At 73.3% G+C, this 57,671-nt stretch carries 49 protein-coding genes and 1 riboswitch (2 of these 50 only partly in view); of the genes, 32 read left to right on the top strand and 17 right to left on the bottom strand.

The annotated features are described in order from the left end of the window. Together FHS22_RS17265 and FHS22_RS17260 are read left to right on the top strand one after the other, a co-directional pair. Positions 1-925 carry the 3' portion of an ABC transporter ATP-binding protein gene (locus FHS22_RS17265; RefSeq protein WP_260408004.1) on the top strand. It extends 923 nt beyond the left edge of the window, so 925 of the gene's 1,848 nt are visible here — the last part of the coding sequence; the start codon falls outside the window, past its left edge; it ends in the stop codon at positions 923-925. Further along, complete coding sequence (locus FHS22_RS17260) at positions 922-2,637, top strand: ABC transporter ATP-binding protein (RefSeq protein WP_184942855.1); 1,716 nt, start codon at positions 922-924, stop codon at positions 2,635-2,637. The genes FHS22_RS17265 and FHS22_RS17260 overlap by 4 nt, the downstream gene beginning before the upstream one ends. Before the next feature lie 105 nt (positions 2,638-2,742). On the opposite strand, the gene FHS22_RS17255 is transcribed toward FHS22_RS17260, so the two are convergent. Beyond that, positions 2,743-3,888, bottom strand: a complete 1,146-nt coding sequence (locus FHS22_RS17255; RefSeq protein WP_184942852.1) for an epoxide hydrolase family protein — start codon at positions 3,886-3,888, stop codon at positions 2,743-2,745. A gap of 63 nt (positions 3,889-3,951) precedes the next feature. Here FHS22_RS17255 and FHS22_RS17250 point away from each other — a divergent pair, with 63 nt between their 5' ends. Next, on the top strand, positions 3,952-4,923 hold the full coding sequence (locus FHS22_RS17250) for a helix-turn-helix transcriptional regulator (RefSeq protein ID WP_184942851.1): 972 nt from the start codon (positions 3,952-3,954) through the stop codon (positions 4,921-4,923). Between the two features lie 315 nt (positions 4,924-5,238). On the opposite strand, the gene FHS22_RS17245 is transcribed toward FHS22_RS17250, so the two are convergent. The 5 genes from FHS22_RS17245 to FHS22_RS17225 form a co-directional block, all read right to left on the bottom strand. Then, positions 5,239-6,024: an AAC(3) family N-acetyltransferase gene (locus tag FHS22_RS17245; RefSeq protein WP_184942849.1), complete on the bottom strand. Its 786-nt coding sequence runs from the start codon at positions 6,022-6,024 to the stop codon at positions 5,239-5,241. Positions 6,025-6,099: 75 nt separating this feature from the next. Next, positions 6,100-7,926: an alpha-amylase family glycosyl hydrolase gene (locus FHS22_RS17240; RefSeq protein WP_184942847.1), complete on the bottom strand. Its 1,827-nt coding sequence runs from the start codon at positions 7,924-7,926 to the stop codon at positions 6,100-6,102. Positions 7,927-7,928: 2 nt separating this feature from the next. After that, a complete protein-coding gene (locus FHS22_RS17235; protein ID WP_184942845.1) occupies positions 7,929-8,798 on the bottom strand; it encodes a sugar ABC transporter permease in 870 nt (289 codons plus the stop codon). Beyond that, entirely contained in the window at positions 8,795-10,336 is a 1,542-nt protein-coding gene (locus FHS22_RS17230; protein WP_377296320.1) for an ABC transporter permease subunit, read from the bottom strand. The genes FHS22_RS17235 and FHS22_RS17230 overlap by 4 nt, the downstream gene beginning before the upstream one ends. Positions 10,337-10,509: 173 nt before the next feature. After that, positions 10,510-11,778: a sugar ABC transporter substrate-binding protein gene (locus FHS22_RS17225; RefSeq protein WP_184942843.1), complete on the bottom strand. Its 1,269-nt coding sequence runs from the start codon at positions 11,776-11,778 to the stop codon at positions 10,510-10,512. A gap of 160 nt (positions 11,779-11,938) precedes the next feature. Between FHS22_RS17225 and FHS22_RS17220 the strand changes: the two genes are divergently transcribed. The 3 genes from FHS22_RS17220 to FHS22_RS17210 all read left to right on the top strand — a co-directional run bounded on the left by FHS22_RS17220 (position 11,939) and on the right by FHS22_RS17210 (position 15,637). Continuing rightward, complete coding sequence (locus tag FHS22_RS17220) at positions 11,939-13,030, top strand: LacI family DNA-binding transcriptional regulator (protein WP_184942841.1); 1,092 nt, start codon at positions 11,939-11,941, stop codon at positions 13,028-13,030. Positions 13,031-13,101: 71 nt separating this feature from the next. Further along, complete coding sequence (locus FHS22_RS17215) at positions 13,102-13,287, top strand: CsbD family protein (protein ID WP_184942839.1); 186 nt, start codon at positions 13,102-13,104, stop codon at positions 13,285-13,287. 286 nt (positions 13,288-13,573) lie between these two features. Further along, entirely contained in the window at positions 13,574-15,637 is a 2,064-nt protein-coding gene (locus FHS22_RS17210; RefSeq protein WP_184942837.1) for an N-acetylneuraminate synthase family protein, read from the top strand. A 131-nt stretch (positions 15,638-15,768) separates the two neighbouring features. On the opposite strand, the gene FHS22_RS17205 is transcribed toward FHS22_RS17210, so the two are convergent. Continuing rightward, the gene (locus FHS22_RS17205; protein ID WP_184942836.1) at positions 15,769-17,307 is read right to left on the bottom strand and encodes an RtcB family protein; all 1,539 of its coding nucleotides are present in this window, start codon (positions 17,305-17,307) and stop codon (positions 15,769-15,771) included. 338 nt (positions 17,308-17,645) lie between these two features. Here FHS22_RS17205 and FHS22_RS17200 point away from each other — a divergent pair, with 338 nt between their 5' ends. Both FHS22_RS17200 and FHS22_RS17195 read left to right on the top strand, forming a co-directional pair. Next, entirely contained in the window at positions 17,646-18,575 is a 930-nt protein-coding gene (locus tag FHS22_RS17200) for a glycosyltransferase family 2 protein (protein WP_184942834.1), read from the top strand. Positions 18,576-18,678: 103 nt separating this feature from the next. Next, a complete protein-coding gene (locus FHS22_RS17195; RefSeq protein ID WP_184942833.1) occupies positions 18,679-20,061 on the top strand; it encodes a polysialyltransferase family glycosyltransferase in 1,383 nt (460 codons plus the stop codon). A gap of 62 nt (positions 20,062-20,123) precedes the next feature. Here the strand turns inward: FHS22_RS17195 and FHS22_RS17190 are convergent, their stop codons facing one another. Next, positions 20,124-21,680 (bottom strand): alpha/beta hydrolase, encoded by a 1,557-nt coding sequence (locus FHS22_RS17190; RefSeq protein WP_184942831.1) that lies wholly within the window; start codon positions 21,678-21,680, stop codon positions 20,124-20,126. A 517-nt stretch (positions 21,681-22,197) separates the two neighbouring features. Between FHS22_RS17190 and FHS22_RS17185 the strand changes: the two genes are divergently transcribed. After that, entirely contained in the window at positions 22,198-23,406 is a 1,209-nt protein-coding gene (locus FHS22_RS17185; protein WP_338047786.1) for a sensor histidine kinase, read from the top strand. Further along, positions 23,403-24,065 (top strand): response regulator, encoded by a 663-nt coding sequence (locus FHS22_RS17180; RefSeq protein WP_184942829.1) that lies wholly within the window; start codon positions 23,403-23,405, stop codon positions 24,063-24,065. Before FHS22_RS17185 ends, FHS22_RS17180 begins: the two co-directional genes overlap by 4 nt. A gap of 73 nt (positions 24,066-24,138) precedes the next feature. Here the strand turns inward: FHS22_RS17180 and FHS22_RS17175 are convergent, their stop codons facing one another. Then, on the bottom strand, positions 24,139-25,443 hold the full coding sequence (locus tag FHS22_RS17175) for a DUF6716 putative glycosyltransferase (protein WP_260408002.1): 1,305 nt from the start codon (positions 25,441-25,443) through the stop codon (positions 24,139-24,141). Positions 25,444-25,454: 11 nt separating this feature from the next. Then, positions 25,455-26,402 carry a hypothetical protein gene (locus tag FHS22_RS17170; protein ID WP_260408022.1) on the bottom strand — a complete coding sequence of 316 codons (948 nt, stop codon included), beginning with the start codon at positions 26,400-26,402 and terminating at the stop codon, positions 25,455-25,457. 212 nt (positions 26,403-26,614) lie between these two features. Here FHS22_RS17170 and FHS22_RS17165 point away from each other — a divergent pair, with 212 nt between their 5' ends. The 9 genes from FHS22_RS17165 (at position 26,615) to FHS22_RS17125 (ending at position 36,624) form a co-directional block, all read left to right on the top strand. Next, positions 26,615-27,442 (top strand): aldo/keto reductase, encoded by an 828-nt coding sequence (locus FHS22_RS17165; protein ID WP_184942824.1) that lies wholly within the window; start codon positions 26,615-26,617, stop codon positions 27,440-27,442. Between the two features lie 118 nt (positions 27,443-27,560). After that, positions 27,561-27,697: riboswitch (cyclic di-AMP (ydaO/yuaA leader) on the top strand. Between the two features lie 17 nt (positions 27,698-27,714). Further along, complete coding sequence (locus FHS22_RS17160) at positions 27,715-28,440, top strand: CHAP domain-containing protein (RefSeq protein WP_184942822.1); 726 nt, start codon at positions 27,715-27,717, stop codon at positions 28,438-28,440. 403 nt (positions 28,441-28,843) lie between these two features. Next, positions 28,844-30,187 carry an ABC transporter substrate-binding protein gene (locus FHS22_RS17155; RefSeq protein WP_184942821.1) on the top strand — a complete coding sequence of 448 codons (1,344 nt, stop codon included), beginning with the start codon at positions 28,844-28,846 and terminating at the stop codon, positions 30,185-30,187. A gap of 82 nt (positions 30,188-30,269) precedes the next feature. Next, the gene (locus FHS22_RS17150; RefSeq protein ID WP_184942819.1) at positions 30,270-31,250 is read left to right on the top strand and encodes a carbohydrate ABC transporter permease; all 981 of its coding nucleotides are present in this window, start codon (positions 30,270-30,272) and stop codon (positions 31,248-31,250) included. Next, positions 31,247-32,128, top strand: coding sequence for a carbohydrate ABC transporter permease (locus tag FHS22_RS17145; protein ID WP_184942817.1), 882 nt, complete (start codon positions 31,247-31,249; stop codon positions 32,126-32,128). The genes FHS22_RS17150 and FHS22_RS17145 overlap by 4 nt, the downstream gene beginning before the upstream one ends. Beyond that, a complete protein-coding gene (locus FHS22_RS17140; protein ID WP_184942815.1) occupies positions 32,125-33,549 on the top strand; it encodes a GH1 family beta-glucosidase in 1,425 nt (474 codons plus the stop codon). The genes FHS22_RS17145 and FHS22_RS17140 overlap by 4 nt, the downstream gene beginning before the upstream one ends. Before the next feature lie 30 nt (positions 33,550-33,579). Further along, positions 33,580-34,587 (top strand): LacI family DNA-binding transcriptional regulator, encoded by a 1,008-nt coding sequence (locus FHS22_RS17135; RefSeq protein WP_184942813.1) that lies wholly within the window; start codon positions 33,580-33,582, stop codon positions 34,585-34,587. An 88-nt stretch (positions 34,588-34,675) separates the two neighbouring features. Then, the gene (locus FHS22_RS17130) at positions 34,676-35,572 is read left to right on the top strand and encodes an aldose 1-epimerase family protein (protein ID WP_184942812.1); all 897 of its coding nucleotides are present in this window, start codon (positions 34,676-34,678) and stop codon (positions 35,570-35,572) included. A gap of 62 nt (positions 35,573-35,634) precedes the next feature. Then, entirely contained in the window at positions 35,635-36,624 is a 990-nt protein-coding gene (locus FHS22_RS17125) for a phosphotransferase family protein (protein ID WP_184942810.1), read from the top strand. Positions 36,625-36,709: 85 nt separating this feature from the next. On the opposite strand, the gene FHS22_RS17120 is transcribed toward FHS22_RS17125, so the two are convergent. Continuing rightward, a complete protein-coding gene (locus FHS22_RS17120; protein WP_184942808.1) occupies positions 36,710-37,006 on the bottom strand; it encodes a hypothetical protein in 297 nt (98 codons plus the stop codon). A gap of 98 nt (positions 37,007-37,104) precedes the next feature. After that, complete coding sequence (locus FHS22_RS17115) at positions 37,105-37,611, bottom strand: GNAT family N-acetyltransferase (protein ID WP_184942807.1); 507 nt, start codon at positions 37,609-37,611, stop codon at positions 37,105-37,107. 111 nt (positions 37,612-37,722) lie between these two features. Here FHS22_RS17115 and FHS22_RS17110 point away from each other — a divergent pair, with 111 nt between their 5' ends. Further along, positions 37,723-38,925 carry an FAD-dependent oxidoreductase gene (locus tag FHS22_RS17110; protein WP_184942805.1) on the top strand — a complete coding sequence of 401 codons (1,203 nt, stop codon included), beginning with the start codon at positions 37,723-37,725 and terminating at the stop codon, positions 38,923-38,925. 105 nt (positions 38,926-39,030) lie between these two features. After that, a complete protein-coding gene (locus tag FHS22_RS17105) occupies positions 39,031-40,362 on the top strand; it encodes a class II 3-deoxy-7-phosphoheptulonate synthase (RefSeq protein WP_184942804.1) in 1,332 nt (443 codons plus the stop codon). Between the two features lie 165 nt (positions 40,363-40,527). On the opposite strand, the gene trxA is transcribed toward FHS22_RS17105, so the two are convergent. Then, positions 40,528-40,896 carry a thioredoxin gene (gene trxA, locus FHS22_RS17100; RefSeq protein WP_184942803.1) on the bottom strand — a complete coding sequence of 123 codons (369 nt, stop codon included), beginning with the start codon at positions 40,894-40,896 and terminating at the stop codon, positions 40,528-40,530. Positions 40,897-41,065: 169 nt separating this feature from the next. Between trxA and FHS22_RS17095 the strand changes: the two genes are divergently transcribed. Next, positions 41,066-41,737, top strand: a complete 672-nt coding sequence (locus tag FHS22_RS17095; RefSeq protein WP_184942802.1) for a class I SAM-dependent methyltransferase — start codon at positions 41,066-41,068, stop codon at positions 41,735-41,737. 105 nt (positions 41,738-41,842) lie between these two features. On the opposite strand, the gene FHS22_RS17090 is transcribed toward FHS22_RS17095, so the two are convergent. Next, the gene (locus FHS22_RS17090; RefSeq protein ID WP_184942801.1) at positions 41,843-44,194 is read right to left on the bottom strand and encodes an ExeM/NucH family extracellular endonuclease; all 2,352 of its coding nucleotides are present in this window, start codon (positions 44,192-44,194) and stop codon (positions 41,843-41,845) included. Positions 44,195-44,346: 152 nt separating this feature from the next. Here FHS22_RS17090 and FHS22_RS17085 point away from each other — a divergent pair, with 152 nt between their 5' ends. Next, the gene (locus FHS22_RS17085) at positions 44,347-45,768 is read left to right on the top strand and encodes a pentapeptide repeat-containing protein (RefSeq protein WP_184942800.1); all 1,422 of its coding nucleotides are present in this window, start codon (positions 44,347-44,349) and stop codon (positions 45,766-45,768) included. Between the two features lie 136 nt (positions 45,769-45,904). Beyond that, positions 45,905-46,588, top strand: coding sequence for a permease prefix domain 1-containing protein (locus tag FHS22_RS17080; RefSeq protein ID WP_184942799.1), 684 nt, complete (start codon positions 45,905-45,907; stop codon positions 46,586-46,588). A 91-nt stretch (positions 46,589-46,679) separates the two neighbouring features. Here FHS22_RS17080 and FHS22_RS17075 read toward each other — a convergent pair whose 3' ends face one another. After that, complete coding sequence (locus tag FHS22_RS17075) at positions 46,680-47,009, bottom strand: helix-turn-helix transcriptional regulator (protein ID WP_184942798.1); 330 nt, start codon at positions 47,007-47,009, stop codon at positions 46,680-46,682. A gap of 95 nt (positions 47,010-47,104) precedes the next feature. On the opposite strand from FHS22_RS17075, the gene FHS22_RS17070 reads away from it, so the two are divergent. From FHS22_RS17070 to FHS22_RS17035, 8 genes are all read left to right on the top strand, one after another. Continuing rightward, positions 47,105-48,286 (top strand): cytochrome ubiquinol oxidase subunit I, encoded by a 1,182-nt coding sequence (locus FHS22_RS17070; protein ID WP_184942797.1) that lies wholly within the window; start codon positions 47,105-47,107, stop codon positions 48,284-48,286. Positions 48,287-48,295: 9 nt separating this feature from the next. After that, positions 48,296-49,054, top strand: a complete 759-nt coding sequence (locus tag FHS22_RS17065; RefSeq protein WP_184942795.1) for a cytochrome d ubiquinol oxidase subunit II — start codon at positions 48,296-48,298, stop codon at positions 49,052-49,054. A 38-nt stretch (positions 49,055-49,092) separates the two neighbouring features. After that, complete coding sequence (cydD, locus tag FHS22_RS17060; RefSeq protein ID WP_184942793.1) at positions 49,093-50,925, top strand: thiol reductant ABC exporter subunit CydD; 1,833 nt, start codon at positions 49,093-49,095, stop codon at positions 50,923-50,925. After that, positions 50,922-52,616, top strand: coding sequence for a thiol reductant ABC exporter subunit CydC (gene cydC / locus FHS22_RS17055; protein ID WP_184942791.1), 1,695 nt, complete (start codon positions 50,922-50,924; stop codon positions 52,614-52,616). Before cydD ends, cydC begins: the two co-directional genes overlap by 4 nt. A 239-nt stretch (positions 52,617-52,855) precedes the next feature. After that, positions 52,856-53,482, top strand: coding sequence for a transporter (locus FHS22_RS17050; RefSeq protein ID WP_184942789.1), 627 nt, complete (start codon positions 52,856-52,858; stop codon positions 53,480-53,482). After that, entirely contained in the window at positions 53,479-53,799 is a 321-nt protein-coding gene (locus FHS22_RS17045) for a transcriptional regulator (RefSeq protein ID WP_184942787.1), read from the top strand. The genes FHS22_RS17050 and FHS22_RS17045 overlap by 4 nt, the downstream gene beginning before the upstream one ends. A 24-nt stretch (positions 53,800-53,823) precedes the next feature. Then, positions 53,824-54,816: an ABC transporter ATP-binding protein gene (locus FHS22_RS17040; RefSeq protein ID WP_184942785.1), complete on the top strand. Its 993-nt coding sequence runs from the start codon at positions 53,824-53,826 to the stop codon at positions 54,814-54,816. Between the two features lie 68 nt (positions 54,817-54,884). Further along, positions 54,885-55,622: an ABC transporter permease gene (locus FHS22_RS17035; RefSeq protein WP_184942783.1), complete on the top strand. Its 738-nt coding sequence runs from the start codon at positions 54,885-54,887 to the stop codon at positions 55,620-55,622. A 162-nt stretch (positions 55,623-55,784) separates the two neighbouring features. Here FHS22_RS17035 and FHS22_RS17030 read toward each other — a convergent pair whose 3' ends face one another. Further along, positions 55,785-57,254 (bottom strand): S1C family serine protease, encoded by a 1,470-nt coding sequence (locus tag FHS22_RS17030; RefSeq protein ID WP_260408001.1) that lies wholly within the window; start codon positions 57,252-57,254, stop codon positions 55,785-55,787. Between the two features lie 189 nt (positions 57,255-57,443). After that, on the bottom strand, positions 57,444-57,671 hold the final stretch of the coding sequence (locus FHS22_RS17025) for an acyl-CoA synthetase (protein WP_184942781.1). 1,308 nt of this gene lie beyond the right edge of the window; only the last 228 of its 1,536 coding nucleotides appear in the window; its start codon lies off the right edge, out of view — the gene reads right to left on this strand; it ends in the stop codon at positions 57,444-57,446.

Raw genomic sequence — 57,671 nt, 5'->3', positions numbered from 1 at the left:
CAGGGACGTGCTCGGGGTGCCGCCGCTGCCGGAGCCCGCGCACCCGGTCGTGCCGCGGGGTCACCGGGTGGAACTGCGCGGCGTCCGTTTCGGCTACGAGCGGGTGGGGCGAGAGGAGTGCGAGCCCGCTCGCACTCCCGGGCCGATCGAGCTTGTCGACGAACGCCGCAGGCGCGAGGAGCACGAAGACGACCACGAGGTACTGCGGGGGATCGACCTGGTCCTCGAACCGGGGACGGTCACCGCGATCGTCGGGCCGTCGGGGAGCGGGAAGTCCACGCTGGCGCAGTTGCTGCCGCGGTTCTTCGACCCGACCCGCGGCTCGGTCGTGCTGGGCGGTGCCGACCTGCGCGAGATCGGCAGCCGGGAGCTCTACCGGACGGTCTCCTTCGTCTTCCAGGACGTCCGCCTGCTGCGCGCGTCGGTCGCGGACAACATCGCGCTGGCGGTGCCGCAGGCCGGCCGCGACGACGTGGTGCGCGCCGCCCGGCTGGCGAACATCCATGATCGGATTCTCGAGCTGCCGCGCGGATACGAGACGGTGATCGGTGAAGAGACCGGACTGTCCGGCGGCGAGGCGCAGCGGATCTCGCTCGCACGCGCGCTGCTGGCCGACGCACCCGTCCTGGTGCTCGACGAGGCGACCTCCTTCGCCGACCCGCAGACCGAGCAGGCGGTGCGCCGGGCCCTGACGACGCTGGGAGGCGATCGCACGGTCCTGGTCATCGCCCATCGTCCGGAGACCGTCGCCGACGCCGACGCCGTCGTGGTGCTGAAGGACGGCGCGATCGCCGAGTACGGCAGGCCCGCCGAACTGCTGGCACGGAACGGAGCGTTCGCCGCGTTCTGGCGGTCCCACCGGCCGGCGGCCGCCGACGAGACCGGAACCCCTGGCGGCGTACGACGAGAAGAGGAGTCCCGATGATCCGGATGCTGCTGCGCGTGCTCGGACACGAGTACGCCCGGCCGGTGCGCCGCACCGTGGCCCTGATGACGATGACCGCAGTGGCCGAGGGCCTGTCCTGCGCGCTGCTGGTGCCGGTGCTGCGGGCGCTGTTCGGGAGCACGCCCGCCGACGCCTGGCCCTGGCTGGTCGCGTTCGGCGCCGCGGTCGCCGTCTACGCGGTGCTGCGCTATCGCAGCGATCTGTCCGGTTTCCTCGTCGGGACCACGCTGCTGCGCGGCATGTACCACCGGCTCGGCGACCATCTGGCCCGGCTGCCCGTCGGCTGGTACGACGCACGCCGCGTCGGGGAGGTCTCGGTCCTGGCCGGGCAGGGCGTCCTGCAGGCGATGAGCGTGATCGCGCACCTGCTGGCGCCGTTCGTCTCCGCCTGCGTGACCCCCCTGACGATCGTCGCCGTGATGATCGCCTTCAACTGGCAGCTGGGCCTGGCCGCGCTGGCCGCCGCCCCGGTCGTGGCGGCGATCCAGATCTGGGCGGGACGCTCGACGGCCGCCGCCGACGCGGAGCGCCACGACCGCGACAGGGAAGCCGCCGGGCGGGTCGTCGAATACCTCCAGGCCCAGCCGATGCTGCGCGTCGGCGGCCGGACCGCCGAACGCTTCCGGCTGCTGGACGACTCGCTGCGCGGCCTCCAGCGCGCGTACCGCCGTACGCTGCTGTCGGCACTGCCCGGTGTGGTGGGCCTGACGCTCACGGTGCAGGCGGTGTTCACCGTGCTACTGGTCCTGGGCGCCCACCTCGCGCTCGGCGGGAGCGCCGGCGCGGCGGAGGTCCTGTCGATCCTGGTGCTGGCCGCCCGCTGCGCCGATCCGCTGCTGGTGCTCTCGGACATCGCGGGCAAGATCCGCGGCGCCCGTTCCGAGCTGGCCGGACTCGACGCGGTGCTGCGCACCGAGCCGCTACCGGAAGCCCCCGAACCGGTCCGGCCTGTGGGCCGTGGCCTGGAGTTCGAGTCCGTCGTCTTCCGGCACGGCCGCCGCACCGTGATCGACGGCCTGTCGTTGTCGGTGCCGGAGGGAGAGCGGCTCGCCGTCGTCGGGCCGTCGGGGGCGGGCAAGAGCACCCTGCTGCAGTTGATCGCGCGGTTCTACGACGTGGACGCGGGCGTGGTGCGCGTGGGAGGTGCGGACGTGCGTGCCATCGGCACCGAGGTGCTGATGGAGCAGATCGCCATCGTCTTCCAGGAGGTCTATCTCTTCGACGGCACGATCGAGGAGAACGTGCGTCTCGGCCGTCCCGACGCCGGTGAGGCCGAGGTGCGGGCGGCGGCGGCCGCGGCGCGGCTGGACGAGGTGATCGAGCGGCTGCCCGGCGGGTGGGCGGCGAATGTCGGCGAGGGCGGCGCCCTGCTGTCGGGCGGTGAGCGCCAGCGGGTCTCGATCGCGCGGGCGCTGCTGAAGAACGCGCCCATCGTGCTGCTGGACGAGGTGACCTCCGCCCTGGACCCGGTGAACGAGGCGGCCGTCCACGAGGGCATCGAGCGCCTGATGGCGGGCCGGACGGTGGTGATGGTCGCGCATCGCATGCGCACCGTCCGGCGCGCCGATCGCATCGTCTTCCTGGACGGCGGCCGGATCGTGGAGGAGGGCGGCCACGACGAGCTGCTGCGCCGCGGCGGCCGCTACGCCGATTTCTGGAACGTCTCCATGGCACCGGCGGCGAGCGAATGAGCCGGCATGTCGTCTGATCCTCTGCCGCGGGACCGTCCCGCCTCCTCGGCGGACGCCGGCGCGGCCCGCTCCGCCCCTCCGGGCGCCGCCAGGCGGTGCCTCCGGTCAGCGGACCTTGCGGAAGAACGCCCGGACGTCGTCGACCAGCAGGTCGGGGGCCTCCATGGCGGCGAAGTGACCGCCCCGGTCGAACTCCGACCAGTGGATCACATTGTGCTCGCGTTCGGCGACACGCCGGACTCCGCCGTCGCCGGGGAAGACCGCGACTCCGTGCGGGACCTCCGAGCGCTCGACCGGCATCCCCCACTGCGCCGAGCTCTCCTTGTAGAGCCGGGCGGACGAGGCGGCGGTGCGGGTCAGCCAGTAGATCGTCACGTCGGTGAGCATCTGGTCGCGATCGACCGCGTCTTCGGGCAGGTCGTGCGCGGGGTCGGTCCACTCCTTGAACTTCTCCGCGATCCAGGCCAGCTGGGCGGCGGGAGAGTCGTGCAGGCCGAAGGCGACGGTCTGCGGCCGGGTGGCCTGGATGACCGCGTAGCCGGATCGGTCGTCGTCGGCGTAGAGCCGCATGCGGGCCTGCTCGGTCTCGGTGAGGCCCTCCGTCTCGGCCGGGTCGAAGGACGGGAAGCCGAGCGCGCCGTTGACGTGCACGCCGATCACCCGGTCGGGGGCGACGCGGCCGAGCTCTGGGGAGACGACCGAGCCGGTGTCGCCGCCCTGGGCGCCGTAACGCTCGTAGCCGAGGCGGCTCATCAGCTCGGCCCACGCGCGGGCGACCCGGTGCAGGTCCCAGCCGGTCTCGCGGGTGGGCCCGGAGAAAGCGAAGCCGGGGATGGACGGGGCGACGACATGGAAGGCGTCGGCGGGATCGCCGCCGTGGGCGCGGGGGTCGGTGAGCGGGCCGACGACCTTCATGAACTCGGCGACCGAGCCGGGCCAGCCGTGGGTGAGGACCAGCGGCAGCGCGTCCGGCTCGGGGGACCGCACGTGCAGGAAGTGGATGTTCTGGCCGTCGATCTCGGTGGTGAACTGCGGGTACTCGTTGAGCGCCGCCTCGTGCTTGCGCCAGTCGTATCCGCTGCGCCAGTACTCGGCCAGTTCCCGGACGTACGAGACCGGGATGCCGTACGACCAGCCGACGCCGGGCAGCTCGTCGGGCCAGAGGGTGCGGGCCAGCCGGTCGTGCAGGTCGTCGAGGGCGGCCTGCGGGATGTCGATGCGGAACGGGCTGATCTCCGTGGTGAACGTCATGCAGAACACGCTAGGGATGGGCTAGGACAGGGACGGTCCTAGGGATAGGGCAATCTGGAGAGCATGCTGGAGACCTCGGCCCGTCTGCTCAGACTGCTCTCACTGCTGCAGACCCACCGTGACTGGTCGGGGGCGGAGCTGGCGGAGCGGCTCGGCGTGACCGCGCGGACCGTCCGCCGCGACGTCGGGCGGCTGCGCGAGCTCGGCTACCCCGTGCACGCCACCGCGGGCGCGCCCGGCTACCGGCTCGGCGCGGGCACGGACCTGCCTCCGCTCCTGCTGGACGACGACGAGGCGGTGGCGGTCGCGGTGGGGCTGCGGACGGCGGCCGGGGGCTCGGTGTCGGGGATCGAGGAGACCTCCGTGCGGGCGCTGGCCAAGCTGGAGCGGGTGCTGCCGTCCCGGCTCCGGCATCGCGTGCACGCGCTGCAGTCGATGACCGTGCCGATGGGGCGGGCGGGTTCGGCGGTGGACCCGGCGTCCCTGACCGCGATCGCCACCGCCTGCCGCGACCGTGAGACCCTGCGGTTCGACTACCGGGCGCACGACGGGCAGGAGAGCGTCCGCGCCGCCGAGCCGTACCGGCTCGTCCACTCGGGGCGGCACTGGTACCTGCTGGGCTGGGACACCGGCCGGGCCGGCTGGCGCACCTACCGGGTCGACCGCCTGGACCTGCGGACGCCGAACGGGCCGCGGTTCGTCCCCCGCGACCCGCCCGACTCCGACCTGGTGGCCTACATGTCCCGGTCGATCTCCGGCGCGCCCTACCGGTACCGGGGCCGCTTCACGATGCACGCCCCGGCCGAGGTCGTCGCCGAGCACATGCCGCCCACGGCGGGGACGATCGAGCCGATCGACGAGCGGTCCTGCACGCTGTCCACCGGCGCGAACGACCTCGACGAGCTCGCCGTCTGGGTCGCGCTGACGGGCATCGCCTTCGAAGTGCACGAGCCGCCCGAGCTCGTCGACCGCATCCGCGCCCTCGCCACCCGTCTCGCCACCGCCGCACCCGCCCGGCCCGAGTCCCGGTCATGAGTGGTATCGGCGACCGCGTCTGTCGACGAACAGGGACTCGACGAGATCAGCCAGCGGCATGTCCGATGTCCGGCGACGAACAACCCGGTGAAGGATCGGCCGCTCATCCGACCAGGTCCAGGGGGAGCCGCCCTGCGCCGCGCCGTCGCGGCTCCTCACCTGCATCATCCCCGACCTTGGCTCGTTCGATGGCATCGGTGATCGTATCGGAGTTCCGCCGATGCCGGGCGGACTCGGCGATTCACATGTTCACCGGTCGCCCCGTCCCCTTCACCGGTCACCTGAGCGCAGCAGTCGGTCAGAGGTGTTCCGGCGCTACCGGACCGTGCGGTGGGCGCGGAACCAGGGAGCGGCGAAGCCGACGAGGTCGCGCTGGCTCATCAGCAGGGCGGTCGCGGCGCCGATCGCGCCCTGCCGTACTCCGCCGGTCCCGGCGAACGCCGCGCCCGCCGCGGCGAAGTCGGCGTCGTCGACGGCGGGCTCGGTGAAGCGGACCCAGCGGCGCTCCCCGCCGATGAGCAGGGGCGCGCCGTTGGGGACCCGCTCCCGGGGCAGGCCGGTGCGGGCCTCCGCCAGGTGGAGCGAGGTGTTCTTCTCGTGCCCGACGCCGAGCAGCAGCACCCGGCCGTCGAGGTCGTGGACCGCCGACAGGGGCGAGCCCTCGCCCACCGGGTCGTCGAGATCGTGCCGGGCCGTGACGGCCGCGGCGTGCCGTCCCCACGCGGCGAACGAGCGGTGCGGGTGGCCGCTGCGCCGGGCGCCGGGCATGGTGCGCAGCGCCTCGGCGACCGCGCCCATCGAGCGGGACGGCGTCCAGGCCGGGTCGTAGGGGGGCGTGGCCGAGCGGATCGTCTCCCACCACGCCTCGGGCACGGCCGGATCGGCGAGGTAGGCCGGGTCGCACAGCTGCCACGACTGGGCGGGCACGACCAGGGTCCCGCCCTCCCCCACGGCCTCGCGCAGGGCGAGCACGACGGCCCCGGCGCCGCCGGCGACGTGGCCGAGCCGGGAGAGCGAGCAGTGCACGAGCAGGACGTCGCCCTCCGCCACGCCGAGCGAGCGCAGCCCGGTCACCAGGTCGCCGATCGTCGACAGGCCCATGATCCCCTCCCGGTCGCGCCGGTCTTCAACGGGTCCGTGCCCTCCCGGGCTCCGGGCGGCGGTGCGTCCACGGCCCTACCCCAGACGCCAGACATGGAAGGCGGGGCCGTCGGCGGGCAGGGTGAGGACGCCTTCGGCGTCCGGGGCCAGGTCGGCTTCGCCGTACAGGGCGGTGGCGGCGGAGCCGAGCGGGAGCCGTACGGGCGGGTGGGCGGCGCGGGCGGCGAGGACGAGGAGGCGCTCGCCCGCGCGCTCGCGCAGGTAGGCCACGGCGTCGTCGGAGACGTGCAGCCAGCGCAGGCCGCCCCCGGTCAGGGCGGGCTCCCCGCGGCGCAGGGCGATCAGGTCGCGGTAGGCGCCGAGCGTGCGGGTGTCCCACGCCTGCGGGTGCTCCCACGGCATCGTACGGCGGGCGTCCTCGCCCCAGGAGCCCTCCAGGCCCAGCTCGTCGCCGGCGAACACCATGGGCGTGCCGGGCAGCGTGAACATCAGCCCGGCGGCGACCTCGACCAGGGCGGGGTCGCCGCAGACGGTGCGGATCCTGGCGGTGTCGTGGGAGCCGAGGATGGACCAGGAGTGCGTCAGCGCGCGCCACGACATGTGGCCGGAGAAGGCCCGCATGGTCGCCACCGCGTCGCCGCCGCCGATCCTGGGCACCTCGGCCGGGACGCCGAGGAACGGCAGCCGGACCTCGGGGCCGCGCAGCCAGCTCCACACCGGCCGGGTGAACCCGGCGTAGTTCATGGTGCCCTGCCAGCCGTCGGCGTCGAGGTCGCCGGTGGCGTCGTGGGCGTGCTCGGCGACCAGCAGCCCGTCCGGCCTCTCCGCGGCGACCGCCCGGCGGATCCTGCGGGCCACCTCGCGGGTCAGGTCGGAGCCGCGCAGGCGGCCCGTCATGTTGGCCACGTCGATGCGCCAGCCGTCCAGGCCGAAGCGGAGCCAGTGCCGGACCACCTCCTCCATGGCGGCGGCCAGCCGCTCGCTGGACCAGTCGAGCTTGGGCAGGGACGGCACGCCCATCCACGCCTCGTAGCCGAGGTCGCCGTCGGTGAAGAAGAACATCTCCCGCTCGGGGGCGTCCTTGTCCTTCAGCGCGGCCCGGAACCAGGGGTGGATGTCGCCGCAGTGGTTGGTGGTGAGGTCGCCCAGGACGCGCATGCCGCGCCGGTGGGCGTCGTCGATCAGCGCGCGGTAGGCGGCGTCGCCGCCGAGCAGGGGGTCGGCCTCGGCGAAGGAGCTCGCGTTGTAGCGGTGGTTGGAGGCGGCGGGGAAGACAGGCGTGAGGTAGAGGGTGTCGGCCCCGAGGCCGGCGACGTGTCCGAGCCGGGAGCGGATTCCGTCCAGGTCGCCGCCGAACAGCTGCCGGGGGGTGGACGGGCCGGTGCCGGCGACCGGGTCGTCCCAGTCGCACGGGATCGCCCACTCCGGCGTCTCCCGGCGGGCGCCGGAGGAGGCGAACCGGTCGGGGAAGATCTGGTAGACCGTGCTCGCGGCGGCCCAGGCGGGCGGAGCGGCGTGGGTGACCAGCCTGAAGTCGGTCGCGTCGGGCACGTCATGGGCGACCAGGCCGCTCGCGGTGAGCCAGCGGTAGCCGGGCGGGTTCCCGGCGCCTCCCGCGGAGCCGGAGCCGGAACCGGAACCGGAACCGGTGAGCAGGAAGCGGTAGCGGGTGACGGGGTTGCGGGCCACCACGTCGGCCCGCCACCAGAGCTCGTGCTCGGTCTCCCGGTCGACCACCGCCTCGGTGAAGTGCGGCTCGCCGTCGGGCGTGGTGCGGACGTACACGCCCGAGCGGTGCTCGCGCGGGGTGCGGACGAACACCGTCACCGTCTCGCCCGGTTCGGGGGCGAGGGTGCTGACGTGGTCGGCCGAGCCGTCGTGGTGGAATCCCCGATCGATCATGATCAACCTTTCACTGCGCCCGCGGTGAGCCCGTGGACGATGTATCTCTGCAGGAACTGGAAGACGGCGACGGTCGGAACCGCGGTGAGCAGGGTGCCCACGGCGAACATGCCGAAGTTGGCGTTGCGCTGGTCGGCCAGGAGGCTGAACAGGCCGACCGCGAGGGTGCGGGAGTCGTCGCCGGTGAGGAAGACGCTGGCGACGAGGAACTCGTTGATCGTCGCGATGAAGACGAGCAGTGCGCTGATCGCCAGGACGGGCGCGGACAGCGGCAGGACCACCCGGCGGAACGCCTGGCCGGGGGTGCAGCCGTCGATGAGCATGGCGTCGTCGAGCTCCTTGGGGATGGTGTCGAAGAAGCCCTTGATCAGCCAGGTGTTCACGCCGACCTGTCCGCCGACGTAGAGCAGGGTGACGCCCCAGACGCTGTTGAGGCCGAAGGCCGGCCAGTTGTCGCTGATCACGCTGAAGATGACGTACAGCGGGACGATCGCCAGGAACTGCGGGAACGCCTGGATGACCAGGAGCGCCACCAGCCCGATCCGGCGTCCGGCGAAGCGGAAGCGGCTGAAGGCGTAGGCGGAGACCGCCGAGACCGCCACCGACGCGGCGGCGGTGAGCCCGGCGATCAGGACGGAGTTGGCGTACCACGTCAGGAAGGGCGTGGTCGTCAGCAGGTCGGCGGCGTTGCCCAGGTCGGCGCCGCCGGGCAGCAGGGTCGCCGAGCTGAGGGTGCCGAGCGGGTTGAGCGCGGCGGAGACCACGAACAGGATGGGGAAGAGGGCGAAGGCGGTGACGGCGACCGCCGCCGCGTGCCGCAGGACGAGCCCGCCCGCGCGCCCGCCCCCGGCGGCTCCGGGACGACGGTTCAACGGTCCACCTCCTGGAAGACCCGGGTGCGCCGGAAGCTGACGATGGAGATGACGGCGACGATCAGGTAGACGTAGACGGACATCGCCGAGGCCAGGCCGTACTGGGCGCCCTGCTGCCCGAAGGCCAGCCGGAAGGTGTAGGTGATGAGCAGGTCCGTGGCGCCCACGGTGGGATTGTCCGCCGGAAACGGACCGCCCGCGGTGACCAGGAAGACGCCGTTGAAGTTGTTGAAGTTGAAGGCGAACGAGGAGACCATCAGCGGGGACAGGGCCAGCATCAGCAGCGGGAGCGTGACCTTCCGGAAGCGCTGCCAGGCGGTCGCCCCGTCCACCTGGGCCGCCTCCAGATACTCCGCCGGGATCGTCTGGAGCGCCCCGGTGGCGATCAGGAACATGTAGGGGAAGCCCAGCCAGAGCTGGACCAGCAGGACCGACAGGCGGGCGGTGAACGGCTCGCCGAGCCAGTCGACGTCCAGCCCGAAAACCCTGTTGACCAGGCCGAAGTCGGTGTTGAACATGTCCCGCCAGACCAGCAGCATCGCGAAGGCGGGCATCGCGTACGGCAGCACGATCAGTGTCCGGTAGGCCCGTACGGCGCGCATCCGGGGATGGTGCAGCGCCAGCGCGACCGCGATCCCGAGGGCGGCGGTGAGCGCCACCACCGCGGTGGCGTAGACCAGGTTCCAGCCGAAGACGCCGAGGAAGTGGGCGTTGATCCGCGGGTCGGTGAGGGCGGCGGCGAGGTTGGCCAGGCCGACGTCGACCTTCCAGCCCTGGGGCAGCGCGGTGCCGTCGGCGGCCACGAACCGGCCCTGCTCCTCGTCGGCCCGCCAGGCCTTCTCCGGGCCGGAGCCGGAGCCGGAGCCGGTGACGCAGTCGCATCCCGCGTCGTAGGTCAGCTCCGCCCTGCCCTGGTAGGCGCGCGACAGGCCCTGGCTGCGGATGGCGCCGCCCTCGACCGGCACGGCCAGCTCGGTGATCTCCGCGCTGCGTGCGGACGCCTGGGCGGAGGTGAGCACCGTGTACCCGTCGGCGGCGGTGATCCGCCCGCCGGGACCGAGCGTGGCGCCCTCCAGCGGGCGCAGGCCCTCGGCGGTGCCCGCGTAGGCGCGTCCTCCGGCGGCCAGCAGGAAGGCCAGCCCTCCGTCGCGCTCGGCCACGGTGAGCCGGTACTCCGCCGAACCGGGCTCCCGCCGGACCGAGGAGGTCTCGATCGCGGTGATCGCCTCCTGCTTGCTGCCGAGGTGGCCGTCGCCGATGTTGGTCAGCGCCAGCGACATCGTGTGGACCACGGGGAAGACCTGGAAGGCCAGGACCAGGAGCGTGGTGGGGAGCAGGTACTTGGCGGGCATCCGCCGCGGGGTGAGGTAGACGTAGAGGCCGGCGGCGGTGACGGCCGCGACGATCGCCGTCCCGGTCCAGTTCCCCGCCGACGCGAGCGGGGCGACGGCCCAGAGCGCGACGGCGACGATCAGTCCCAGCGCGAGGAACCGCGCCGCGACCGCGCCCGCGCCCCCCGGCCAGCCTCCGGGCGGCACGGCCAGCGCCCGGGGCCGGTCCGGTACGGCCCGCGGCCGGCGGTCCCGCGCGGGCGGCCCGCCCGGGGAGCCTTCGGGGCTGGTGCGCGGGGCGGTCCCCTCCTGCCGCGGCGCGCCGGTGTCCCCCCGCCGGGGAAGGCCGCGGCCCTCCCCGGTCCGGGTCTGCCGGGTGCTCACTGCTCGAGCTGCTCGGCGATGGCCTTGGCGGCGGCGTCGACCGCGGCGGGCACCGGCTCGCCCTTCACCGCGGCGTGGATGAGGGTGTTGAACGGCACCCAGATGGCGACCATCTGCGGGATCGCGGGCAGCGGCGTGCCGTTCTCGGCGGCGGCCTGGAACTTGGCGACGTCGGGGTCCTTGGCGGCGGCGTACTCCAGCGCCTTCTTCAGCGCGGGCATGCGGGGCTCGGCGTCGAACAGCGCCTGCGCGACCTCGGCCGAGGCCAGGCTGCCGGTGACGAACTCCTGGGCGAGCGCCTTGTTCCTGCCCTTGCTCGCCACGAAGAAGGACTGCACGCCCACGAACGGCCGGGCGGGGCCGGCGTCCTTGAAGCCGGGCACCGGCGTGACGTCGTACTTCACGCCCGCCTTGCGGACGTCGGCCAGCCGCCAGGGCCCGGCGACCATGAACGCGGTCTTGCCCTCGTTGAAGGCCGCCGCGGCGTTGTCGGAGGTGAAGGAGCGCTTGAGCGCCCCCTCGCCCTTCTCGCCGAGCGCGGCGATGCGCTCGAACGCGGCGACCGACTCCTTGGTGCCGACGCCCAGGTCGGCCGGGTCGGGGTCGCCCTGCGGGGTGGTGCCGAACAGGTGCGCCCCGCCGGAGGTGTAGAGCGGGTAGAGGTGGTAGGTGTCGCCGGACTGGCCGTTCTGCTGGCTGACCGGGTAGCCGACGATCTCCTCGACCTTCCCGGCCTTCTTGAGCTTCTTGCCGGTGTCGACCAGTTCGTCGAAGGTGGCGGGCGCGTCCGGGGCCAGCTCGGTGTTGCGGAACAGGGCGAGGTTCTCCACCGCGTACGGCACGCCGTACACCTGGCCGTCGTAGGTGACGGCCCTGCGGGCCACGTCCGCGTAGCCCGCGAGTTGCTCCTCGGTCATCGGGACGGGGTCGATGAGCCCGTTCTGGACGAGGTTGCCGATCCAGTCGTGGGCGCCGACGAGCACGTCGGGGCCCTCGCCTGCCTGGGAGGCGGTGGTGAAGGTCTGCTGCTGGTTCTGGGCCACGACGACGATCTCGGCCTTGATCCCGTTCTCCTCGGCGAACGCCTCGGCGAAGGGCTTGAGGGTGTCCGAGCGCTTCTGGTCGGCCCAGATGAGCAGGGTGGTGCCGTCCGCGGCGGCCGGGGCCGCGGAGGCCTGCGGCGAGGCCGGGCCTCCCCCGCCGCAGGCGGTGAGGACGAGGCAGAGGGCGAGGGTCCCGGTGAGGGCGGGGGTGGGTCTGCGCACGGTCGGACTCCAGGTGGGAGGGTGTTTTCAGGGGGGCGCACCGCGATGTGCGCCGAAGTTAACAGGGGGTTCACCCGCCCTGGAATGCCTTGCAGGAAATTGCTGCAAAATTTCAGGATCTCTTGCGCCGTTCCAGCGGGCTGATCCACAATCGGCCCCCATGGCGGCACGACTCGACGAGATCGCCCGGCAGGCCGGGCTCAGCAAGGCGACGGTCTCCCGGGTGCTCAACGAGCGCCCGGGGGTGAGCCCGAGGGCCAGGAGCGCCGTGCTCACCGCGATGGGCGTGCTCGGCTACGAGCCGCCCAGCGGGCTGAGGCCGCGCAGCTCCGGACTGGTCGGGCTGATCACCGCCGAGCTGCAGAACCCGGTCTTCCCCTTCTTCGCCCAGGTGATCGAGACGGCCCTGGCCCGGCACGGCTACACGGCCGTGCTGTGCACGCAGACCCCGGAGGGCGCGGGCGAGGACGAGTACGTCGGGATGCTGCTGGACCGCGCCGTCTCCGGGATCGTGTTCGTCTCCGGCCTGCACGCCGACACCACGATCGACGTCTCCCGCTACGAGGACCTGCGCCGGCAGCGGCTGCCCATCGTGTTCGTCAACGGCGACGTGCCGGGCCTCGGCGTCACCTGCGTCTCCTGCGACGACGTCGCGGCGGGCCGTACGGCGGCGCTGCACCTGATCGGGCTGGGCCACCGGCGCATCGGGTTCGTCGGCGGCCCGCTGCGCTACTCGACCTCCCGGCGCCGCCTGGCCGGGTTCCGCGGCGCGCTGCGGGAGCTGGGCTGCGGGGACGGGGAGGAACTGGTGGAGCTGGCCCCCTTCGACGTCGAGGGCGGGCAGATGGCCGCGTCCCTGCTGGTGGAGCGGGGCGCGACCGGGCTGGTGTGCGGGAGCGACCTGATGGCGCTGGGCGCGGTGCGCGCGGTGCGGCGGTACGGCCTGCGGGTGCCGGAGGACGTCTCGGTCGTGGGGGCCGACGACTCGCCGCTGATGCCGTTCACCGACCCGCCGCTCTCCACGGTCCGCCAGCCGGTCCAGGCCATGGGCGTGGCGGCCGTCCGCGCGCTGCTCGACGAGATCAAGGGCCGCCCGGCCAAGGCCGCCGAGTACCTCTTCGAGCCCGAGCTCGTGGTGCGCGGCTCGACCCGGGCCCTGTGGGCCTCTTCCGGCGGGGAGGGGGCGGCGGGCCCCGCGGGTGACCCCAACCGCATGCCAGGGAGAAGTGTTGTGTCCTCTAAAGATACCTAGATCGCGATTATCGACCTAATTTCCGGTTATGACACTGCTCGACAACCTGTCATTCCAACGGGGAAGGAACCATGACGAACTTCGATCAGATCCGGGGCAAGGCCAAGGAAGCCACCGGCAAGGTGACCGGCAACGAGGAAATGACCGGCCGCGGCCAGGCCGACCAGGCCAAGGGCAAGGCCAAGCAGGCCGCGAAGAAGGTCAAGGACCGGGCCAGGGAGTCGGGCGAGAACGCGCGGGACACCTTCACCCCGTAGCCGGAGCGCTCCGGATCGCCGGCGCCGCGGACGGATCACCCGTCCGCGGCGTCTCGCGTGCCGGCCCCCGCATGCCGGCCCGCATTCCTGCCCGCATGCCGACTCCCGCATCAGGCTCCCGCATCAGGCTCCCCGCGGGCCCTCCCGTCCGGGCCCGCCGGCCTTCCGGAAAGTTAAGCCGGGCGACTCTGGGCGTTCAGCTCAGGCACCCCTTACCGGTCACCCCCGTGGCTAGCGTGCTTAACACCCCAGCTCAGGGGTGCTGCCGTAGGTAAGAGGAGTCACCTTGCGAGTCCTGGCCGTCATCCCCGCCCGTGGAGGCTCGGCGGGCGTCCCGCTGAAGAACCTGGCCCCCGTGGGCGGAACTCCCCTCGTCGCCCGCGCGGTGAAGGCCTGCCTCCGCGCCGAGCTGATCGACGAGGTCGTGGTCAGCACCGACCACCCGGAGATCGCCGAGACCGCCCGCACCGCCGGGGCCGCCGTCATCGACCGGCCCGGAGAGCTGAGCGGCGCGACGGCCTCCAGCGAGTCGGCCGTGCTGCACGTGCTCGACCACCTGTCCGACGCCCCCGACGTGGTCCTGCTCGTCCAGTGCACCAGCGCCTTCATCGACCCGGCCGACCTGGACGCGGCGATCGTGAAGGTCCTCGACGGCGGCGCCGACGTGGTCTTCTCCGGGATGGAGACGCACGAGTTCCTGTGGGACGCCGCGGGTACGGGCGTCAACCACGACCCGTCCTTCCGGCCTCGCCGCCAGGACCGGGAGCCGCACTACCGCGAGACCGGCGCGTTCTACGCGATGCGCGCGGAGGGCCTGCGCGAGCACGGCCACCGCTTCTTCGGCGCGGTCGCCGTGCAGCCGGTGCCGTCGCGGCACGCCGTCGAGGTGGACACCCCGGAGGACCTGGAGATCGTCCGGGCGCTGGCGCCGTTCGTCGACCTGCCCGAGCCGATCGACGTGGACGCGGTGATCACCGACTTCGACGGGGTGCACACCGACGACCGCGCCTACGTCGACCAGGACGGCCGCGAGATGGTCGCGGTCAGCCGGTCCGACGGCATGGGCGTCTCGCTGCTGCGCCGGTCCGGCGTCAAGATCATGATCATGTCCACCGAGCACAACCCGGTGGTCGCGGCCCGCGCCCGCAAGCTCGGCGTCCCGGTCCTGCAGGGCCTGACCGACAAGCGGACGGTGCTGCGCGACTGGCTGGCCATCGAGAACCTCGACCCGGCGCGGGTCGCCTACGTCGGCAACGACGTCAACGACCTCGGCCCGATGAACGACGTCGGCTGGCCGGTCGCCGTCCCCGACGCCCACCCCAGGGTCCGCGCCGCCGCCCGGGTCGTGCTCTCCCGGCCGGGAGGGGCGGGAGCCGTACGGGAGCTGTGCGACCGCGTCCTGGCGGCCCGGCCGGAGCAGCCCGCCGCGATCCCGGAGACCCCCGCGCCCCGCGCCGAGCTGCGGCTCGCCCCGGTCGCCCCTCCCGTCCGGATCGGCGACGCGCTGGTCGGCGCGGGTGAGCCGGTCTACGTGATCGCCGAGATCGGCATCAACCACAACGGCGACCTGGACATCGCGCGACGGCTGATCGACGTGGCCGCCGAGGCCGGCTGCCAGGCGGTCAAGTTCCAGAAGCGCACGCCGGAGATCTGCGTCCCGCTGGAGCAGCGCGACCAGATCCGGCAGACGCCGTGGGGCGAGATGACCTACATGGAGTACAAGATCCGCACCGAGTTCGGCGTGGACGAGTACACCCAGATCGCCAAGTACGCCGCCGAGCGCGGGATGCACTGGTTCGCCTCCCCGTGGGACGTGCCGTCGGTGGAGTTCCTGGAGGCCATGGACGTCGTCACGCACAAGGTCGCCTCGGCGAGCGTGACCGACCTGGAGCTGCTGCGCGCGCTCGCCGCGACCGGCAAGCCGATCATCCTGTCCACCGGCATGTCCACCCTGGAGGAGATCGACCGGGCGGTGGAGATCCTCGGCACCTCCAAGCTGGTGCTGATGCACGCCACCTCCACCTACCCGCTCCCTCCGGAGGAGGCCAACCTCCGGGCGATCGTCACCCTCCAGGAGCGGTACGGCGTGCCGGTCGGCTACTCCGGCCACGAGCGCGGCCTGCAGATCTCCCTGGCCGCCGTCACGCTCGGCGCGGTGACCGTGGAGCGGCACATCACCCTGGACCGCACCATGTGGGGCTCCGACCACGCCGCCTCGCTGGAGCCGTCGGGGCTGGAGCACCTGGTCCGCGACATCCGCATCATCGAGACCGCGCTCGGCGACGGCGTCAAGCGGGTCTTCCCCGGCGAGGAGGCCCCCAAGTCCCGCCTGCGCCGCGTCACGGTCTGACCCCCGGGGAGGCCGGTGGGGGCGGTCCTCGCCCCCACCGGTCCGGCTTCCCGGGCAGGGGTTTCCCGGCAAGGGTTTCCCGGCCGGGCCGGGAGCGGTCCCGGTCCTGCCCGGCTCCGCTCCCGGCCCGTTCAGCCTTTGACCGTCAGCAGCGGGCGCAGTTCGGCGACGGGCTCGGCGACCCCCGCCCGGCGGAGGCTGGAGACCACGGGGCCGATGTCCTTGTAGACCCACGGCGCCTCCTGCTTGAGGTCGCGGCGCCAGGCGGCCATCACGTCGGACCTGCGGGCGACGGCCGGATCCCGGTGGTCGAGCGGGGTGACCACCCGGAACTCCCGCAGGAAGGCGTCCAGCTCCGCGTCGCTCGCGCGGGCCGCCGCGCCCCGCCGTACCCGGCGCCCGGCGCCGTGGCAGGCGCTGGCCAGCGTACGGGGATCGCCGCAGCCGCGCAGCACGTAGCTGGCCGCCCCCATCGAGCCGGGGACGATGACGGGCTCGCCCCACATCTCGTACGGCCCGCCGGCGACCTCGGCGTACCCGCCCGCGGGCGTCGCGCCCTTGCGGTGGACCACCTGCCCGTCCGGCTCCCGCCAGAGCAGGTTGTGCGGGGCGTCGTAGACGAGGTCGGCGGCGAACTCCCCGCACTCGGCCGCGAGGGCCGCGCGGAGCATCAGGGCGAGGAAGAACCGGTTGCCCACCGCGAAGTTCGCCGCGCCGCCGAGCGCGTCGAGATAGCGGCGGCACGCCGGCTCGGACCGCTCGTCCAGCGCCAGGGGGACGATGCCGTTGCCGGGCAGGGGGACGCCGCGTGGCCACGCGGCCCTGGCCTGGTCCCTGCCGGTCGCGCCCGCCTGGTGTCCCAGCGCCAGGGAGCCGCTGTGCACCATCAGCACCACCCGGCCCGGGGTGAGCCCCCAGGCGTAGGCGGCCCGCCGGTCGTGCACCGCGGAGACGTACTGCAGTTCGGCGAAGTGGTTCCCGCCTCCGACGCTGCCGATGATGCTGTCGTAGCTGGTGCCGCCCGCGCTGTCGATCCAGTCCCGGAAGGCTCCGGCCGTCGTGACCGGGTGGCGCGGGCCGTGGATCCGCCCGGGCCGGCCGTCGCCGGGCCGCGCCTGCGACCACACGCCCTCCGCGGACGCCTGCGGGACGCCGGTGTCCAGCAGCCCCGGCAGCCCGTCGCGCAGCAGCGCCTCCCGCTGCCGGCCGGACAGCGCGATGCGCCTGCCGCCCTCGAAGAACAGATGGCGCAGGCGGGGTTCCAGTGCGTCCAGCCGGGGGCGTACCTCGTCGGCGGTCAGCGACGTCGCCTCCAGCCGCATGCCGCAGTTGACGTCGTTGCCGACCGCCTGGGGGACCAGTGCCCCACGCGTCTGCAGAACGGTGCCGATCGGGATGCCGGCGCCTTTGTGGAAGTCGGGGGTGAGCACGACCCGGCTGATCGCCGCGTCCCCGCACCCGGCCGCCGAGCCCAGCCGCTCCAGGGTGTCGGCGGTCTCGAGGACGGTGAGGATCTCGTCGACCGCGCCGGATTCGATCGGAACGTCTGCGCCGGCGCAGACGTCCACGGGAATGCCCCACCGGTTGGGCAGGTGGAGCCAGTCGTCGTCGGTGCGGACCAGCCGCGGGTCCTGCCGGGGCACGGCGGCGCCGCGCCGGGGTGATGTCACGATGGTGCCTCTTCGGTATGGCTGCTGGTGGAGAACCGGATCCGGCGCGGGAAAGGACGTCGCGCCGTCGCGCGCCGCCGGTGGCGGCGTCATGCCGGGGCATGCGGGATCACGCCGGTGCCGTGACCGGCGGCGGGCCCCGGGGTTCAGCAGCCGCGAGGTGGCACTGACGCTAGCCGCCCGCCTCCGATGCCTTCAACCGGTTTTCCGGCGGGACGGGAGCGACGGGTGCGCCCGCCGAAGTGTTCACCGCCGCGTCCCCGCGCGTTCAGCCCGGGCACTCCGGCGGTCGCTACGGTTCAGGCGACCGCGTCCGTGCCGGAGCCCGAGGGAAGACCTTGATCAAGCTGTCGGTCGTCGTCCCGGTGCGGGACGCCGAGCTCTACATCTCCGACGCGCTGACCTCGCTGATCGGGAACGCGCACCGGGACTTCGAGTTCATCGTCGTGGACGACGGATCGGCGGACCGGACCGGGCAGGTCATCGAGGACTTCCGCGACGACCTGCCCGGTCTCGTCGTGCTGCGCAACGAGACCCCGGTGGGGCTGGCCGACGCCCGCAACCTCGGGCTCTCGCTGGCCTCCGGCCGCTACGTGACCTTCATGGACGGCGACGACTGGCTCGCGCCCGGCTACCTCGCCGACCTCGTCGGCGCGATCGAACGGCTCGGCTGCGACTTCGTCCGGGTGGACCACGTGCAGGCGGAGGGGCGCAGGCGGGTGGTCCACCGGGCTCCGCTGGCCGTACGGGAGACGGTGGTCAAGCCGCGCGACCACATCCTGCCCGCCCGGTCCAAGACCATGGTCGACTACCCCTACGCCTGGGCCGGGATCTACCGCCGCGACCTGGGCGAGCTGCTGACCTTCCCCGGGCACCTGCACACCGCCGAGGACCGGCCGTGGATCTGGCGGCTGCACCGGGAGGCGGGCTCGTTCGCGGTGGTCTCCCTGGCCGGGCTCTTCTACCGGCGGATGGTGTCCGGCTCGCTGACCCAGGTCGGCGACGAGCGCCAGCTGCACTTCTTCGACGCCTTCGAGCTGGTCTTCGACGACCTTCCCGAGGAGTTCGCGGCCAAGGCGGTCCGCCAGTTCTGCGCGCTGCTCGCCCACCACCTGGAGCTGGGCGACCGCTTCTCCCCCGAGCTGCGCACCCGCTTCGAGCAGCGGGGCGCGGACGCGCTGCGGCGGCTCCCGCCGGACCTGCTGGCCGCCACGAGCCTGGACCCGGAGCGCGACGATGTCCTGCGCGGACTGCTGGAGGCGCGGTGACCCGCCCCTCCCCGGCCCGGACGGCCGTCGCGCCCCGGGCCGCACGACCGCGGCCTCCACGACCGGAGACCGCGGACCCGGCGCCGCCGAGCGGAGGAACCCGATGACGCAGCTGTTCTACGCCTCGACCCTGTTCGGCGCGATGACGCTGGCCGCCGCGATCGACGAGGGCGCGTTCGGGCCGGGCGGGGGCCGCAGGATCCTGCTGGTCTCCAACAACGCGGCCGTCCCGGAGATCACCCCGTCCCTGGACGAGGCTCCCGGCTTCACCGCGCTGCGCCCGCGCTTCGACGAGGTGTGGTCGTGGAACGAGATCGTGGCCCCGCTGCACCCGTCGGACTGGCGGGCCCGGATCATCGAGGTGCCGATGACGGGCCGCCTGCTCCGCTCCCACCTGTCCCTGGGCGACGGCCCGGACGAGCTCATCGTGGAGTCCGTCGCGGTCCCCCCGGCGCGGACCATCGCCGGGCTGGTCAGGGACTGCCCGGTCACGGTCTACTCCGACGGCCTGATGGGCTACGGCCCGACCCGCGACCCGCTGCCCGGCGAGATCGCCGGCCGGATCACCCGGCTGCTCCACCTGGACCTGGTGCCGGGCCTGTCCCCGCTGCTGCTGTCGGAGTACGGCGTGCCCGCGCGGACCGTCGGGGACGAGGCGTTCCTGCGGATCCTCACCGAGGTCTCCGCCGCGTCGGAGGGCGGAGCGGCACGGGGCGACGGCCCGGACACGGTGAGCGGCGGGACGGTGAGCGGCGGGACGGTGAGCGGCGGGACGGACGGCGGTGCGCCCGAAGGCGGCCTGGCGATGATCCTCGGGCAGTACCTGTCGGCGCTCGGCATCGTCACCCCCGCCGAGGAGGCCGCTCTGCACGCGGACATGCTGCGCGGGCTGGCGGCGCGAGGCTTCGGTTCCGTACTGTTCAAGCCGCACCCGGCCGCCGGGCGGCGGCACGCCCGCGAGCTGCGCCGGACCGCCGGCGAGCTGGGCGTACGGCTGACCGTGGCGGGCGAGACCGTCCCGGCCGAGTCGTGCTTCGCGGCGCTCCGGCCGGAGCTGGTGGTGGGCTGCTTCTCCACCGCGCTGGTCACCGCCCGGCGGTACTTCGGCCTGCCGGTGGCGGCCTTCGGCGGGGAACTGGTGCTGGAGCGGCTGGCGCCGTACGAGAACAGCAACCGCGTGCCCGTCACGATCACCGACGCGCTGCTCCCCCGGCTGGGGACGGACGGCTCCCTGGAGGAGCCGCCGGTCGTCGACCTGCCGGGACTGGTCCGCGCGGTCGGTCACTGCATGCAGAGCGAGGCCTACCCGGACCTGCGCGAGGAGGCGACGGCCTACCTGGACGCCTGCGGTCCGGACCGCTACTTCAAGCGCCAGCGCCTGGCCGCCCTGGACCTGCTGCCCGGCTCCCCCTCCCCCGGCCCCGCCGTCCCGGCGCCCGGCACGTTCGGCAGGCTCCGCCGCCGCCTGACCAGGGCGCTGTCCTGACCGGGGCGCCGTCCTGACCGGGGGCCGGGCGCTCGCGTGACCCGCCGGGCCCCGCGGGTGCGTCAGGAGCAGGCGGTGCCGCGGGCGGGCAGGGCGCCGTCGGTCAGGTAGCGGTCGACGATCGCGTCGATGCAGGCGTTCCGCGGGGCGAAGAGCCCGCCGTACACGGTGTGCCGGAAGGCGCCGCGGAGGGGGACCAGCCGGGAGCCGGTGAGGGCCCGGTGCATGGCCAGCTGACCCGGGTAGGTGGCCGCCGGGTCGCCGGTGGCTCCGACCATCAGGACCGGGACGTCGTTGCGGATCTTCGTCGGAGGCTCGGCCGGGGCCACCGGCCAGAAGGAGCAGGGGGTGAGGTTGCGGGTCAGCGGGCCGAACAGCGGCTCGTCGGCGCGGTGGGCCCGGATGTCGCGGTAGTAGGTCTCCGGATCGCGTGACACGGCCCGGTCCGCGCACTGGATCGCCGTCTGGGCGCTGAAGTACCCGTCCGCGTCCGGTGCGGGCAGTCCGGCCAGGACCCCCTCCAGGACCGGGGTGGGGGTGACCGTGACGCCCCGGGCGGCGTCGCGCAGGACCCGGACGTCGGCGGCGAAGCTCGCGTACGCCTCGTCGTCGTCCCCGGCGGTGACGTTCCACAGGAGCATGGGCAGCACACGGCCGTCGACGCGGTGGCGGCCGACCTTCAGCGGGCGCCGGGCGGCGGCCCGGCCGATCCGGTTCACGACGGCCAGCACCTCGGCGGCGTCGGACCCCAGCCGGTACCGGTCGTGGCGGCGGGCCGCCCAGGCCGCCCAGTCCTTCAGGACCTCCGTCACGGCCGGTCCCGTCGTCCTCATCAGGTCGGGACCGTACAGGTCGGGGTTCAGGGAGCTGTCGAACACGACCCGGTCGGCGCGGCCGGGGAACAGCTGCAGGTAGACCGCGCCCAGGTAGGTGCCGTACGACGAGCCGAGATAGGACAGCTTCGGCTCGCCGAGGACGGAACGGATCACGTCCATGTCCCGGGCGGTGTTGCGGGTGGAGGCGTGGGGCAGCACCTCCCGGTGCGCGGCGCATCGGGACGCCAGGTCCTCGGCCAGCGCCGCGGTCCGGTCGAAGGAGCGCCGGTCGGGCCCGGCGGAGCCGATGCCGGTCACGGGCCACGAGCAGTTCAGGGGGGTGCTGCGCCCGACGAAGCGGGGATCCATCCCGATCAGGTCGTAGCGGGCCGCGACCTCCGGAGCCGCCCGGCCGAGCTGCACGATGAGCGACGCGGCGGGGACGCCCGGGCCACCGGGGTTGTACAGCAGGGCGCCCCGGCGGCGCCGGGGATCGCCGGCCTTCAGCCGGGACAGCGCGATCTTGACGGTCCGCCCGTCCGGGCGGCTGTAGTCCAGCGGCACGGTGATCTCGGCGCACCGGGCCCCGGCCTCGTCCAGTTGCTTGCCCGCCGCGTCGTCCGGACCGTCCTGGCAGCGGTGCCAGACGGCCCGCTGCCGTTCGAACCGCTCCGGCCCGGCCCCGGCCGAGCCGGAACCGGCGGCGCCGTCCCGGGCGGTCCCGGCGGCCGGCTGCGCACCGGCCACGAGAACGCCCGCCAGGACCGCCGCCGCCCCGATGGCGGCCGTCTTCCCTCTGCGCATCGCATGTCTCCCTCGTACTGCGGCCCGGGGCGCGGCCGGCCGCGCGGACCCGCCTCCGGCGGGCCGCGCGGACCGGTCTCCGGCGGGCCGTGGAATCCGCGGGCATCCGCACGCCGTGCCCGCGGCTACGAAGCTAGGCCGCACGGCCGGTCCGGCACGTCAGTCTCCGGCCGGATCTTCCGCGGCCGGGCGTGACGGCGTCCCGATGCGCCCGTCCACCGCCCGGACCGCTCCTGACCAGCGGTCTCTCGCGGCCGTGACCGCATCGGGCGCCGCGTCCGCGCCGGCCGCGTACGACTCCAGGATGATCCGGCGCGGCCCGGTCCCGGCCGGTGACCGTCCCGCGGCGCGGGACCCGATGTCCCACCGACCGCTCCAATAGATCACTTAGCGCCTTCTATTGGCACTTGTTCTATTTAGGTGGCCCGGTGGCGTTTGCTCTTCTGGTGCGGAAGATGACTAGGGTGAACGCCATGGATCAAGTGCCTCCTCCCCGCCCCGCGGGCGGCATCGGCTCGTGAGACACGCCGCCTTCGCCGCCCTGCGGACGGGGCGGCCGGTGCGGGCGCTGTCACGGGCGGGCACCCGGCTCCCGCCCCTGGTACCCGACGCGCTGCTGGCCGCCTCGGTCTTCTTCCTCGGCGCCGGTGTCGGCAGCGCCGTCTACCGGAACCCTTCCGGCGCCCTGCTCCTCCAGACGGCTCTGGTCCTGCCCCTGGTATGGCGGCGGCGCGCGCCGCTGACGGTGTTCTTCGCGGTGGCCGCGGCGGCCTTCGCCCAGTGGCTCGCCGACGTCGAGTCGCTGGCCGACGTGGCGCTGCTGGTCGCGCTGTACACGGTGGCCTCGCGGTCCGGCCCGCGCCGGACCCTCCTCGCCGTTTCCGTCCTCGAGGCCGGCGTCCTGCTGGCCGCGGCGCGCTGGTCGGCGCCCGCGGGCGGGTTCCTCCGCTCCGCCGTGTTCCTGACCGCCGTGGCCGTGGCCGTGGCCGTCACCGGTACGAACGCCCGGATCAGGCGTGCCCACCTCGCCTCCCTGGAGGACCGCGCGATCCGCCTGGAGCGCGAGCGCGACCAGCGGGCCCGGCTCGCGGTGGCGGGCGAGCGCGCCCGCATCGCCCGCGAGATGCACGACATCGTCACCCACAACCTGTCGGTGATGGTCGCGCTCGCCGACGGCGCGGTCTTCGCGCAGAACCGCTCACCCGACAGGGCCGCCTACGCCATGCGCCAGATCTCCGGCACCGGCCGGCAGGCCATCACCGACATGCGGCGCGCGCTCGGCGTCCTGCGGGCCGACGAACCGGACGAACTGCGCCGCCCGATGCCCGGCATCGCCCAGCTGGAGTCCCTCGCCGAAGGCATGCGCGCGGCCGGCCTGCCGACCCTTCTCACCGTGGAGGGCGAACCCGCTCCCGTTCCCGTCACCGCCCAGCTCACCGTCTACCGGCTCGTGCAGGAAGCCCTGACGAACACCCTCAAGCACGCTCCGTCCGGCACCCGCGCCGAGGTCCGGGTGCGCTGCTCTCCGGACGCCGTCACCGTCGACGTCACCGACGACGGCGACGGCGCCCGTGTCCGCGCCCCGTCCTCCGGGCACGGCATCCTCGGCATGCGGGAACGCGCCGCCGCGTACGGCGGGACCCTGGAGGCGGGTCCGCTTCCCGCCCGCGGCTGGCGGGTCCGCGCCGTCCTCGACCTCGGAGCCGCCGGGGACGGCGCCGCATGACGATCCGCGTCCTGCTCGCCGACGACGAGCCGCTGCTGCGCATGGCGTTCACCATGGTCCTCGACGCCCAGCCGGACATGGACGTGGTGGGAGAGGCCGGAGACGGCGACGAGGCCGTACGGCTCGCACGACGGCTGCGCCCCGACGTCGTCCTCATGGACGTGCGCATGCCGGGCGCCGACGGCATCGAGGCGACCGGCCGGATCACCCGGAGCCACCACCGGACCCGGGTCCTCATCCTCACCACCTTCGACCTCGACGAGTACGCCTTCGCCGGCCTCAAGGCGGGGGCGTCGGGCTTCCTCCTCAAGAACGCCCTGCCCGAGGAGCTGCTCGCGGCGATCCGCAGCGTCGCGCGCGGCGATGCGGCGGTCTCGCCGCGGATCACCCGGCGGCTGCTGGAGACCTTCGCCCACCGGCTCCCCGCCGGCGCCGTTCCGGCGGTCGACGAGCGGCTGCACCGGCTCACCCCCCGCGAGCGGGAGGTGCTCGTCGCGGTGGCCCGCGGCCTGTCCAACGCCGAGCTCGCCGCCGAGTTCCGGCTGGCGGAGGCCACCGTGAAGACGCATCTGAGCAGGATCCTGATGAAGCTGGAGCTCCGCGATCGCGTACAGGCCGTGATCTTCGCTTACGAGAACCGGCTGGTCCACCCCGCGTAGGCCGTCCCGCGAAGCCGGAACCGGGCGGGGGCCTGCCGGACGGCCGGACCCCCGCGGGCCTTCCCTCCGCGCGTCAGCCCAGCGCCTTGAGGTAGCGGCGCATCCGGCGCTTGGCCCGGTACCCGGCGCGCAGCACGTTGGGCGGCACCTCGACGCGGAGCCGGGCGCGACGGCGGGCCGCGGCGTGCTGCGGGCCGTCGAGCAGCGAGCGGGCGGGTTCCAGGCGGCCGGACCGGGCCTGGCCGACCAGGGTGACCAGCCTGCCCGACCAGTCGTTCTCCGAGCCGGCGTGGAAGTAGTTGGCCCGGCACCAGTCCTCGTCCGGGGCGAGGAAGCGCCCCCGGGACAGGTCGTCGAGGGTGCCGAGCACGCCGCTGCCCTCGAAGACCAGGTTGATCATCTCGGCGCTGACCCCGAAGTCGGAGAGGACCAAGAGCGGCACCGACTGGGCGATCGCCTCCAGCGCGGCGGTCGAGCTGACCGTGACGAACCCGGCCGCGTGCGCCAGGTGCTCGTGCATCGGCCCCGCCGCGAAACGCAGCACGTTCTCGTCTCCGCCCAGCTCCTGCCAGAGGCGCTGGTAGTGGTGGCGCTCGTTGTGCGTCTGCCGCTCGCCGTCCAGCGCGCGGAGCTTGACCACCACGTCCAGGTCCGGCCGGCGTCCCGCCAGCTCGGCCAGGGCGGCCAGGATGCGCTCGCGCTCCTCGCGCCGCCTGGGCACCTTGGCCTGGGTGGCGAAGACCACCCGGTTGCGCGGCCCGGCGGCCGGGAGCCCGCCGGCGGGACCGTTCCCGGGGGCGGCGGGACCGGCGGGGCCACCGCCGCGGCCGTCGCCGTGCAGGAAGGGCAGCCGGGCCAGTCCCACCTGCCCGCCTCCGCCGAGCCGGCGGCCGACCTCGGAGAACTCCTCGACCTCCCGCCCGCTGTGCAGCACGAACAGGTCGCACCCGCTCCGGAACAGCCACGCCTTCTCGGTCGCCGGAACCGAGATGCCGGGCAGCCCGGAGACGAACACCGGTCTCGGCGACAGGCCCGCGAGCACCTCGGCGGCGAGGATGTCCACCACCGGCCCCGTGCAGGCCAGCAGCACCACGTCCGGCCGGAGCCGCTCGGCGGCGCGGCGCAGCGCCCGGGCCGACAGCACCGGCGGGTCGCCCGCCGCCCGGGCCACCGTCTCCGGCTCAGGTCCCGCCACCGTCCCGGGCAGGGCCCGGACCGTGTCCGGGCGGGGTCTGGGCCCCCCGGCCACGGCGGCGTGGATCTGCGCCGGGGACGGCGTGATGGGGGTGCGGATCACCGTCAGCTCCGCCGTGCAGCCCGGGGGCAGGTCCCCGAGCAGGCAGGCGGCCCACTTCAGGTAGGAATCCGAGTCGGCCACGGCCAGGACTTTCAACCAGGGACTCCAGTGTCGTGATGGGCGAACATCGAAAGGTGGGAGCGGAGCGAGGGTGCCGCCTGAGCGGTCCACCACTCGTCGGGGACCTCGACCGTCTCCACGGTGACGCCCCGGGCCGCCAGCAGGACCCGCAGGGAGGTGACCGCGGTGGAGGGCAGGCTCAGCACCCGCTGTTCCGCGGCCAGCCCGCGCAGGGTCATCTCGGCCGGCATCCCGCCGTCGTAGACGGTGATCCCGGGCTGCTCCCCCACCCGGGCGAGGTCGTCGGGGTCCTCCCGCCGGTGCGGGAAGTAGGCGACCGGCCCGGCCGAGCCGAGGCCGGCCAACCAGCCGAAGTAGCGGTCGCGGTGGATGAGGCCGTTGCGGACCAGCGAGGTGCCCAGCACGACGGTGCGCTCCTCGGGCCTGGGCCTGCGCAGCGGCTGGGCGCGCAGCCAGGCGAAGTCGTGGGTGACCAGCTCGGCACCGGTGCGCCGTACGGCCTCCGCCAGTGCGGCGGGGACCGGCAGCGCCGTGAAGACCGCCAGCCGGCCGGACCGGGCGGCGGCGCGCAGCCGCAGACTCGCGGCGGTCCCCAGCAGGGTCCTGAGCGGGCTCGCGGCGGCCCTGGCCCGCAGCAGCGGCGTCCCCACCCGCCCGGACAGCAGTTCCAGGAGCCGGATCGTGGCCAGCCCGTCGTCGACGATCACGAGACGGCGGGGGGCGGCCGTAAGCCAGCCGGCCTGCACCTTCCCGGAGAAGGCGTCGCCCACCACCCAGGTCCGCCCGCGGGGCGGGCGCGGCATGCCGGACTCGGGCTCGGCCAGTTCCAGCCCGTCGGGCAGGGCGAGCCGCCGCAGCTCCCGGCGGGTGACGGTGAGCGGGCGCAGTTTCGCCCGGGGCACCAGCCTGGTGCGGTCGCCCAGCAGCCCGGCGTGGTGGGCCTCCGCGACGCAGAGCATCTGCAACGGGGACTCCACCCAGGCAACGGCCGAACCCTGCTCCCGCGCGTGGTCTCGACCGTCTTCCTCCACGCCGGGCGATGACCCGTTCACGACCAGGTCACCGTAACCCGGCCGTCTTACACGCCCGGGAACCACGGGTGAACAGCCGACTACGCCGTCGCGGCCGCCGCGCCCGCCGCGCGACCGCGCCGGTGAGGGATCATGAGGGCATGGATTTCGTCACTCTCAACAACGGGGTGCGGATGCCCCGGATCGGCCTCGGCGTCTGGCGGGTGCCCGACGACGAGGCCGCCGCGGCCGCGGCCACCGCGATCGAGGCGGGTTACCGGAGCGTCGACACGGCCAAGCTCTACCGGAACGAGCGGGGCGTGGGCCGGGCGGTCCGCGCGTCGGGGGTGCCGCGCGAGGAGCTGTTCGTCACGACCAAGCTCTGGAACGACGAGCACGGGTACGACGCGGCGCTGCGGGCCTTCGACGCGAGCATGGACCGGCTCGGGCTGGACTACCTGGACCTCTACCTGATCCACTGGCCGGTCCCCGCCCGGGACAGGTACGTGGAGACGTGGCGGGCCCTGGAGCGGCTCTGCGCCGAGGGCCGGGTCCGCGCCGTCGGGGTCTCCAACTTCACGGTGGAGACCCTCGACCGGCTGCTCGGGGAGGCCGGGATCGTCCCGGCGGTCAACCAGATCGAGCTGCACCCGATGCTCCCCCAGGCCGAGCTGCGCGGGTACCACGCCGAGCACGGCATCGTCACCGAGGCGTGGAGCCCGCTCGGGCAGGGGCGGGGACTGCTGGAGGAGCCGGTCCTGGCCGAACTCGCCGCCAAGCACGGCAGGAGCCCGGCGCAGGTGGTGCTCCGCTGGCACCTCCAGCTGGGCGGCGTGGTGATCCCGAAGTCGGTGACGCCGTCCCGGATCGCCGAGAACATCGACGTCTTCGACTTCGTCCTGGACCCGGGCGACATGGCGGCGATCGCCGTACTGGACAGCGGCACGCGGCTGGGCCCGGACCCCGCGACGTTCAACCGCGCGGACTGATTTACCGGATTTTTTACTTCTTTTACAGAAAGGGGAACAGGGGAGGCTCTCCAGACCGGCGGTTTGCCCAGACCTTGCCGCGATGTGACTCATCCGGCCCGGCCCGGTGCCGATGAGATGGGCACGGACGCCGAATCCGCGAACCCGCGGAACCGGGAACCCACGTTTTCTGGGGTGAATCAACGCGCTCGCGTGTTGTAGGGCACTTTCAGCCCGAACCCGACAGCTAACCCGGTAGGCGCTATGGAAGCCGAAAAGGAGTAATCCCCTCTATGGGCAAGCACCGCCGCGTCTCCACCCCGAAGAAGCGCCACCTGACTCGCGTCATCCTCGGGATGTCGGTCGCGGTCACCGGCGGCGCCGTCGCCGCCCCCTCGGCCTTCGCCGCCGGCGCGCACGATCCCCTCAACGCCCCCGCCGCCGAGGTTCCCCGGCTGGCCTGGGCCGGATCGGCTTCGTCCGCCCCCAAGACCCCCCTGCAGGTCATCGCCGAGGGCCTGCCCAAGGTGTCGGCCGCGCAACTGCTGGCCGTCGCCGAGCAGCAGATCGGGGTGCGGGAGAACTCCTCGGGCGGCGGCACGAAGTTCCACTCCTGGTACATGGGCTCCCCCCGCGTCAAGGAGACCATCGCCCGCGACGGCGGCAACGTGCAGGGGTACGCCAACGCCCCCTGGTGCGACATGTTCGTCTCCTGGGTCGGCGAGCAGGCCGGCATCCGCCCGACCGTCGGCTGGGACGCTTACACCGTCACCCACGCCCAGTGGTTCGCCAACAACCGGCACTGGGGCGACACCCCCGAGCCCGGCGCGGTCGTCTTCTTCGACTGGAAGGGCGGCGACAGCGTCTACGGGATCGACCACGTCGGCTTCGTCAAGCACGACAACGGCGACGGCACGATCACCACGATCGAGGGCAACACCGGCAACGGCAACGTCGAGCAGCGCGTCCGGCCGAAGTGGCAGGTCGTGGGGTACGGCTACCCGGTCTACTCGGCCTGATCACCAAGCTCTCCGCAGGGGGTACGGCTCGCGCGAGCCGTACCCCCTTCCGCTGCCGCGCCCGGAGGACGGGCCGGTCCGGCCCTCGCAGCCGGATCCTGCCCGCCGGGGCCGTATGGGGCCGGGAGCGGCGGGAAGCCCCCCGATGCCTCCTCTGTGATGGGAGCGCTCCCAACAGCATGTCTGGAGCTTTTGTCCAGTGGATAGCTGATTGTCCTGCCTGTTCGCCCGCGATGTAACGGTTGAGTTTCGGCATATTGACGTCCTGGTTGCCCATCGTCCACTCTTCGTGGGAGCGCTCCCAAAAAACGCTGAGGATCCACCCGTCGAGGCCGAGCTGTCGGGGACCGGCCTGCGACGTCACCTCCCATCGATTCGGGCGACCACCTGAGAGGGGTCCGGAATGTTGAACAACAAGCGGCAGGGCAAGCTGGCGGCCGCGGCGGTCATGGCGGTCACCGCCCTGACCATCGCTTCCTGCGGTTCGAGCGAGCCCAGCAAGCCCGCCGCCGACGGCGGCTCCGCGTCCGCCGCGGCCGAGCCGGTCACCATCACCGTCCACACCTTCGGCGGCGGCAACAACTTCGGCTACGGCGAGGCCGTCAAGAAGTGGAACGCCGAGCACCCGAACATCCAGGTCAAGCACGAGAACCTGACCGACCGGTTCGAGGACGTCTACCTGCCCCAGCTCCTGCAGAAGCTGCAGGCCGGCAGCGGCACCGGCGACATCGTCGGCATCGACGAGGGCGCCATGGGCCTCATGAAGGCCCGCCCGCAGTTCTTCGCCGACCTCGGCCAGTTCGGGCTGGAGAGCCGCAAGGCCGACTTCCCCGCGGCCAAGTGGGACAACGGCCTCAACAAGGACGGCAAGCTCTTCGCCCTCGGCACCGACATCGGCGGCATGGCGATGTGCTACCGCAAGGACCTGTTCGAGAAGGCCGGCCTGCCGAGCGACCGCGAGGAGGTCGGCAAGCTCTGGCCGGACTGGAACGCCTTCATGGAGACCGGCAAGAAGTTCCAGGCGAAGGTCACCGACAGCAAGTTCCTCGACGGCCCGAACACGCTCTACAACGTGATCCTGAACCAGGAGGCGCCGAAGAACGGCAACATCGCCTACTTCGACACCAGCAACCAGCTCGTCATCGACAAGAACCCGGCCATCAAGACCGCGTTCGACACGGTCAAGTCCTTCAGCGAGGCGGGCCTGACCGCCAAGCTGGCCTCCTTCACCAACGAGTGGAACGCCGGCACCAAGAAGGGCGCCTTCGCCGTCATGGGCTGCCCCGCCTGGATGGTCGGCGTGATCGAGGGCAACGCCGGTGAGGAGAACAAGGGCAACTGGGACGTGGCCGCGGTTCCCGGCGGCTCCGGCAACTGGGGCGGCTCCTACCTGGCGATCCCCGCGCAGAGCAAGCACCAGAAGGAGGCCGCCGAGGTCCTGAACTACCTCACCGGCAAGGACGGCCACGTCGCGGCCTTCCAGGAGGCCAACGCCTTCCCGAGCTCCCTGCCGGCCCAGCAGGACCCCGCGGTGGCGGACAAGACGAACCCGTTCTTCAACGACGCGCCGGTCGGCAAGATCTTCGGTGCCTCGACCCAGGGTCTGCTCCCGGTCTTCCTGGGTGAGAAGCACGCCCAGGTGAAGACCGCCGCGGAGAAGGTCCTGGAGGGCATGGACAAGGGCTCGATCCCCTACGCCGAGGCCTGGACCAAGTTCATCGAGGCCGGCACCAAGGCAGCGGGCTGATCCCCGTCCCGATCAGCACGGGCCCGGCGGCGGCGACCCCGCCGCCGGGCCCGTCGCCTGCCCTTCGCTGAAAGGCTGACCGATGACACTGAAAGTCGACACCCCCGCCCCCGTGGGGCGGACCGGACCCGCCCGGTCGCCCGGGCACCGGGGTTCCGGGCGCGGCGGCAACGGACTGGCCAGGTTCGACCTCCGGGCGACCCCCTACTTCCTCGTCTCACCGTACTTCCTGCTCTTCACTCTCTTCGGCCTCTTCCCGCTCGGCTACACCTTCTGGGTGTCGTTGCACGACTGGGAACTCGCCGGGGACAAGACCTTCCTCGGCATCGACAACTACGTCGAGCTGATCGCCGACGGGTCCTTCTGGAACGCGGTGGTCAACACCGTCGGGATCTTCGTCATCGCGACGATCCCGCAGCTCGTCATGGCGCTGCTGCTCGCCAACGCCCTCAACAAGCGCATCCGGGGCCGGCTCTTCTTCCGCCTCGGCATCCTGCTTCCGCTGGTGACCTCGGTCGTCGCGGTGGCGGTGGTCTTCACCCAGCTCTACGGCCGCGACTACGGCATGATCAACTGGTTCCTCGGCCTGTTCGGCGTCGAGGCCATCGAGTGGCAGAACCAGAGCTGGTCGGCGTGGATCGCGATCGCCACGATGATCGACTGGCGCTGGACCGGCTACAACGCGATCATCCTGCTGGCCGCGATGCAGACGATCCCCAAGGACCTCTACGAGGCCGCCTCTCTCGACGGCGCCTCGCCCCGCCGGCAGTTCTGGCAGATCACCGTCCCGATGCTCCGCCCGACGCTCATCTTCGTCGTGTTCACCTCCACCATCGGCGGGCTGACCCTGTTCGCCGAGCCGGTCATGTTCGAGGGCAACCCGACGATGGCCGGCGGCGCCACCGGCCAGTACCAGACCGTGGCCATGTTCATCGTCAAGGAGGGCTTCCGCGACTTCGACATGGGCTACGCCTCGGCGGCCGCCTGGATGCTGTTCGCGCTGATCCTCGTCGGCATCCTGATCAACTACTCCATCACCCGGCGCATCGGGGGTAAAAAGTGACCGCGATCCAATCCCGGCGACGCCCGGCGGGCCCCGCGTCCGCGGCGAACCGCATCTGGGACGCGGGCCCGCTGACCAAGGTGGTCCTCACCTTCGCGCTCGTGCTCTCGGCCTTCCCGATCTACTACATGTTCGTCATGGCCACGCGGAGTAACGACGAGGCGCTCGACACCCCGCCGCCGCTGCTGCCCGGCGGCAACCTCGGCGACAACGTCAACCGGCTGCTCGAGGCCGAGCAGGCGTACTTCGCCACCGGTCTGATCAACTCGATCATCATCTCGACCACCGTGACGGTCTCGGTCGTGCTCATCTCCACCCTGGCCGGCTTCGCCTTCGCCAAGCTCAAGTTCCGGGGCAGCAAGATCCTGCTGGGCTCGATCCTGCTGACCATGATGGTCCCGCTCCAGCAGATGGGCATCGTCCCGCTCTACGAGATGATGGTGACCCTCGGCTGGACCGGGCAGATCCAGGCCGTCATCCTGCCGTTCCTGGTCAACGGGTTCGGCGTGTTCATGATGACGCAGTACACCTCCCAGGCGGTGCCCGACGAGCTGGTCGAGGCGGCCCGCGTCGACGGCGCCTCCACCATGCGCATCTACGCCAACGTCATCCTGCCCGCCGTACGGCCCGGCATGGCGGTTCTGGCGCTGCTGACCTTCATGCAGAACTGGAACGAGTTCCTCTGGCCGTCGATCGTGCTGAACCCGGACAACCCGGTCGTGCAGACGTCGATCGCCGCGCTCAACCAGGCGCACGGCACCGACTACGTCATGCTCTTCACCGGCACGGCGGCCTCGGTCCTTCCCCTCGTCATCGTTTTCGTCGCGTTCGGCCGGCAGATCGTCGGCGGACTCATGGAAGGTGCGGTCAAGGCGTGACCACGCAAGAGACGCAGACCCAGACGCCGGAGCTGGTGTTCCCCGCCGGATTCGCCTGGGGTGCGGCCACCTCCGCCTACCAGATCGAGGGCGCCGTCGCCGAGGACGGCCGCGGCACCTCCATCTGGGACACCTTCGTCCGGCAGCCCGGCCGGGTGGTCAACGGCGAGAACGCCGACACGGCCATCGACCACTACCACCGTTACCGCGACGACGTCGCGCTCATGTCCCAGCTCGGCCTGGGCGCCTACCGGTTCTCCATCTCCTGGCCCCGGATCCAGCCCACCGGCGGCGGCGCGGTCAACGCCAAGGGCATGGACTTCTACAGCAGGCTCGTCGACGAACTGCTCGCCAAGGGCATCGACCCGTGGGTGACGCTCTACCACTGGGACCTGCCGCAGGCGCTGGAGGACGCGGGCGGCTGGCCGTCGCGCGACACCGCCGAGCGCTTCGCCGAGTACGCGGCGGCCGTGCACGGCGCGCTGGGCGACCGGGTCCGCAACTGGAGCACGGTCAACGAGCCGTGGTGCGCGGCCTTCCTCGGCTACGCCTCCGGCGAGCACGCCCCCGGGCGGCGGGAGCCGGCGGCCTCGATGCGGGCGGCGCACCACCTGCTGCTCGCGCACGGCCTGGCCGTGGAGGCCATGCGGGCGCAGCGCTCGGACACCCGGATCGGCGGGTGCGTCAACCTCTACGCGATCTCGCCGCAGACCGGCTCCGAGGCCGACCTGGACGCGGCCCGCCGCATCGACGGGCTGCAGAACCGGTTCTTCCTCGACGCCCTGCTCAAGGGCGAGTACCCCGCCGACGTGCTGGACGACCTCGGTCCGATGGCGGACTTCGCCCGGGACGGCGACCTGGCCGTCATCTCGGCCCCGCTGGACATGCTGCTGATCAACTACTACAGCCGCTTCACCGTCTCCGGGGTGCCCGGCGGCTCGGCGTCGGCGGCGGCGGCGCCCACCGACAGCGGCTCGCCGTGGGTGGGCAGCGAGCACGTCTCGTTCGTCAACGCGGGGCGCCCGGTCACCGCGATGGGCTGGGAGATCGACGACTCCGGACTGCACGAGATCCTGCTCCGGCTGGCCCGCGAGTACCCGCGGGTCCCGCTGGTCATCTCCGAGAACGGCGCGGCCTTCGACGACGTCATGGCCGACGACGGGACCGTGAACGACTCCGAGCGCCTGGCCTACATCGAGGCGCACCTGCGCACCTGCCACGCCGCGATCGAGGCCGGAGTCCCGCTCGAGGGCTACTTCGCCTGGTCGCTGATGGACAACTTCGAGTGGGCGTGGGGGTACGGCAAGCGGTTCGGCCTGGTCCACGTCGACTACGAGACCCAGCGGAGAGTTCCCAAGGAGAGCGCTCTCTGGTATGCCGATACCATCAGGCGCGGTGGCCTGAGCGGTCCGGCAGAATAAAGGGTCATCGATTCTTCCATGGGGGCGAAAATGAACGGCGACCGTCGTCCGACGCTCGAGGCGGTCGCCGCTCTGGCCGGGGTCGGCCGGGGCACGGTGTCGCGGGTCATCAACGGCTCGCCGAAAGTGAGCGAGAAGGCCCGCGACGCGGTGCACCGGGCGATCGACGAGCTGGGATACGTCCCCAACCGGGCCGCACGGGCGCTGGTCACCCGGCGCACCGACACCGTCGCGCTGGTGGTCTCCGAGTCGGAGCTGCGGGTCTTCGACGAGCCCTACTTCGCCGGGACCATCCGCGGCATCGGCTCGGCCCTGTCCGAGACCGGCCTCCAGCTCATCCTGGCCATGGCCCAGTCGCCGCAGGAGCACGAGCGGCTGGAGCACTACCTGACCGGCCAGCACGTCGACGGCGTGCTGCTGATCTCGCTGCACGGCGCCGACCCGCTGCCCGGGCGGCTGGAGGCGATGGGCGTGCCGACCGTCATCGGCGGCCGCCCGATCGGCCTCGACCCCTACAGCTACGTCGACGTCGACAACCGCGCCGGCGCCCGGCAGGCGGTGAAGTATCTGCTGGCCAAGGGGCGGCGCCGGATCGCCACCATCGCGGGCCCGCAGGACATGGGCGTGGGCGTCGACCGCCTGGCGGGCTACCGCGACGCGCTGCTCGCCACCGGGGTGCCGGAGATCGTGGCCTACGGCGACTTCAGCGAGGAGAGCGGCATGGCCGCCATGCGCGCCCTCCTGGCCGGCACCCCCGACGTGGACGCGGTCTTCACCGCCTCCGACCCGATGGCGCTGGGCGCGATGCGGGTCCTGCGCGAGGAGGGCAAGGACGTCCCCGGCGACGTGGCGGTGATCGGCTTCGACGACTCCCCCGCGGGCGCCCACTCCTCCCCCGCCCTGACCAGCGTGCACCAGCCCACCGAGGCGATGGGGCGCCAGATGGCCCACCTGCTCGTCGCCCGGATCAACGGCGAGCACCTGGAGCAGCCCGTGGTGATCCTGGACACCCACCTGGTCGAGCGGGCCTCCGCATGACCCGTGTCCGCCCCGCCCGCACGTCCCCGGGCCGGTAGCGCCTCTCCGCACCTCCCATCCCCGTCGTCCCCCGGCGAAAGGACCCCCCGTGTCCCGGCAGTTCACCCTCCGCTCCGGCGCCCTGCACGCCGAGATCACCGAGCGGGGCGCCGCCCTGCGCGTGCTCCGCGACGGCGGGCGCGACCTGGTGGCGAGCTGGCCCGCCGACGGCCCGATCCCCTGCTACAGCGGGACCCTGCTGGCCCCCTGGCCCAACCGGGTCGGCGGCGCCCGCTACACCTTCGCCGGGCGGGAGCACCGCCTGCGGGTGAACGAAGAGGACCGCGGGAACGCCCTGCACGGGCTGGTCGCCGAGGCCGCGTGGGAGGCGGTGGAGCAGCGCTCCGCGGAGGGCGACCCCGACTCCGTACGGCTGGCGCACACGATCACCCCGGTCTCCGGCTACCCGTTCACCCTGGCCCTGCAGGTGCTCCACACCCTCACCCCCGAGGGGCTGACCACGACCCTCACGGCCGAGAACACCGGCGGGGAGGCCGCGCCGTACGGCTGCGGCCCGCACCCCTGGCTGCTGGCCGGGGGCGACGTCGAGGAGTACGAGCTGCACCTGCCCGCGGGCCGGGTGCTGCTGGTGGACGGGTCGCTGCTGCCCCGCTCCCTGGAGGACGTCTCCGCGACGCCGTACGACTTCCGGACCTCGCGCGTGGTCGGCGCCACCCCCGTGGACCACGCCTTCACCGAGCTCGCCCCGGACGGCGACGGGCTGGTCAGGGCCCGGGTGCGCGGCCCGGAGGGCGGCACCGAGATCCGCTGGGAGGAGGCGGCGATGCCCTGGGTGCAGGTGTGCACCGGGACCGGGCTCGGCCACTCCGGGCTGGCCGTCGAGCCGATGACCTGCCCGCCGGACGCCTTCAACTCCGGCACGGACCTGATCGTGCTCCAGCCCGGGGAGAAGGCCGAGCACTCCTGGACGATCTCCCCCTGCTGATCTCCCGGAGGCCGCTCCGGCACCCCAGAGACCGTTTCCGGCACCTTTCCCGAGGAGAGGCGATGCAGAGCAGGACCAAACGAGCGCTCACCGCGGCCGAGCTGGACGATCTGCTCCGGCGGGCCCTGGGCGCGGGCGTCGCCTCCTCCGCCGAGCTGTCCGACGGGTTCGCCAACGCGGTCTGGCGGCTGGTCCTCGACGACGGCCGCGAGGTGGTGCTCAAGCTCTCGCCCCCGCCCGAGCTGGAGCAGCTGCGCTACGAGCGGAACCTGCTGCGCGCCGAGGCCATGGTCTACCGGCGGGCCTGCCTGCCCGGGCCCGAGCTGCTGTGCGCCGGGTTCGACGACCCGGTGCTCGGCGGCGACTACCTGATCATGTCCGCGCTGGACGGGGTGGCGTGGAACCGCGCCCCCGAGGCGCCGGCCGGCGTCCTGCGGCGGGAGCTCGGCGGCCACCTGGCCCGGCTGCACACCGTCACCGGCGACGTGTACGGCTACCCGCACGCCCAGCTGACCGGTCCGACCTGGCGCTCGGCCTTCCTGGCGATGACCGGGGCGGTCCTGGACGACGCCGCGCGCTACTCGATCGGGCTGCCGGTCCCCGCCGGCTCCGTCCGGGCGGCCGTCGAGGCCGCGGCCTGGGCCCTGGACGAGGTGACCGTGCCCGCGCTGGTCCACTTCGACGTCTGGCCCGGCAACGTCTTCCTCACCCCGGGATCCCTGAACGGCGGCCCGGCCCGGATCCAGGCGATCATCGATCACGAGCGGGCGTTCTGGGGCGACCCCCTCGCCGACTTCGTCACCCCGACGATCTTCGGTGAGCTCGAGGAGGACGACGAGATCGTGGCCGGGTACCGCGAGGCGGGCGGCGTCGTCCCCTTCGACGAGCGAGCCCGCGTCCGGATGGCCCTCTACCGGCTCTACCTCTGCCTGGTCCTGCTCGCCGAGAACGGCCCGCGGCAGTATCCGGAGGAGGAGTACGCCCCCCTGCGCGACCTCAGCGCCGCCGCACTCGTCCGCGCCCTCGACCTGGTGCGCCCGGCGGCCCGGTAGCGCCGCCCGTCTTCCCCGTCGGCGTCCGGCGGGCGCACGGACGGGCCGCACCCGGCGAGGGTGCGGCCCGTCCGCAGGTGTCCGGCTACACCCGGGCGTGCGAGGGCATCCGGCCCTCGGCGTAGGTGCTGTCGAACATCTCACGCTCCGCCAGCTGGGCGTTGTCGGCGTGGGTCTCCTCGATGCGCAGTGCGATGCCCATGGCGAAGAAGGTCGGCGCCCACTCGCCGATGAAGATGCCCCAGCGGTCGGCCCGGGCGAGGCTGGCGTTCTCCACGTTCTTGGAGGTCAGCCAGGACGCGAACGACAGGCCGACCGATGCGATGCCCGCCCCGTACATCAGGCCGGACTTCACGCCCATCTTGTGAAGCATTCTGATCATTTCTCATCCCCCCGATGATGGTTCGTCCCTATCGTTACCCATCCATATCAGCCTGTAACCGGTCGAACACATATGGAGACCGCCGGGGAAGGCGGCGCTCAGCCGTCCCGCCGGAGCCGGAACATCTCCGCCTCCAGGTCGAAGAAGCGGCGGGTCCTGCCGAGGGGGGTCATGCCGAGCCGTCGGCAGACGGCCATGGACGCCTCGTTGCCCGGCATCACCAGGGCGCAGACCTCCTCCAGCCCGGCCGCGAAGCCGCGCTCCACCGCCCCGCGGGCGGCCTCGGTGGCGTAGCCGTTCCCCCAGGAGTCGGGGTGCAGGTGCCAGCCCACCTCGACCTCCCCGTCGCCGCCGGGGACCGGCCGGAACAGCACGGTCCCGGCGGCGGCCCCGGTCTCGCGGACCTGCACGGCCCAGGAGCCGTAGCGCCGGTCCCGCTCGTGCAGGGCCCGCCAGCCCTGCACCGCCCGGTCCGCGTCGAACTCGAAGGGCGGCAGCCAGCGGGTCACCTCCGGCCGGGTGTAGATGTCGGTCATCCGGTCGAGGTCGGCCCGGTCCTCGGTCCACTCCCGGATGATCAGGCGTTCGGTCTCGTAGACGGTCATGCCGGCCACTCTGCCGCAGCCGGCCCGGCCGCACGTCATCCGCCAGGCGGATCCCCGGGCGCCGTTCCCCCGGAGGACGTTCCGTGCCATAATTTCAATGGGTGATGAATTATGAACCGGAACACATGTGTGATCGCCGGGGGCGGCCCGGCGGGGGCCGTCCTGGCGCTGCTGCTGGCCCGGGCGGGCGTCCGGGTGACGCTCCTGGAGAAGCACGCCGACTTCCTGCGCGACTTCCGCGGTGACACCATCCATCCCTCGACCCTGCAGGTCCTCGACGAGCTCGGCCTGGCCGAGGAGTTCCACCGCCTCCCGCACCGCAAGGCCCGCAGCATGTCGATCCGCACCGACGACGCCGAGATCCCGCTCGCCGACCTGTCGAAGCTCCCGGGCCGCTACCCCTACATCGCGTTCGTCCCGCAGTGGGACTTCCTGGACCTGGTGACCACCGCCGCCGGGCGGTACCCCGGCTTCCGGCTCCTCATGAACGCCGAGGTGACCGGGGTGGTCCGGGAGGGCGGCGCGGTGCGCGGCGTCCACTACCGCGACGCCTCCGGGGAGCACGAGCTGCGGGCCGCGCTCACCGTGGCCGCCGACGGCCGCCGCTCCGACGTGCGCCGGGCCGCCGGGCTGGTCCCGGTCGAGCACGGCGCCCCGATGGACGTGCTCTGGTTCCGGCTGCCCCGCGAGCCCGCCGACCCCGGCGAGACGTTCCTGCGGGTCTCCACCGGCCACCTGATGGTGGCGATCAACCGGGAGGACTACTGGCAGCTGGCCTACGTGATCCCCAAGGGCGGCTTCGCGTCCATGCGGGAAGGGGACGCCGGGGTGCTGCGCGGGCAGGTGGCGCGGATGCTGCCGTTCCTCGGCGACCGGGTCGAGCTGATCAAGGACTTCGGCGACGTCAGCGTGCTGTCGGTGGCGCTCAACCGGCTGCGCCGCTGGCACCGCCCCGGGCTGCTGGTCATCGGCGACGCCGCGCACGCCATGTCCCCGGTCTTCGGCGTCGGCATCAACCTGGCCGTGCAGGACGCGGTGGCCGCCGCCAACCTGCTGGCCGGGCCGCTGCTGGCCGGCGGCGAGATCCCCGAGTCGCTGCTGGCCCGGGTGCAGCGGCGGCGCACCCCGCCGACCGTGATCACCCAGTTCGCCCAGCGCGTGGTCCAGAACCGGCTGATCCGCCCCGTCCTGGCCGGGGACGCCGGAGCCGTACGGCTGCCCGACCTCTCCCGCCTCCCGGCGGCCGCCCCCCTGATCCGCCGCTTCATCGGCCTGGGCGTCCGCCCCGAGCACGTGCGCACGCCCGAGGCGTGACGCGGTCCTGCGACCACCTGCGGAGTCTCACCAGGGAAAAAGACTTTCTCAATACGTGGACATCGAGGTCGGCCAGCCCCGCGGGGTGCAATAGCCTGTCATACCGTGAGCATCAACCACGATTCCTGGCGCCGGCTGCCCGCGGCGCAGCAGCCCGAATGGCCCGACCGCGGCGAGCTGGAGAAGGTCGTCTCCGAGCTGGAGGGACTGCCGCCCCTGGTCTTCGCCGGGGAGTGCGACAACCTCAAGGCGGACCTGGCCGCGGTGGCGCGAGGCGAGGCCTTCGTGCTGCAGGGCGGCGACTGCGCCGAGACGTTCGCGGGGGCCACCGCCGACGCCGTGCGCAACAAGCTCAAGACGCTGCTGCAGATGGCGATCGTGCTCACCTACGCGGCGAAGGTGCCGGTCGTGAAGATCGGCCGGATGGCGGGGCAGTTCGCCAAGCCGCGCTCCAATGGCACCGAGACCCGCGGCGGCGTGGAGCTGCCGGCCTACCGCGGCGACATGGTCAACGGCCTGGAGTTCACGCCCGAGGCCCGCAACCCCGACCCGTGGCGGCTGCTGCGCGCCTACCACTCCTCCGCGGTGACGCTCAACCTGATCCGGGCCTTCACCAAGGGCGGCTACGCCGACCTGCGCCAGGTGCACGCGTGGAACCAGGACTTCGTGGCCGAGTCCCCGGCCGGCAAGCGCTACGAGCAGCTCGCCCGCGAGATCGACCAGGCGCTGGCGTTCATGCGCGCCTGCGGGGCCGACCCCGAGGAGTTCCACACCGTCGAGTTCTACTCCTCGCACGAGGCGCTCATCCTCGACTACGACCAGGCGCTCACCCGGATCGACTCCCGGACCGGCCTGCCGTACGACGTCTCGGCCCACATGGTCTGGATCGGCGAGCGCACCCGCCAGCTCGACCAGGCGCACGTGGAATTCTTCGCGAACATCCGCAACCCCATCGGCGTGAAGCTCGGCCCGACGACCACGCCGGAGGACGCCCTCGCACTAGTCGAGAAGCTGAACCCGGACAACGAGCCGGGCCGCCTGACCTTCATCACCCGGATGGGCGCCTCCAAGATCCGCGACCACCTGCCCTCCCTGGTGGAGAAGGTCACCGCGAGCGGCGCCCAGGTGGCCTGGATCTGCGACCCGATGCACGGCAACACCTTCGAGGCGCCCAGCGGCCACAAGACCCGCCGCCTGGACGACGTGCTGAACGAGGTGGCCGGCTTCTTCGAGGTGCACCGCGCGCTCGGCACGCACCCCGGAGGCATCCACATCGAGTTCACCGGCGACGACGTCACCGAGTGCGTGGGCGGCGGCCAGGAGATCGTCGAGGGCGATCTGGCGCTGCGCTACGAGACGGCCTGCGACCCCCGCCTCAACCGGAGCCAGTCGCTGGACCTCGCCTTCCGCGTGGCCGAGCTCTACCGCTCCGCCTGAGCCCGCGCCTCCCCACGGCCCCGGCGGCCGCGGGGAGGCGGGCGGCCCGCCCCGGATACCGCGAAAGCCCCGCAGCCGTCAGGCCGCGGGGCTTTCCGCATTCCGGCTCCCGCGCGGTCCCGCGCGTCGGGCTCGCACGTCGGTTCTGCGGGCCGGTCCCGCAGGTCAGTTCTGGGCGCCCAGCTCGCTCGCGAGCTCGGTGCGGATCGCGTCCATGTCGAGCGCGCGGACCTGGGTGATCAGGTCCTCCAGGGCGGGCGCGGGCAGCGCGCCGGGCTGGGCGAAGACGACGATGCCGTCGCGGATGGCCATGACGGTCGGGATCGAGGTGATCTCGAACCCCTGGGCCAGCGCCTGCTCCGCCTCGGTGTCGATCTTGCCGAACGTGATGTCCCCGTGCTTCTCGGAGGCCTTCTCGAAGATCGGCCCGAAGGTCCGGCACGGCCCGCACCAGGCCGCCCAGAAGTCCAGCAGGACGATCCCCTGGTCGGCGATCTCGTTGAAGTTCTTCTCGGTTACCTCGATGGTCGCCACCACTGGCTCCTCTTGTTCTCGGGCGTCTGTACGGCTCGCATAACCCCGTACCCCCGCTGAGCATTCCATCCCTCCGTCCCCGGGAAAACCCCGCCCGGCCCGGCTGTCCGCCGCACGGCGGACCGGACCGGAGGGGGTCCCGCGCGGGGCCGGATGGGATCCTGGGCGGATGGGAGAGTCTACGAGCCGCTGGGCGGAGATCACGGGCGGGAACGCCGGGGAGCGGTATGCGGCGCGGTTCGCCGAACTGGCCGCGTCGGGGGCCGACGTGCACGGGGAGGCGCGCCTGTGCGCGACGCTGGCGCCCCCGGGAGCGCGGGTGCTGGACGCCGGGTGCGGCACCGGAAGGGTGGCGATCCGGCTGGCCGAGCTGGGCTACGAGTGCGTGGGCGTCGACATGGACGAGTCCATGCTCGCGGTGGCGCGGAGCCGGGCGCCCGGCCTGGTCTGGGTGACGGGCGACCTCAGTGCCCTCGACGCGGGAGCCCTCGACGCGGGCGCGCCCGCGGGGGATCCTGCGCACGGTCCGGGCGCCGCCCCGGCGAGGCCCTTCGATCTGGTGGTCGCCGCGGGAAACGTGATCCCGCTGCTCGCCCCGGGGAGCGAGGCGGAGGCCGTGCGGCGGCTCGCCGCGGTGCTGCGGCCGGGCGGGACGCTGGTGGCCGGGTTCGGGCTGGACGCCGAGCACCTCCCGATGGCTTCGGCCACCGTCGGACTGGCGGAGTACGACGCGTGGTGCGCGGCGGCGGGACTCGTGCTGGAGCGGCGCCTGGCCACCTGGGACGGGGATCCTTACGACGGCGGCGGGTACGCGGTGAGCGTGCACCGCGGCCGCGGGTGATCCCCCGACTCCCGGAGTCCGGGCCGCCGCCCGGGCGACCGGCGCCGGTGCGGGACCCGCCCCGCCCGTGGCGGCGGGGCGGGTCCCTTCTCCGGGGACGTCCGGCTAGCCCCTGCCGCCCGGCAGGTTCAGGCCGACGACCACCGGGTCGTGGTCGGAGGAGCGGAACGCGTTGGGCTCGTAGAGGCCCGGCGGGTTGTACTCCAGGTTGTAGTCGAGCGCTCTCGGCTCGTCCGAGTTGATGTGCCAGATCGTGGCGCCGGTCACCCGCTTGAGCAGCTGCCTGCCGACCAGGGCGTGGTCGAGCTCGCCGAGCTGGCCCTCGAAGAGGTAGCTGTAGCGCAGCGGCGTCGGGACGAACCGCTTGGTCACGCTGGCCAGGCCGCCGGCCTCCAGGATGTCGATCGGGTCCTCCTCGCCGTAGGCGTTGAGGTCGCCCAGGACCAGCGGGTTGGGCAGGTCCAGGCTGTCGATCAGGCCGAGCGTGGCCTGGGCCTGGCGGACGCGCTCGCCGTTGTAGCAGCTCTGGCCGTCGCCCTGGTCGGCGTCCGGGCCGGTGGCCTCCTCGTCGCAGCCCTTCGACTTGTAGTGGTTGACGAGCACCGTGAACGACTGGCCGCCCTGGGCCCGGCGGAAGGTCTGGATCAGCGGGGGCCGCCGGAAGACCGGGTCCGTCGAGGACTGGGCCGCGCCGACGGGCTGCACCCTGGCGGGCTTGTAGATCATCGCGACGTGGATGACGTCGGTGCCGGGGTACGGGTGGGCGAGCGCCGCGTAGGTGCCGGCGCCGACCTCGGCGTTGAGCGCGTCGACGAGGGCCTGGACCGCGGTCTGGCCGTTGTTCTGGACCTCCATCAGGCCCACCACGTCGGCGTCCATGCCCTTCAGCGCGGCGACCAGCTTGGTCAGCTGCCGCTGCTGCTCCTCGGCGGTGCTCGCGCCGCGCGAGCCCAGGGTGGTGAACCAGTTGAGGGTGTTGAAGCTGGCCACCCTGACGTTGCCGCCCACCGGGAGCGGCTTGGGCAGGCGCGGGCTGGTGCGCAGGAACGTGACCGGCTTGGTCGGCTGGAGCCGGTACTTGCCGAAGCCGTAGCCCAGCACGCCGGTGACGCCGAACGCGGTGTCGCCGAGACGGACCACGCGCGGGTCGGTGTGCGGGATGACCGGCGGGTTCTCCACGGTGGAGCCGTCGTCCACGAGCAGGGTGCGGCGCGCGTTCTTCGCGGCGTCCACGCCCGGCCGGTCGGTCGGCTGGTAGATCCGGCCGTCGGAGGCGAGGTTGATCTCGCCGTAGCGGCCCAGGTTGTAGTGGTCGGTGACGGTGAGCGGCTCGGGGAAGGTGACGAGCATGTTCTCGACCGGCTCGAAGGTCGCGCCCTCGGCCCGCGGAAGGTTCTGCCGGGCCGGGGCGACGGTGCCGGTGCCGCAGACGTCCACGGCGGTGACCGGCGAGAGCTCGGTCCAGCCGCTGAACTCCACGACCCTGCCGGTGACCAGCACGCGGTCACCGACCTTGACGTCCTTGAAGGAGGCGCGGGCGAAGGCGAACAACCCCTCGGAGGTGGCCGGGTCGGCGTCCGGGGTGGGGTCCTGCAGGAAGAACCCGTTGAGCTGGCCGCTCTGCTGGAAGTCGGCGGTCACCACGCCCTCGACGCGGACGGTCTGGCCGGCGATCGGGCTGGCGTCGCCGCCGCCCTGCACCTGGGCGATCTGGTGCGTCGCCGGGGTCTCGCACGGCTCGCCCGTCGGGGTCGGGGTGGGGGTCGGCGTGGGGGTCGGGGTCGGGTCGGCGTCGCCGCAGGGCGCCGGGGCGGTGGCCCGGTTGCGCGGGGCCGGGGCCGCGGCCTCGATGTCGGCGCCGTTGGCGTCGGTGTCGGCGCAGCCGTGGTCCTTGCGGACGCCGGCCGTGGTGCCGGACAGGATGGGGGCGGCGGCGGCGCCCTCGAAGTAGTTGGCGCCGCCGTAGCCGACGAGGTCGGCGATCAGCGCGGTCTGCTCGGGGGTGCAGGGCACGGAGCCGCCGTTGCAGGCCAGCCCTTCGGCCGAGCGGGCGAGGACGACCTTGCCCGCGCTCCCGCTCATGTTGATCCCGCCGGTGCCGTCGGGCGCAGGCAGCGCGGCGCCGTTGGCGCCGCCGGCGAGCTGGACCAGGTGGTACTGGCCGGGCGCGAGGGTGCCGGACAGCGCCACCGTGTTGGCGGCGAAGGTGCCGGTGCCGGTGGCGCTGCCGTACTGGACGGACCAGCCGTCCAGGGCGACCGGTGCGGAGCTGCGGTTGAACAGCTCGACGAAGTCGTTGGCGAACGGGGCGCCGGTGTTGCCGCCGCCGCCGTAGACCTGGCTGATGACGACGGAGCCCGGCGCGGCCAGGGCCGGGGCCGAGGTGAGAGCCGCGGTACCGGCGACGGTGACGCCGACGGCCGCGAGGGCGGCGAGCGCCCGGGATAAAGCACGCATGGCAGGAGCGTAGAGCCCATTCGATCCGCCTACGTCCGCCTATAAGTGGACGGAAGGTGAAATCGGAAAATATTGACACTTGGTGTCGATCCGCGGCGGCCAACATCGGCTTGCCTTGACCTAGCCGCGGGCTTGCGGGGTATCACTGGGATATGCGAACCCTGGATACGGGTTGGGTCACGTGCGCCGCCTCTCCCCAGTGCGCGGGCGCGGCGCGGCAGCCGTACGGCCGCTGCCTGGCCCATCTGGACCACGATGAACTCGACGAGGTCGTAGACGGCCTCTCTCCAGGCTCGCCGGTCGACCTGCGGGGCACCGTCGTGGGCGAGGTCCTGCTGGAGCGGATTCTGTCCGCCACCCGGCGCACCCTGGGCAGGGCCTGGTTCGAGCGGGCCGTCTTCCCGGACGGGGCCCGGTTCGGCGGCGTCGTCTTCGCGGGCGACGTCTCCTTCGATCACGCCGGGTTCCATCGCCTCGCCTCGTTCGTCGAGGCCCGGTTCGCGGGCAACGTCTCCTTCCGCGAGGTGAGATTCGCCCGGGAGCTGTCCCTGCACGGCGTCGCGGTGACAGGGCACGCGGCCTTCGACCGGATGGTCTCCGGCGGCGACGCGCTGTTCGGCACGGCCCGCTTCGGGCGGACCGCCTCGTTCGAGCACGCCGAGTTCCGGGGGTTCGCCGCCTTCGACGGGACCCGGTTCACCGGCGATGCCGCTTTCCGGGGGTGCCGGTTCGGCCGGACGGTGTCGTTCCGCAGGACCGCCTTCGGCGGCACGGCCGGGTTCGAGGCGGTGCGGTTCTCGGCCAGGGCCTACCTGGCGCCGGTCACGGTCGGCAGGCGGCTCACCCTGACCGGGGCCTGGTCGGGCGGCGATCTCCATCTGTCCGCCACGGGTTGCGAGGTGGACCTGCGGCGACTGCACGCGTCCGGGAGGCTGACCGCCGAGGTGGAGGACGCGAGGATCAAGATGGAGGGCGCGGTGCTGCGCGGCCCGGCCGCCGTCACCGGGCGGAGCTCGGCCCGCGCGGCCTCCCGCGTGCCCTCGCTTCATGGCGTCGACGCCGAGGCGCTGGAGCTGGTCCGCCTGGATCTCAGCGCCTGCCGGTTCGCCGGGCTCCTGCATCCCGAACGGCTCCGCCTGACCGGCTGCACGTTCGCCACCACGCCGCGGGGCATGCGCCTCGCCCTGAACTGGCCGCCGCTGCGCTGGTGGACCCGGCGGCGCGTCCTCGCCGACGAGCACACCTGGCGAGGCTGGTCCTCCTCGGAGACCGACCCGCAGGCCCCGCACCGGCTTGCGGCGCTCTACTCCCGGCTGCGAGCGGGAGTGGACGACGCGGCCGTCGCCGCCGACTTCCGTTTCGGCGCGATGGAGATGCGCCGGCTCGCCAGCCGCTCCCCCGGCCGCTGGCTGCTCTCCCTCCACTGGGTGGTCAGCGGGTACGGCCTGCGGATGCGGCGCGTCCTGGGCTGGTCCGTCCTGGCCGCGGTCCTCGCCGCGGGGAGCCTCCTGGCGACCTCGGCCACGCACACCGCCCGGCACGCCCCCTTCCCACCGGCCCACCTCTCACACTGAGGGTCGTCGTTGCCGGAAGATCCGGACTTCCGCGGATCCGGGTCATCTCAGGGTCGTCCCGGATGCGGAACCCCCTCAGGAGGACCAGGATGGGTGCCGAAGACCCCGGAGGGGGGACCGCGCACCTGGAGAGATCATGGCGAGCACCGGAGTCATCGACGACTACGTCACCGGTCTCAGCCGTGCGCTCAGGGGGCCGAGAGGCGCCAAGCTCGACCTGGTGGCCGAGGCGCGCGACAGCCTGCTCGACGCCGCCGAGGCCATGGAGCACGACGGCCTGGACCGGGCCGAGGCCGAACGGGCGGCGGTCGAGGAGTTCGGCACGATCGCCGAGATCGCGCCGGGATACCAGGAGGAGCTCTCGGCCTCCGCGGGCCGCAGGCTGGCCGTGCTGCTCTTCCTCGCCGTGCCGCTCACCGCGCTCATGTGGACCCTGATCTGGAAGCTGTTCCCGATGGACCCGGTCTCCTACGCGGCCAAGCCCGCCTGGTTCGTCCCGGTGGCCCGTGCCGTGGACGTCCTGCAGCTGGGCCTCGGCGTGATGGGGGCCCTCGCGCTCTTCGCACTCGGCCGGGGACGGCGCAGGATGCGGCGGCCGCGGCTGGTCTCCCGGGCGCTGGCGCTGCTCGTCTGGACCATGCTGCCGGTCATGCTCGTGCTGTGCGGCGCCCTGATGTACGGCTCCGGCAGACCGGCCGGCCTCTCCGGCTACCCGCCCGGCATCGCGGCCTCGGTGGTGAGCTACGGGTTCTGGGGCCTGCAGGTCTACTGCGCGACGCGCTGCATCGGCGCCACCCGGCACCGGCCCGCCGCCGCCTGAAACCCGCCCCGCCGCTCGTTCGCCGGCCGCCGCAGCGCCTCTCCCGTCCGATCGGCGCCTTCGTCTGACGGTGCGTCCCGGAGCGGCGCCCTCACTTCGCGGAGCGCGGCTCCAGGACGCTGCCGATCGTGCTGGCGAACCGCTGCCAGGCCGAGCGCTCGCCGGCGAGGGCCGTACGGCCCGCGGAGGTGAGCCGGTAGGTGCGGCGCTTGCGCCCGCCCACCGTGGCCCACTCGCTCGCCAGATATCCGGCCTGCTCCAGCCTGCGCAGGGCGGGGTAGACCGTGCCGGTCGGCACGGCCAGGACGCCGCCGCTGCGCTCCTGCAGCGCTTCGATGATCGCGTATCCGTGCAGGGGCTCGCTCTCCAGGACGGAGAGCAGCAGGGCGTCCATGTGCCCGCGGAGCGCGTCGGTGTTCACGTCGTCACCCTACCTCTCGAATAGACAGCCTACATGTAGATGAGCTACATGTAGAGTGTCTATAGGTAGACAGGCACAACAACGGAGGTGGCGCCATGGACGTGCTCGACCTGGCCCGGACGCAGTTCGCGGTGACGGGAAGCCTGCACTTCCTGTTCGTCGTGCTGACGCTGGGCCTGGCCCCCCTCGTGGCGATCATGCAGACCGTCTGGACCGTCAGGGGCAATCCGGTGCACGAGCGGATGACCCGCTTCTGGGGCCAGATCTACGTGATCAACTACGCGCTCGGCATCGTCACCGGCCTGGTGATGGAGTTCCAGTTCGGACTGAACTGGAGCGGGCTGTCGCACTACGCGGGAGACGTCTTCGGCGCGCCACTGGCGATCGAGACGCTCGGCGCGTTCTTCCTGGAGTCCACGTTCCTCGGCCTGTGGATCTTCGGCTGGCACCGGCTGCCCCGCGGCCTCCACCTGGCGTGCATCTGGATCGTCACGCTGACCGCCTACGCCTCGGCGTTCTGGATCATGGTGGCCAACTCGTTCCTGCAGAACCCGGCCGGGACCGTGGACCGGGGCGGCCACCTGGAGCTGGTCGACTTCGGCGCGCTGCTCACCAACCCGATGCTGACCATGGCACTCCCGCACGTGATCGGCGCGGCCCTGCTCACCGGCGGATCCGTGGTCATGGGGGCCAGCGCCTACAACCTGTTCCGCAGGACCGCCGAGCAGGAGTTCTTCACGAAGTCCCTCCGGCTCGGGGTGGCCGTCGCCGCGGTCGGCGTCGCGGTCACGGTCGCGTTCGGCTTCGCGCAGTTCGGCCCGGTCGGGCAGTTCCAGCCGGGCAAGTTCGACGACAAGCCGCTGGCCGGGGCGGGACTCGGCTTCATGATCCTGATCGGCGAGCTGCTCCAGTTCGTCATCGTGCTCTTCCTCCTGCCCGTGATCCGCTGGCTGCCGCGCTGGCGGTGGGCCCACCCGATCGTGATGCTGGTCACCCCGCTGCCGTTCCTCGCCGCGGTCCTCGGCTGGCTCGCCCGCGAGGCCGGCCGCCAGCCCTGGCTGATCCACGGGAAGCTGACCGTGGCCGACGCGATGTCCCCGGGGCTCACCTCAGGGATGGTCACCGCCTCCCTCATCGCCTTCACCGCCGTGCTGGGCCTGCTCGCGGTGGTCGACTACGTCCTCATCGGCCGTGTGGTGCGCCGCGGCCCCGCCACCGTCGCCCTGGGCGCCGGCCCCGCCCCCGAACCCGAGCGCGCCGCCGCGCTGAGCCTGTAAGGAGACACCGTGGACATCCTCTGGTTCGGCGTCCTCGCCGTCCTGCTGCTCGGTTACTTCGCCCTGGAGGGCTCCGGCATCGGCCTCGGCATGCTCCTGCCCGTCCTCGGCAGGGACCAGGAGGGCCGGGACCGCGTCGTCGCCGCGATGGCGCCGTTCGTCCTGGCCAACGAGGTCTGGCTGGTGGCGGTGGCCGGGGTGCTCTTCGGCGCCTACCCGCGCGCCGAGGGCGAGGTCCTGTTCGGCCTCTACCCGCTGGTCGTCTCGCTGCTGGTCTCGTGGATCGTGCGCGACGCCGGGCTCTGGTTCCGGCGCCGCCTGGACGGCCGCGCCTGGCGCGCCGGGTGGGACGGGGCGATCTGCCTCGGCTCCTGCGGCCTGGCGTTCAGCTGGGGCGCCGCCCTGGTCGCGTCGGCGAACGGGATGTCGATCACCCCGCTCGGGCTCGCCGGAGGGGCCGCGGTCGCCGCGGCGCTCGCCTTCCACGGCTGGACCTTCGCCTCCTGGCGGCTGCCCGGGCGGGTGACGGGCGCGAGCCGGGGCACCGGGGCGCTGCTCGTCTCGGCCTGCGCGGCCGCCGCACCCGCCGCGGCGCTGCTGGCCGGGGCCGCCCCGTGGCTCCTGGAGCGCACCGCCCCCGCCGATACGCTGACTGTGCTCAATCTCATGATTCTTCCGTTCGCGCCGCTCATGGTGGCCGGGCAAGTATGGGTGTGGCGCACGTTCGGTCCCGGGCGGGCACCGGAACGCATCCCGTCCTTCTTCTAGGGCTCCTCCGGAGACCCCGGACTCCTCGTAAGGCACGCATGCACAAGGATCTCCTCCGGCTGGCGCGGGGCGAGCGGACCGTCCGCCGCCACCTGGCCCTCTGCCTGGCCGCCGCGGCCGGGGCCGGGCTGCTCGTCCTGGTCCAGGCCGAACTGCTGGCCGGGGTGCTGTCCGGCCGGTTCGCGGCCTCGGCCCTCGCCCTCCTGGCCCTGGTGGCCGGCGCCCGGGGGGTGCTCGGCCTGGTGCAGGGCGTGGCGGCCGGGCACATGACGACCGCGGTGAAGTCGGTCCTGCGCCACCGGCTGCTGGCACGGCTGCGGGACCTGGGCCCGGCCCGGCTGACCTCGCACCGCTCCGGCGAGCTGGTGACGCTGACCGGCCGGGGCCTGGACGCCCTCGACCCCTACCTGAACGGCTACCTCCCGGCGGTCGCGGTGGCGGGCGTCGTGCCGGTCGCGGTGCTCGTCCGGTTGTTCACCGCCGACCTGGCCAGCGCGGTGATCGTGCTCGTCACGCTCCCGCTGATCCCGATCTTCGGTGCGCTGGTCGGCATGCACACCAAGACCGTCACCGAACGCCAGTGGCGGGCCCTGTCCCGCCTCGGCGGGCACTTCCTGGACGTGGTCCGGGGCCTGCCCACGCTGCGCGCCTTCGGCCGTGCCCGCTACCAGGCGGACGTGATCCGGCGGGTCGCCGACGAGCACCGGGCCGCGACGATGCGCACGCTCCGGGTTGCGTTCCTGTCGTCGCTGGTGCTGGAACTGGCCGCCTCGCTCTCGCTGGCGCTGGTCGCGGTCCCGATCGGCCTGCGGCTGCTGGGCGGATCGCTGGACCTGACGACCGGGCTGCTGGTCCTGCTGCTGGCCCCGGAGGCGTACCTGCCGCTGCGGAACATGGGCAACCGGTTCCACGCGGCGATGGAGGGGGTCGCCGCCGCCGACCAGGCCTTCGCCGTACTGGACAGGGAGGCCGTCGCGGACGGGGAGGCCGGGCCCGGCGGAAAGGCCGCGGCGGGCGACACCGCCGTACCGGACGCGGAGAGCCCGGCCCGGGACGCCTCGGCGCCGGGCGCGGGACCGGACGGCGGGGCGGCGCCGGACGCGTCCCGCGCCGGGAGCCCGGAGATCCGGCTGGAGAACGTCACGGTGCGCTACCCCGGCCGCGAGGAGGCCGCGCTGGAGGACGTCTCCCTGGTGATCGCGCCGGGCGAGCGGGTGGCGCTGGTCGGCGAGAGCGGCGCGGGCAAGAGCACCCTGCTCCACCTGCTGCTCGGCTTCGTCTCCCCGGAGAGCGGGCGCGTGCTGGTCGGCGGGACCGAGCTCGCCGCCGGATCCTGGCGGCCCGCGTTCGTGCCGCAGCGCCCGCACCTGTTCGCCGTCTCGGTGGCCGACAACATCCGGCTCGGCTCCCCCGGCGCGACGATGGAGGAGGTCCGGACGGCGGCCCGCGCCGCGCACGCCGACGGATTCGCGACGGAGCTGCCGGAGGGCTACGACACGGTGCTCGGCGAGCGCGGCGCGAACCTCTCGGCCGGGCAGCGGCAGCGGGTCGCGCTGGCCCGCGCCTTCTGCCTGCCCGCGGCGGACGCCCTGCTGCTGGACGAGCCGACCGCACGGCTCGACGGCCGGAGCGAGGCCGCGATCGTGGCCGCCACCCGCGACCTCGCCGAAGGGCGGACCGCGGTGATCGTGGCCCACCGGCCCGCGATGATCGGCCTGGCCGACCGGGTGGTCCGGATCGACGGCGGACGGATCGTGTCCGACCGGAAGGTCTCCCGCGACGACGGCCCGGGCGGTCCGGACGGCGGTGTCCCCCATGACGGCGGTTCGGACGGCGGTGTCCCCCTGACGCGGACCGGAGGGTCGCGATGAGCCGGACGGGTGGGCGGCTCGCCCTGGCGATGGCGGCCGGAGCCGCGGCGGAACTGGCCGGGCTGGCGCTGATCGGGTCGGCCGCGTGGCTCATCACCAGGGCGGCCGAGCAGCCGCCGCTGGCCGCGCTGAGCGTGGCGATCGTCGGGGTGCGCGCGTTCGCGACGAGCAAGGGCGTGTTCCGGTACGGCGAGCGCCTGGCCGGGCACGACGTCGCGCTCCGCGCCCAGGCGGCCACCCGGGAGGACCTCTACCGGGCGCTCATCCCGGCCGGCCCTCGGGACCGGCACGGCGCCGACCTGCTCAGCCGGATGGTCGACGACACCGACGCGGTCCAGGACCTGCTGGTCAGAGGCCTCCTCCCGGGGGTCGCGGCACTGGTGACCGGCCTGGCGGCGGTCGTGCTCGGGCTCTTCCTGCTCCCGGCGGCGGCGCTGGTGCTGCTGGCCGGGCTGGTGGTCGCCGGCGTCGTGCTCCCCGCCGGGGTGACCGCGGCCACGCGGCGCCGGGCGGCGCGGATCGCCCCGGCCCGGGCCGAGCTGGCCGCCCGGGTCGCCGACCTGCTGCACGGGGCCGCCGACCTGGCCGCCTACGGGGCGGGCGGGCGGGCCCTGGCCGCCTCCGCCGAGGCCGGCGCCCGGCTGGCCGCGCTGGAGCGGGGCCAGGCCCGGGTGAACGCGGTCGCCGCCTGCCTGGGCGTGCTCACCCAGGTGCTGACCGTCGCCGGAGTCGTGCTGGCGGCCCGGGCGGCGGACGCCGGATCCGTGGCGACCGCCGTGCTCGCGCTGACCTCGCTGGTCGCCTTCGAGCCCGTGCTGCCGATGGCGGCGGCCGCCGAGCGGATGGCCGGGGTGCTCGCCGCCCTGCGCCGCCTGCGGGAGGTCCGCGCGACCCCGCCCGCCGTCGCGGAGCCCGCGACCCCGCGCGCCGTCCCCGGCGGACCGCTCGCGGTGGAGGTCGAGGACCTGGTCGTCCGGCACGCGCCCGGCCGCCCTCCCGCCCTGAACGGCGTCTCCCTGGCCCTCACCCCGGGCAGGCGGGTGGCGGTCGTCGGTCCGAGCGGCGCGGGCAAAAGCACCCTGCTGGCGGCCCTGATGCGCCTGGTGGAGCCCGAGTCCGGCACGATCCGGCTGCGTTCCGGGGAGGGGCCGGCGAGCGATCTGCGGGAGCTGCCCTCGGACGAGGCCCGGCGGATGATGACGGGCCTGACCCAGGACCCCTACGTGTTCCAGGCCTCGCTCCGGGACAACCTGCGGCTGGCCGGGCCGGAGGCCGGCGAGGAGGAGCTGGCGGAGGCCGTACGGCGGGCGCGGCTGGAGGAGTGGGTGGAGCGGACCGGGTGGGACGCCCCGCTCGGGGAGGACGGGCGGACGGTGTCCGGCGGGCAGCTGCAGCGGCTGGCGCTGGCGCGGGCGCTGCTGAACGACCCGCCCGTGCTGCTGCTGGACGAACCCGCCGAGGCCCTTGACGAGGAGACCGCCGACGCGCTCATGGCCGACCTGCTCGACGCCACCCGGGGCCGTACGACGCTGCTGGTCACGCACCGGCTGCGCGGCCTGGAGGAGGTGGACGAGATCGTCGTGCTGGAGAACGGCTCGGTCGTCCAGCGGGGCACCCACGGCGAGCTGGTGGGCGCCCCCGGCTACTACCGGGACCTGTGGCGCTCGGAGGCGCTGGTCGCCCGGCGTTAGCCCCGCGGCGGCCGCGGCGGAGGGGACGGGCGGCCGAGCAGGACTCCCGCCGCCGGGTGCCGGCGCAGCGCGCAGACGGCGCCCACCGGCTCCGGGCCGGGAGCGGGAACGGCGGCGGGCTGCGTGTCGGCGATCCGGGTGCCGGCCGGCCCGGGGGTTGAGTTGGAAGCACAGTGTGGTTTACAGTTCAAACCACATGGTTTGCGACACAAACTGCTTTGAGCTCCCAAGGGGGTCGCGTGGACGACGACGAGCGGGTGCTGAGCCCGGAGGAGACGCTCCGGCTGATCGAGCAGCAGGGCGCCACAGCGGCGCACCGGCTCATGCCCGACCCGGTGCCGCACTACCTGGCGTGGGGTGTCGCCTGGTTCGTCGGGTTCGGCGTGCTCTTCCTCCACCACGGCCTGTCCGGCACGCCGTACGCGCCGGTCCCCCTCGGCGTCGCGCTGGCGCTGCTGTTCGGGCTGATGGCGATGGCCATGCTGATCAGCGCGATGACGATGTGGCAGCTGCGCAGTCCGGTGCGCGGCGTGTCCCAGGAGCGCGGCATGATGTACGGCTTCGCCTGGGGCTTCGGCTTCTTCGCCATGTGGATGATCGCCGTCCGTTTCGGCCAGCTCCTTCCCGGGTCTGAGCGGAACCTGCTCTGGGCGAGCCTTTCGATGATGGTGGTCGCCGTCCTCTACATGGCGGGCGGAGCCATCTGGCTCGTCCGGCCGATGTTCGTCCTCGGCGCGGGGCTGGCCGTGCTCAACGCGGTCGGCACCGCCGCCGGACCGGGCTGGCACGCCCTGCTGATGTCGGTGGGCGCGGGGGGCGGGTCCGTCGTCGCCGGGCTCGTGCTCCGCCGGAGGATGCGCGCATGACGCCCGAGCTCGACCCGGTGATCCACGCGCAGGCCCGGCTGCGGGTGGTCGTCACTCTCAACACCCTGCCGGAGGGCGACCGGATCGCCTTCCCCGGCCTGAAGGACCTCCTCGGCATGACGGCGGGAAACCTCTCGGTGCACCTGAGCAAGCTGGAGGAGGCCGGATACGTGGAGATCACCAAGACCCACAGGGGGCGCACCCCTGTCACCTATGTGGCCCTCACCCGCCGGGGGCGCGTCGCGTTCGAGGACTACACCGCGGCGATCCGCGGGCTGCTGGACACCTCGGTGCCGCCTGCGTCCGGCGTCACCTGACCCCCTCAGAGAGAGGCCCTTCCGATGACGGAATCCACAGCGGCACCGATCACCGCTCCGGCGGAGACCCCCGGGGCCGGAGACAGCGCGCGGCCGGCGGCGGCCCGGACTCCCGCGGCGGGAGCGGAGGCCGGGCCGGAGACGCTGGCGCGCGCCGTCGGCGTCAGCCGGCGCTACGGGGACGTCCTGGCGCTGGACGAGCTCTCCCTCGACATCCGCTCCGGCGAGCTGGTCGGCCTGCTCGGCCCGAACGGCGCCGGCAAGTCCACCCTGATCAACCTGTTCGTCGGGCTGCGCAGGCCGAGCTCCGGCCGGGTCGAACTGCTCGGCGGCTCCCCCGCCGACCCCGCGCGGCGGCTGAGCATCGGCGTCACCCCGCAGGAGACCGGCCTCCCGCCGACGCTGCGGGTCCGCGAGGTCGTGGACTTCGTCGCCGCGCACTTCCCGCGGAGCGTGGAGCGCGGGGCGCTGCTGGAGCGGTTCGGCCTGTCCGGGCTGGAGCGCCGCCAGATCGGCGGGCTGTCCGGCGGGCAGAAGCGGCGGCTCGCGGTGGCGCTGGCGTTCGTCGGCGATCCGCGGATGGTCTTCCTGGACGAGCCGACCACGGGCCTGGACGTCGAGGCGCGGCGGTCGTTGTGGGAGGCCATCCGGCACTTCCACGCCGAAGGCGGCACCGTGGTGCTGACCAGCCACTACCTGGAGGAGGTCGAGGCGCTCGCCGAGCGGGTCGTGGTCATCGGCCGAGGCCGGGTGCTCGCCGACGGCAGCACGGCGGAGGTCCGGGACATCGCGGGCGTCCGCCGGGTCACCATGACCGCCGACGACCTTCCCGACCTGCCCGGCGTGCTCGGCACCGAGCGCGACGGGGACCGGATCCACCTGCTCACCTCCGACGCCGACGCCCTGGTCCGGGCGCTGGTCCGGGCCGAGGCCCGCTTCTCCGGCCTGGAGGTCCGCCCCACCTCGCTGGAGGAGGCCTTCCTGACCATCACCGCCCGCGAGTCCCCGGCCGCCTGACGCGCGGCCCGCGCACCGCCGTACGGCCCGGTCTCCCGGCCGCCCACCCGCACGAGAGGACCGCCCCCATGTCCCTTCTTCTCACCCATGCCCGGTACCAGTTCCTGGAGACCGTCCGCGTGCCCATCGCGGTGATCGGCAACGGTTTCTTCCCCGCCGCCTCGATGCTCTTCTTCGTGGTGCCCTTCGCCGGGGACCACCCCGTCGGCGCGACGATGGCCACCGCGTCCATGATGATCTTCGCGGTGATGTCCAGCGGCCTTTTCACCCACGGCCTGGGCGTCGCCGAGGACCGCGCCCAGCCCTGGGACCCGTACACCCGCACCCTGCCCGCCGGGCCGTGGCCGAGGCTGGGCGGCCGGATCCTCAACGCGGTGGCCATGACCCTCATCGGGGTCGTGCCGGTGCTGCTCGTCTCCGCGCTGCTCACCGAGGCCACCGTGACACCGGTCCGGCTGCTGCTCGGCCTGGGCGCCCTGCTGGTCGCGTCGGTCCCGTTCCAGCTCCTGGGGCTGTTCATCGGCTACGCGCTGCCGTCCAAGGCCGCGATCGCGGTGGTGCAGCTCACCCTGTTCCCGATGGCGGTGGGCGGCGGCCTGCTGACGAACCCGGTGGACGCCCCGGCGTTCATCGACGCGGTCGCGCCCTTCCTGCCCAGCCGGGGCGCGGTCGAGCTGGTCTGGGCGGCGATCGGCCACGGCACCCCCGGCACGCTGCCCCTGGTCATGTTCGGCGTCTGGACGGCGGCCGCCGGGGCCCTTGCCGCGTGGGCCTACCGCCGCGACGAGGGCAACCGCTTCCGCTGAGGGTCCGCCCGGAGACGCCTCCCCCGACGAGACGTTCAGGCGGGGGCGCCGTCCGGACCCCGCAGCGGTCCGGACGGCGCCCCCGCCCTCCGCGAGCGGTCTCCCGGGCTTCCCGATGCCCGGGAGACCGCTCGCAGGTCTTCCCGCCCCCGGCGCCGGGGACTACTCGCCGGTCTTCTCGACGAGGGTCGCGGTGACGGTCTGGGTCCGGCCGTCGCGGACGTAGGTGATGACGATCCTGTCGCCCGGCTTGAGGCCGCGGATCGCGCCGACCACGGTGGAGGAGCCCTCGACCGCGGTGTCGCCGATCTTGGTGATCAGGTCGCCCTGCTTGAGGCCGGCCTGCGCGGCGGGGCTGCCCTCGGTGACCTGCTGGACCATGGCGCCGCCCGCGTCGCCGATGGCGTCGGCCATGCTCACGCCGAGGAAGGCGTGGGTGACCTTGCCGGTGTCGATGAGCTGCTGGGCGACGTGCTTGGCCGTGTTGACCGGGATGGCGAAGCCCACCCCGATGTTGCCCTCGCCGCCGTTGGTGGCGATGGCGGTGTTGATGCCGATCACCTGTCCCTGGGTGTTGACCAGCGCGCCGCCGGAGTTGCCGGGGTTGATCGCCGCATCGGTCTGGATGGCCCCGCCGATGGTGGTGGCCGTGCTCCCGCCCTGCTGCTCGCCGCCCCAGCCGGGCGGGAGCTGCTGCCGCCGCTCGCCGCCCACGTTCAGGGTGCGGTCGAGCGCGCTGACGATCCCGGCGCTGACCGAGCCGGACAGGCCGAGCGGGCTGCCGATGGCGAGCACGGAGTCGCCGACCTTGATCTGGTCGCTGTCGCCGAGCGAGGCCTTGGTGAGGCCGGAGACGTTCTCGGCCTTGATGACGGCGAGGTCGGTGGCCGGGTCGGTGCCGACCAGCCTGGCGGTGGCGGTCTTGCCGTCGCTGAACTTGACGGTCAGCTGGCCGCCCTGGGCCGCGGAGTCCACCACGTGGTTGTTGGTGAGGATCATGCCGTCCTCGGTGAGGATCACCCCGGAGCCCTCGCTGCCGCCCTGGCCGCTCTTGACCTCGATCGAGACGACCGAGGGCTGGACGGCCTCGGCGACGTCGGCGACCGTGGCGTTGTCGCCCACCGGGCGGGCCACCGGGACGGAGGAGGCGACCGGGGTGCCGCCGTCGAAGGCGGTGGCGGTGAAGGCCCCCACGACTCCGCCGCCCACGGCCATGGCGGCCAGCGCGAGCCCGGCGCCCAGCTTCTGCGCGGCGCTCAGCCGCGTGCGCTGGGCGGGCACGATGGGCGCGGCGGGCACAGTGGGCACAGTGGGCGCAGCCGACACAGTGGGCGCAGCCGGCGCGATGGGCGCAGTGGGGAGCGGTCCGGCGGCGTGCCCGGCCGGGGGCGCCGCGACCGGCTCGGCGGGCCGCTCGAAGACCGGCTGCTCGGCCGTGTGCCGCCCGGCGGCCTGGTCCGGGACGGGGTGGACCTGCGTCTGCTCCTGACCGGAGTCCTGGCCGGCGCGGAAGCCGCCCGCGCGGGGCGGCGTCGCGCCGAACTGGGTCCAGCCCTCGTTGCCGTAGGCCCCCTCCCCCGAGGTGGCGCCCTGTGCCGGAGTCGTGCCGTGCTCGTCCTTGTTGTCGTTCATGTCATCCCCCATGTGCTACGTCCACCCGTGGACGCCACGGTGACGACCGGTTCCTCCGGTGACATCCACGATGCCGGGTCCGGTGTAAGAACCGCTTAAGAGGATGATCTCGGTGATCCGCGCCCCCTGACGGCGGCTTTATCAGCCGTGGTCAGGGGGCGGGGCGCACGCCGTACGGAAACCGAAAAATCATGGTTTCGCGGGCCAGTACTCGTCGCGGAGCAGCCGCTTGTACAGCTTGCCGGTGGGGTGGCGGGGCAGTTCCTCCCGGAAGTCGACCGACTTCGGGCACTTGTACGGCGCCAGCCGGGCGCGGCAGTACTCGATCAGCTCGGCCTCCAGCGCCGGGCCGGCCTCCTCCATGGAGAGCGGCTGGACGACGGCCTTGACCTGCTCGCCCATCTCCTCGTCCGGGAC

The sequence above is a fragment of the Thiemannella venezuelensis genome (genome assembly GCF_014203605.1).
Taxonomy (GTDB): domain Bacteria; phylum Actinomycetota; class Actinomycetes; order Streptosporangiales; family Streptosporangiaceae; genus Planomonospora_A; species Planomonospora_A venezuelensis.
Note: the sequence above shows the minus strand (reverse complement) of the source record. Positions and strands in the feature narration are given on the sequence as shown.

Bases quoted from the DNA above. Each gene is read 5' to 3' on its own strand.
- FHS22_RS17155 (WP_184942821.1), top strand. From the start codon at position 28,844: ATGTTGAACAACAAGCGGCAGGGCAAGCTGGCGGCCGCGGCGGTCATG.
- cydD (WP_184942793.1), top strand. From the start codon at position 49,093: ATGCACAAGGATCTCCTCCGGCTGGCGCGGGGCGAGCGGACCGTCCGC.
- FHS22_RS17240 (WP_184942847.1), bottom strand. From the start codon at position 7,926: ATGATCGATCGGGGATTCCACCACGACGGCTCGGCCGACCACGTCAGC.
- FHS22_RS17085 (WP_184942800.1), top strand. From the start codon at position 44,347: ATGCGAACCCTGGATACGGGTTGGGTCACGTGCGCCGCCTCTCCCCAG.
- FHS22_RS17245 (WP_184942849.1), bottom strand. From the start codon at position 6,024: ATGGGCCTGTCGACGATCGGCGACCTGGTGACCGGGCTGCGCTCGCTC.
- cydC (WP_184942791.1), top strand. From the start codon at position 50,922: ATGAGCCGGACGGGTGGGCGGCTCGCCCTGGCGATGGCGGCCGGAGCC.
- FHS22_RS17030 (WP_260408001.1), bottom strand. From the start codon at position 57,254: ATGAACGACAACAAGGACGAGCACGGCACGACTCCGGCACAGGGCGCC.
- FHS22_RS17150 (WP_184942819.1), top strand. From the start codon at position 30,270: ATGACACTGAAAGTCGACACCCCCGCCCCCGTGGGGCGGACCGGACCC.
- FHS22_RS17070 (WP_184942797.1), top strand. From the start codon at position 47,105: ATGGACGTGCTCGACCTGGCCCGGACGCAGTTCGCGGTGACGGGAAGC.
- FHS22_RS17035 (WP_184942783.1), top strand. From the start codon at position 54,885: ATGTCCCTTCTTCTCACCCATGCCCGGTACCAGTTCCTGGAGACCGTC.
- FHS22_RS17260 (WP_184942855.1), top strand. From the start codon at position 922: ATGATCCGGATGCTGCTGCGCGTGCTCGGACACGAGTACGCCCGGCCG.
- FHS22_RS17040 (WP_184942785.1), top strand. From the start codon at position 53,824: ATGACGGAATCCACAGCGGCACCGATCACCGCTCCGGCGGAGACCCCC.
- FHS22_RS17180 (WP_184942829.1), top strand. From the start codon at position 23,403: ATGACGATCCGCGTCCTGCTCGCCGACGACGAGCCGCTGCTGCGCATG.
- FHS22_RS17250 (WP_184942851.1), top strand. From the start codon at position 3,952: ATGCTGGAGACCTCGGCCCGTCTGCTCAGACTGCTCTCACTGCTGCAG.
- FHS22_RS17090 (WP_184942801.1), bottom strand. From the start codon at position 44,194: ATGCGTGCTTTATCCCGGGCGCTCGCCGCCCTCGCGGCCGTCGGCGTC.
- FHS22_RS17255 (WP_184942852.1), bottom strand. From the start codon at position 3,888: ATGACGTTCACCACGGAGATCAGCCCGTTCCGCATCGACATCCCGCAG.
- FHS22_RS17125 (WP_184942810.1), top strand. From the start codon at position 35,635: ATGCAGAGCAGGACCAAACGAGCGCTCACCGCGGCCGAGCTGGACGAT.
- FHS22_RS17190 (WP_184942831.1), bottom strand. From the start codon at position 21,680: ATGCGCAGAGGGAAGACGGCCGCCATCGGGGCGGCGGCGGTCCTGGCG.
- FHS22_RS17160 (WP_184942822.1), top strand. From the start codon at position 27,715: ATGGGCAAGCACCGCCGCGTCTCCACCCCGAAGAAGCGCCACCTGACT.
- FHS22_RS17220 (WP_184942841.1), top strand. From the start codon at position 11,939: ATGGCGGCACGACTCGACGAGATCGCCCGGCAGGCCGGGCTCAGCAAG.
- FHS22_RS17195 (WP_184942833.1), top strand. From the start codon at position 18,679: ATGACGCAGCTGTTCTACGCCTCGACCCTGTTCGGCGCGATGACGCTG.
- FHS22_RS17215 (WP_184942839.1), top strand. From the start codon at position 13,102: ATGACGAACTTCGATCAGATCCGGGGCAAGGCCAAGGAAGCCACCGGC.
- FHS22_RS17045 (WP_184942787.1), top strand. From the start codon at position 53,479: ATGACGCCCGAGCTCGACCCGGTGATCCACGCGCAGGCCCGGCTGCGG.
- FHS22_RS17110 (WP_184942805.1), top strand. From the start codon at position 37,723: ATGAACCGGAACACATGTGTGATCGCCGGGGGCGGCCCGGCGGGGGCC.
- FHS22_RS17080 (WP_184942799.1), top strand. From the start codon at position 45,905: ATGGCGAGCACCGGAGTCATCGACGACTACGTCACCGGTCTCAGCCGT.
- FHS22_RS17165 (WP_184942824.1), top strand. From the start codon at position 26,615: ATGGATTTCGTCACTCTCAACAACGGGGTGCGGATGCCCCGGATCGGC.
- FHS22_RS17120 (WP_184942808.1), bottom strand. From the start codon at position 37,006: ATGATCAGAATGCTTCACAAGATGGGCGTGAAGTCCGGCCTGATGTAC.
- FHS22_RS17095 (WP_184942802.1), top strand. From the start codon at position 41,066: ATGGGAGAGTCTACGAGCCGCTGGGCGGAGATCACGGGCGGGAACGCC.
- FHS22_RS17170 (WP_260408022.1), bottom strand. From the start codon at position 26,402: ATGCTCTGCGTCGCGGAGGCCCACCACGCCGGGCTGCTGGGCGACCGC.
- FHS22_RS17115 (WP_184942807.1), bottom strand. From the start codon at position 37,611: ATGACCGTCTACGAGACCGAACGCCTGATCATCCGGGAGTGGACCGAG.
- FHS22_RS17135 (WP_184942813.1), top strand. From the start codon at position 33,580: ATGAACGGCGACCGTCGTCCGACGCTCGAGGCGGTCGCCGCTCTGGCC.